Here is a 54,456-nt window from a genome sequence, read left to right as displayed (position 1 = left end):
CAAACTCTCCATAAAGTGTTTGACTTGCTCGTTTGTGTGACTAAAAGTCACGTTGACGAAGCTTGCGCTTCATTCATTGTTTGTATCCGAAGATACGTTTTTTGCCTCATCGTTCAGTTTTCAAAGTCCGATATGTCATTTGACGACTTTTAAATCTTACAGTAAAGTATTAACTGGTGTCAATTACTTTTTATAAGTTTTTTTCGTTGTATGACGCTCGCTTTCGGTGTGTGCCTCAGCGACATGTATTAATATATCAACTCTTGTTTTTCACGTCAACTGTTTTTCTAAAAAAACTTTTAAAAAAGATGGACTCGATGGAATAGGTCAGAACAACCATCCCTCGAGTCCTTTTCTTATGCCTGTTTTTGCGACTGTACTTTCGCTGGAGCAGGCTTTTCTTGCAGGCGATGCAACATCAGGATTTGATACGCATTACAAACCAAGAGTGTCGCCAGTGCCGCCCAAAGCATCCGCTTGTCTTGCGTTGCCTGAAGAGCTGGTACCCATTCAATCAACGTGATGACCGTCATTAAGAATAACGTCGGGATGAAAGCAGTGAAATTTGTTTCACGGGCTTTCGTACGCGCGACGAGAAACGCGACGAACAATAAGACAACCATTTCACCAATATAGAGGCTTGTCTTATCGAATCCGAACGCAAGTCCACGCAAGTAGACGCCGTCAAACAAGGCGAAGGCAATCAAAACGACCTGAACCCGATTCCATAACTTTGCGCCGCGGAACAGATCAAGTCCGACCCGGTGCAAAATCAAATAAGAGAAAAAGCCCATCAGGCTGATCGCCGTCCATGTACTACTGTATGCCAAGGCCGTAATGTATCCGCTAATCGATTGATTGCGGACGTACCCTGGTTCAGCGACAAGGTTAAACACGAAGCCGGCTAGCGTCCCAATTAGGAGCGTCATCCAGAACAGCTTCAAAAATCCTTTAATCTTCATGTATTATCCCTCTACTTTTTCGATGACACGCGCTGCGAGTTCATTATAGTGTGTTTCAAATGGATGGTCATCGCGATAAATCGATGGTGCAAAGTCCGATTCATTCGCATATGGTTGTCCAAGTGGAATCTTAGCTAGAATATCTGTTTTTAGCGCTTCTGACAACTTCTCTCCGCCACCTGATCCGAAGACATACTCTTTTTCACCAGTTACCTTGCTTTCGAAGTACGCCATATTTTCGATGATACCGAGCAAACGGTGGTTCGTCTTAATCGCCATCGCACCGGCACGAGCTGCAACGAATGCCGCTGTCGCATGTGGTGTCGTGACAATCAATTCCTGACAGCTTGGGAGCATCGAGTGAATATCAAGTGCGACGTCACCCGTTCCTGGCGGCAAATCGAGCAAGAGGTAATCAAGATCGCCCCACTCAACATCCGAGAAGAAGTTATTGAGCATCTTCCCGAGCATCGGTCCACGCCAGATGACGGGTGCATTGTCTTCGACGAAGAAGCCCATCGAGATGACTTTTACGCCAAACCGCTCTGGCGGAATGATCCGGTCATTGACGACGGTCGGTCGTGTTTCAATTCCCATCATATCCGGAACACTAAAACCATAGATATCCGCGTCGATCAAACCGACTTTTTTACCTGCCCGTGCAAGGGCAACTGCGAGGTTGACGGAAACCGTCGATTTTCCGACGCCCCCTTTACCAGAAGCGATCGCGATGAACGTCGTCCCTGACTCCGGTTTAAGAATCGATGGTGTCGTCGCTGCCTGAATCCCGTGATCGCCGAGTGCCTCGAAACGAAGTCCGACCGTCTTGAAGCCTTTTTCTTTTAACTCTTTAACGATTTCTTGTTGTAACGTCAACTGTTCACCTGAACCTGCTTGCGCAAGTGCGATTTTCAGGCTGACGTAGTCTCCTTTGATTCGGACATCACGAATCCCGTTCGTATCTGCAAGCGAGCGTTCGATCGTCGGATCAATTAACTGTCCGACTACCTCGCGAATTTCTTGTTCATTCAACATAGTGCCTTCCCCCTGAGAACGTTCGATTTATTCCATTTCAGTATAACAAAAATAAGATAGCGCTTGCACATTTCGACTCGGAAAGGAGAATATTTCCTGAAGTTTTCGTACTCAGCGAAAGACGACTCGCTTTATGATCGAAAAGACTACTCTCCTTCGGCGTACCCGCAGAAAGAACAGTAGTCATTTCATTAAAACATTCGATTCCAGGTCGCTGGTCCGACGACACCGTCAACCGCAAGCCCTTGCCGTACTTGATAGGCTCTCACTTGCCGTGCCGTCGTCTCGTCAAACCGTTTTGTCACGGGTGCCTTCACAGCGCGCTGGATTCGCTCGATGTCACGTTCATTCATCCCGATCGCCCCCCGGTACAGTGGACGCCCCGGATACGGGACGAGAACATCCGTCGTTGCCTTCAATAGTTCAAAGTGAGGGTAATCCTGAAACGTCACCCAATCACCGCCCCAAGAAAAGCCTTGCTCTTTCATTGCCTGGACGATTTGTTGAAAGTTGGCATCGGTATTAAAGATCGCTTCCGTTCCGTCCATGGAGTATTGAAACAGATCAACGGCAATCCCGCGGTTATGATTTGATTGTCCTCCACGGGCATGCGTGACAATCGCTCCCGGCGTCGTTCGTCCTTGCGCATAGAATTTCTCCTGCTCGGCATAGGAACGGAAGCCTTGGGCCACTCCGACATAAATTCCTTTGACATAGAGTTCCCGGATGACTTGGCGTGTCTTTCGGGCGACTTCCGGCGAGAGTCCGGGAACATTCAGTTTTCGATTGGCTCGTTCGAGCAACCAATTGACTGATAGTGTCATCTTTCACCACACTCCTTTCTCCTCTGTTCCCGAAAACAGAATCCGGTATACTTAACGATGGACTTATCCTCACCAAGCATTCGGAAAAAGGAGTTTTTTGATGAAAAAAATGTTAGTCTTCGCAAGCGTCATCACAGTCTTCTTACATATCGGCTATGCGATTTACTTTTATGCAGGGCATGAAGCAAATGTAGCTTATCAACCCGCTCTCCCTGAAAACAGCACGGTGTTAAGTCAGGAGACGTCTTTTACCGGTACAGTCGGTTCACAGACGGCGAATGATCCTCTTGCATTTTTACAGCATCTGTTCCTCTGGAGTATCCCGCTGACGTTTGTTGCTCTCACAGCACTCTTATTCCTCATCCGAACAATACGACGACGTACGTTTTGAACGGCAGACAGTTGCTTGACCGCTTTTTTAATTAGAGAGCGGTCTTTTGGCATAAAAAAATCTCCCATCCGTAAGGATGAGAGATAAAACGATTAACGTTTTGAGAACTGAGGCGCACGACGTGCTGCTTTAAGACCGTATTTTTTACGTTCTTTCATACGAGCATCGCGTGTTAAGAAGCCTTTAGCTTTGAGTGTTCCACGGAAATCTGGATCCGCTTGAAGAAGTGCACGTGAGATACCGTGACGGATAGCGCCTGCTTGACCAGTGAAGCCGCCGCCTTTGACCGTTACCATGATATCGTATTTACCTTCTGTTTCTGTGATTACGAGTGGTTCTTTTGCAGTCATGATTAAAGTTTCATAACCGAAGTATTCGCTGATATCGCGCCCGTTAACTGTGACTTTACCGTCTCCAGCAACGAGGAAAACGCGAGCTGCCGCGTGTTTACGGCGACCAGTGCCGTAGTAACGTACATCTGCCATCGTGTAGTTCCTCCTAAATTCGTATTAACCGCGAAGTTCGTAAACTTCTGGTTGTTGTGCTTCTTGCTTATGAGTATCTCCAGCGTAAACGTGGAGTTTGTTGAACATTTGACGACCGAGGCTACCTTTTGGAAGCATCCCTTTGATCGCGAGTTCAAGCATACGCTCAGGTTTGTTAGCGAGTAAGTCGCGTGCGACAGTCTGCTTCAAGCCGCCTGGATGACCAGAGTGACGGTAGTAGACCTTTTTGTCGAGTTTGTTACCAGTTAATACGATTTTCTCAACGTTGATGAGGATAACGTGATCCCCACAGTCAACGTGTGGTGTGAACGTAGGTTTGTGCTTACCGCGGAGAAGTGAAGCCACTTCGCTCGAAAGACGACCGAGTGTTTTGCCTTCTGCGTCGATAAGGAGCCATTTGCGTTCTACATCAGTAGCTTTCGCCATGAAAGTTGTGCGCATGTAAAATACCTCCTAAGGAATTTAAAAGTTTCTTTTTTGATTTTTCATTTATTCACTGTGTGAATCTATCAGAATCTTAGGTGTACGGGGCTAAGATTGTGGTTTCATAATAAATGAAATGCCAATAAACATTGTATGTTTTTTAGCGGCTAATGTCAAATGCCTTTTTTAGACTCTGGGTAGAAAACTTCCCAAAGGTACAACCCGTGCGGTGGTGCCGTCACACCAGCGACGTTTCGATCCTTCGCGGCAAGCATCTTCTTGATGTCCGTAGCGGCAAAACGTCCGCGTCCGACATCAAACAAAGTCCCGACCATGATACGAATCTGATTATAGAGAAAACCACTTCCTTTAAACCGAAAGATCATCTCTTCCCCGTACTCAATCAACTCCGCTTCATAAATCGTCCGGATCCGATTATCCGTTTCCGTCTTCGCGACACAAAACGAACTGAAATCATGGGTGCCGACTAAATACGTCATCGCTTGACGCATCACGTCGAGATCAAGCGCGTACGGAATCAATACCGATTGATGACGTCGAAACGCATCTTCGGTCCGGCGTACGAAGTACCGGTACTCTTTCCCCACTACATCATACCTTGCTTCGAAGTCAGAAGCGACCTCTTTACAGTCCCGGACACGAATATCGTCCGGTAATAACGTATTTAAGGCCTTGACCATGCTGTCCGGCGCAATCGCAAGTTCCGTATCGAAATGGATAACTTGCCCCTGTGCGTGCACACGAGCGTCTGTACGCCCTGATCCAATCACCTTGACCGGGTGCTTGTGCATGCGCGCAAGCGTCTCCTCGACGACCTCCTGGATCGTTACACCATTCGGTTGGACTTGGTAACCAGAGTAACCCGTCCCGTCATATTGAATCGTACATTTAAAACGTCGCATCAGAAACCTCCCCGTAAGTAAACAAGCAGGAGCGCGACGACGACGAGGAGACCCATCAAACCGGTATCACGTGCCGTCCATTTCGATTCCCGGAGACGCGTCCGTCCTTCTCCCCCACGGTAGCCGCGCGCTTCCATCGCAATCGCGAGGTCCTCTGCCCGCTTAAAGGCCGAGATGAACAATGGAATCAAAAGTGGGATGATTGCCCGCAGACGCTCTTTAATCGGTCCTGCCGCTAAATCAACACCACGTGCCTGCTGTGCTTTCATGATCTTCTCCGTCTCTTCTGCCAGTGTCGGTAAGAACCGCAGCGAAATCGAGAGCATCAAGGCAATCTCATGCGTCGGAACGCGGACGACCTTGAATGGCTTCAAAAGCAACTCGATTGCATCTGTCAGCTCGATTGGTGACGTCGTCAAGGTGACGAGTGTCGTGATCGAGACCAAATAGAAGAAGCGGAGCGAGACGATGATGGCGAGACGCAGACCTTCCGAATAAATTTTCAACCATCCAAATTCGAACAAGACGGTTCCTTCCCGCGTAAAGAACAGTTGAACGACGAAGGTGAAGACGATTAGGAAAAGAATCGGACGTAAGCCCTTCAAGACGTAGCGGAGTGGCAATTTACTACTCGCTAACGCTAAAAACGTAAAGATGAGTAAAAAAATGTTCGTCGCTGCATTGTTCGCGAGGAACACGAGCGGGATGAAACAAAATGCAAAAATAATTTTTGCAAGCGCAGAAGAACGATGAAGATAGGACGTACCCGGAATATGTTGTCCGACGATCATATACGTCCCCCCTGTACCTGTAGAATCCAATCCACGACTTCCGGTTCCGTTCGTAAGTTCGGACGCGAAAGTCCGAGTCGGTCTGCCACCGGCCAGGCAAGTGCTAAGACGTGCGGAAGATCAAGATGGAACTGCTTCAGCAGCTCCGCCTGTTGGAATAATCCGATCGGCTCTCCATCATACGCGACTTGTCCATGCTCCATGACGACGACACGATTCGTATATTCGAGCACTTGATCCATATCATGCGTGATCAAGAGTAATGTCAAACCCGTTTCCGCATGAAGTCGGGCGAAAAGACTCAGCATTTGCTTACGTCCTTGCGGATCGAGTCCAGCGGTCGGTTCGTCGACGATCAACACGTCTGGTTGACTAGCGAGTACGCCTGCGATCGCAACACGCCTCATTTGCCCACCAGACAAGTCAAACGGCGATCGGGACCAGAAGACTTCGTCTAGCCCTACTGTGCGTAATGCCTCTTTTGCAAGCCGTTCCGCCTCTTCCTGCTCATGCCCGAAGTTCATTGGACCGAACATGACATCCTTTAAGACTGTTTCTTCAAACAGCTGGTACTCAGGATACTGAAAGACGAGACCGACACGTTTTCGTAGTGCCTTTAAATCTTGTTTTCGTTTTGGTTCAATGATGATGTCATCGACTTGGACTTTTCCTCTCGTCGGTTTCAGCAATCCGTTGATGTGCTGGACGAGCGTCGACTTCCCAGACCCAGTGTGCCCTACAAACGCAACAAGCGCCCCTGACGGAATCTCAAGATTCACATCACGCAGCGCGACTCGTTCGAACGGACTATTAAGTTGGTACGTATAGTTCAATTCCTGGATTAGGATTGGCATAAGCGGTTCACCAATTCACTTTCATCTAGTATCGTGTCCCCATACGAGAGACCTCGCGCCCGCAATTGCTCCTGAACTCGAACGATGAAAGGAACATCGAGACCGATTTCTTGGAGAAACGCCGATTTCGCAAAGACTTGTTGAGGTGTACCTTCTAATACGATTTTCCCGGCATCCATCACGATGACACGACTGGCCTGTAAGACCTCGTCTAATTCATGTGTAATGGCGACTACCGCCATCGGATGTCGTTCATATAATTCTTGAACGGTCGACATAACCTCTTCACGTGCGAGTGGATCAAGCATCGATGTTGCTTCATCAAGCACGAGAACATCAGGGCGCATCGCAAGTGCCGAAGCAATTGCGACACGCTGCTTCTGTCCGCCGGATAGTTGATGGGGTTCCCGATCAACAAAATCCGTAAGGCCAACGCGCGCTAGACTGTCGTCAATACGACGAACCATTTCCTCGCGTGGCACGCCCCAATTTTCAAGGGCAAATGCCACGTCGTCGCGCACGGTCGTGCCAACAAATTGATTATCTGGATTTTGAAAGACGATGCCGATTGCCCGGCGCATCTCCCATAGTTGCTCCGGATTCGCACTCGAGAATGTCTCGCCTACGGTCACCGTTCCTGATTCAGGAAGCAACAAGCCATTAAACAATTTAGTCAGCGTTGATTTTCCAGAGCCGTTGTGTCCAACGATGGCGACCCATTCACCAGAATGAATCGTCAGAGAGACATCTTGTAACGCAGCTTGTTCCTGTTCTGGATACCGATACGTAACGTGATCCAGTTCAATTAGCTTCGTCATGTCTACTCCTCCTTCATCAAATCAATTAATTCCATTTGTAACAAAAGGGCAGAAGCGAGTTACGCACTGCCCTTTTATAACGAATCATTTAAAAATTAAACGAGTTCGATGATGACCATTTCTGCGCCGTCACCACGACGTGGTCCCATTTTCATGATGCGTGTGTAACCACCTTGACGCTCAGCAAAACGTGGAGCAACATCAGCGAATAATTTTTGAATCGCGTCTTGTGCTTTGCCCTCTGCGTTTTGACCAGCAGCTTCACGGCGAACGAACGATGCAACTTGACGACGAGCGTGGAGATCACCGCGTTTACCTAAAGTGATGAGTTTCTCAACGACTGGACGAAGTTCCTTCGCTTTTTGTTCTGTAGTTTGGATACGCTCATTGATGATGAGATCAGTCGCAAGGTCACGCAAAAGTGCCTTACGTTGTGAGCTTGTACGGCCTAATTTCGAGTATGCCATGGATGGATTCCCTCCTTCGTGCAATTAATAGTTTTTAGTCTTCTTTACGCAAACCAAGTCCGAGTTCGTCGAGCTTCGCTTGAACTTCTTCGAGTGATTTACGTCCGAGGTTACGAACTTTCATCATCTCGTCTTCGCTCTTATTCGCGAGTTCTTGAACCGTATTGATACCAGCGCGTTTCAAACAGTTGTACGAACGAACTGAAAGATCGAGTTCTTCGATCGTCATTTCAAGTACTTTTTCTTTTTGATCTTCTTCCTTTTCGACCATGATTTCGGCATGGAGCGCTTCGTCCGTAAGACCAACAAAGATGTTTAAGTGTTCTGTCATGATTTTCGCACCGAGTGACACTGCTTCTTCAGGGCGGATTGAACCGTCCGTCCAAACATCAAGCGTCAATTTATCGAAGCTCGCATCTTGACCGACACGTGTTTTTTCAACTTGATAGTTTACACGTTGAATTGGCGTGTAAATCGAATCAATTGGGATCACACCGATTGGCATATCGTCCCGTTTGTTATCTTCAGCCTGAACATACCCACGACCGCGACGAGCTGTCAGACGCATATGAAGTGATGCACCTTCTGCAAGTGTTGCAATGTGAAGTTCTGGGTTGAGGATTTCGACGTCGCTGTCATGCGTAATGTTTGCCGCAGTAACAACGCCAGCGCCTTGAATATCGATCTCAAGTGTTTTCTCTTCTTCCGAGTAAACTTTGAGGGCGAGTTTCTTAAGGTTCAAGATGATTTGGGTAACGTCTTCTACAACGCCATCAATCGTCGAGAACTCATGAAGAACGCCATCGATTTGGACTGCAGTGACTGCAGCACCCGGAAGTGAAGATAATAGGATACGACGCAATGAGTTACCAAGCGTTGTACCGAATCCACGCTCAAGCGGTTCTACTACGAATTTACCAAACGTAGCGTTTTCGCTTAATTCGACCGTTTCAATCTTCGGTTTTTCGATTTCGATCATCTGAACCCCTCCTTGAATATCGTCCTGTTGGCCATCGCGTTCAATCGCCAACCGTCTCGTGTACGTGTCTACTGCTTGATTTGGTCAAACGATCAACAAAAGTCTACTCGATTTCCCGCTTTGCAGTACAAGACGGGTTACACGCGACGACGTTTTGGAGGGCGGCAACCGTTGTGTGGAACTGGAGTTACGTCACGGATTGCTGTAACTTCGAGACCGATTGCTTGAAGCGCACGGATAGCAGCTTCACGACCTGCACCAGGACCTTTAACGTTGACTTCTACAGTACGCATACCGTTGTCCATTGCAGTTTTTGCAGCTGTTTCAGAAGCAAGTTGTGCTGCGAATGGAGTCGATTTACGTGAGCCTTTGAAGCCCATGTTACCTGCAGTTGCCCAAGAGATTGCATTCCCTTGCACATCAGTGATCGTAACGATTGTGTTGTTGAATGTTGAACGGATATGCACGATACCAGACTCAATATTCTTTTTGACTTTACGTTTACTACGAACGTTCTGTTTACGTTTTGCCATATTAGTTTACCCTCCCTTACTTCTTCTTGTTCGCTACTGTACGGCGTGGGCCTTTACGAGTACGCGAGTTGTTTTTAGTGTTTTGACCACGAACTGGAAGACCACGACGGTGACGAACACCACGGTAGCAACCGATTTCGATCAAACGTTTGATGTTGAGTGAGATTTCACGACGAAGGTCACCCTCAACTTTTACTTTATCTAAACCATCACGAAGTTGGTTGAGTTGTTCTTCAGTCAATTCACGAGTACGAGTATCTTCAGAGATACCAGCTTCTTTCAAGACTTTCTGAGCAGTCGTTTTACCAACACCATAGATGTAAGTGAGTGAGATAACGATGCGTTTCTCACGTGGAATATCTACACCAGCAATACGTGCCATGTGTGCACCTCCTTGTTTAATTACCCTTGTTTTTGTTTATGCTTAGGGTTTTCGCAAATAACCATTACTTTGCCTTTACGGCGGATAACTTTACACTTTTCACAGATCGGTTTAACCGAAGGTCTTACTTTCATTGTGAATACCTCCTCCTGAAAAAATCGGAGTTTTTATTTGAAACGGTATGTGATCCGTCCGCGAGTTAAGTCGTATGGTGACAACTCAACTGTTACTTTATCTCCTGGTAAGATCCGAATGAAGTGCATCCGAATTTTTCCTGAGACGTGCGCGAGGACCGTGTGGCCGTTTTCTAACTCCACCTTAAACATCGCATTTGGAAGTGGTTCGATAACCGTACCTTCCACTTCGATTACATCTTGTTTCGCCATCAATTATACCCCTTTCTCTATAAAGTTGATTGGGAGCCCAGACGATTTGTAGCGCTTAGGGGCTTTCTACAGTAGCCGTTGAGAGATCATCGGTCACAAACACGAGTGGATAGCGGCTTATAGAAAGGTGACACCAATAACGCGCACAGCTCACTCTGCATCGACCGTTAAGATCTCGTAGCCGTCGTCTGTGATGGCGATGGTGTGCTCAAAGTGGGCGCACATGCTACCGTCCACTGTCACTACCGTCCAATTGTCGGATAGTGTGCGAACATAGCGTTTCCCGACGTTGACCATTGGCTCAATCGCCAGTGTCATGCCGGTTTTCAGGCGCGGCCCTTTCCCCGGTGGTCCATAATGTGGGATTTGCGGATCTTCATGCAAATTTTGTCCCACGCCGTGGCCCACATATTCGCGGACTACAGAAAAATTCGCTGCTTCGACATGTGACTGAATCGCATGCGAAATATCTGTCAGGTGCACACCAGCTTTGGCGCGCTCCAATCCTTTATACAGAGATTCTTCAGTTACGTCAAGTAACTGCTTTGTCTCTTCAGAGATTGTACCGACCGGATATGTCCAGGCTGAATCTCCGTGATATCCATTATACTCCGCCCCGATATCAATCGAGATGATGTCTCCATCGTGGAGTACGCGGTCACCCGGAATACCATGGACAAGTTCTTCATTTACTGATGCGCAGATGCTACCAGTAAACCCATTATAACCTTTAAACGATGGTGTTGCCCCTTGACTTCGAATATAACGTTCAGCGATCGCGTCGAGTTGCCCCGTCGTGATGCCTGGACGAATGTGAGCTTTAAGCTCCTTATGCGTCCGAGCGACGATTTGTCCTGCCTTACGCATAATGTCGATTTCACGCGGCGCTTTCGTAATGATCATTACTGACCACCAAGAAGTGCTTGAACATCGGAGTAAACTTCATTAATCGGACGATCACCGTCCAAATTACGAAGATACCCTTTTTCAGCGTAAAAGTCAATCAAAGGTTGCGCTTGCGCGACGTTGACTTCAAGACGACGGCGAACCGTTTCTTCTTGATCATCTTCACGTTGAACAAGTGCTGATCCGTCGATATCACAGACACCTTCCACTTTTGGTGGGTTATAGATGACGTGATACGTTGCTCCACATGTCGGGCAAATCCGGCGGCCTGTCAAACGAGGGACAAGTTTCTCCGGGTTGACACCGATGTGAATGACGTGATCGATTTGTTTGTTAAGATCCGCAAGTAATGCTTCAAGAGCATCTGCTTGTTTCACTGTGCGTGGGAAACCGTCAAGAAGAAAACCATTTGCACAGTCTTCTTTGGCGAGACGTTCACGTACGATGCCGATTGTGACTTCATCCGGAACGAGTTCCCCTTTATCCATGTACGATTTCGCTTCCTGCCCGAGCGGTGTTTGATCTTTGATCGCCGCGCGGAACATGTCGCCTGTCGAGATGTGTGGAATGGCGTAGTCTTCGATAATTTTCGCAGCCTGCGTCCCTTTTCCAGCACCCGGCAAGCCCATCAATACAAGATTCATGTCGGTAGCCTCCACTTCTATAGACTCTATAGACACAACAGAAAGGAAAGGGATGGTCCCCTTCCTCCCGCCTTATCGGATAAAGCCTTTGTAGTGTCGTTTAACCAGTTGACTTTCAATCTGTTTCATCGTCTCAAGACCTACACCGATGACAATCAGCAAGCTTGTTCCACCAATTTGCACCGAGTTCGGTAAACCAGCGAACTTAATAAAGAACGTTGGCGTTACCGCGATGACAGCAAGGAAGAGCGAACCGAAGAATGTCAGACGATAGAGGATCTTCGTGATGTATTGTTCCGTTTGCTTACCAGGACGGATACCAGGAATGTACCCGCCTTGTTTTTGAAGGTTCTCTGCCATTTGTTCCGGGTTGACCTGAACGAATGTGTAGAAGTACGAGAACGCGATGATCAACGCAACATAAATCGACATTCCGATTGGACTCGTATAGTCGAAGATGTCACGAATTTTCGTCGCTGTTTCCGGACTCGCAAAGAAACTTGCAACCGTTGGTGGAGTCACCATGAACGACACCGCGAAGATAACTGGGATAACACCAGCAGCGTTCAGCTTCATCGGCAAGTGTGTCGATTGGCCGCCTACTGGCGCACGGTTCACCGTACGCTTAGCGTACTGAATCGGAATCTTACGTGCAGCTTGCTGCACATAGATGACACCGACGATGACCGCAATGATGATTAAAAGCAACAGTACGATATAAAGCACGTTGACGAACAAAGCATCCCCTGCATTTTGGAGCTTTGTTTCGTAGATCTGGCGGAACGCATTCGGGAAGCCTGCGACAATCCCAGCGAAGATGATCATTGATATCCCGTTACCAATGCCCTTCTCCGTGATGAGTTCACCGAGGAACATCAAGAACGCTGTACCAGCCGTCAAAACAAGTGCAATCATAACGTACGTCCAGGTGCCGAATTGTTCATCGACAAGACCTGGGTAGATACGGTTAAATCCAAGCGCGATTCCAAACGCTTGGACTAAGCCGAGTACGATCGTTCCATAGCGCGTTACCGTTGCTAACTTCTTACGGCCCGCCTCTCCTTGTTTTGCCCATTCGGCAAACTTTGGAACAACGTCCATCTGTAAGAGTTGGACAACGATTGAAGCCGTGATATACGGCATGATTCCCATCGCAAAGAGTGAGAAATTCTTCAAAGCATTCCCACCGAAGGAATTCAAGAAGCCGAGAACACCGTTGTCGTCAATCTTGAATACTTCAGTGTTTACCATCGGCACTGGGATATGCGCTCCGATCCGGAACACGATAATCAATGCGAGAGTAAACAGAATGCGCCGACGAATGTCGGCTACGCGCCACATATTGGAGATCGCTTGAAACATTAGATCACCTCAACCGTACCGCCGGCAGCTTCGATCGCTTGCTTCGCAGCTTCGGAGAACTTGTGAGCTTTTACAGTCAATTTCTTTTCAATCTTGCCGTTTGAAAGGATCTTAACGCCGTCTTTCATACCTTTGACTGCGCGAGTCTCGATAAGAAGTTCAGGAGTTACTTCAGTTCCTTCTTCAAAACGGTTAAGTGTGTCAAGGTTGATAACCGCGAACTCTTTACGAGTTGGGTTGTTGAAGCCGCGTTTTGGTAAACGACGGAAAAGTGGGTTTTGTCCACCTTCGAAACCTGGACGAACACCACCGCCTGAACGAGCTTTTTGACCTTTGTGACCACGGCCAGAAGTCTTACCGTTACCAGAAGACATACCGCGACCTACACGGTTGCGTTCTGAACGTGAACCAGCAGCTGGTTTCAATTCATGGAGTTTCATAGTGGGGCACCTCCTCATAAAATTATATCGTTCTATTACTCTTGAATTTCTTTAACTGTCAATAAGTGTGACACGTGGTTAATCATCCCACGCATAGCAGCGTTGTCAGGTACGACAACCGTTTGGTGCATCTTACGGAGACCAAGCGTACGAGTAGTAACGCGTTGGTTCTCCGGACGACCGATCATGCTGCGTGTGAGGGTAACTGCGAGTTTCGCCATCTGTATTCCCTCCCTTTCTTAACCGCGAAGTTCTTCGACGGTTTTACCGCGGAGTTTCGCAACGTCTTCAGCACGTTTAAGTGAAGTGAGACCTTTAACAGTCGCACGAACCATGTTGATTGGAGTGCTTGATCCAAGTGATTTCGAAAGAATGTCGTTGATTCCCGCTAATTCGAGAACCGCACGAACTGGGCCACCAGCGATGACTCCAGTACCTTCAGAAGCAGGTTTCAAGAAGACGTGACCTGCACCGAAAATTCCGTTGATTTCGTGTGGAATTGTAGTGTTAACGATTGGAACGTTAACCATGTTTTTCTTTGCATCTTCGATTGCTTTACGGATCGCTTCAGGCACTTCCTGAGCTTTACCCGTACCGAAACCTACGTGACCATTCTTGTCACCTACGACGACGAGTGCAGCAAAACGGAAGCGACGGCCACCTTTTACTACTTTCGCGACGCGGTTTACAGTAACAACGCGTTCTTCGAGTTGATCCATGTTAATTTCTAACTGGCGCATGTAGAGGTTCCCTCCTTTTCTATTAGAATTTGAGACCAGCTTCACGAGCTGCTTCAGCTACAGCTTTGATACGTCCATGATAGAGATATCCTCCACGGTCGAAAACGACTGTTTCAATACCTTTTTCAAGAGCGCGTTCAGCTGCGAGCTTACCGACTGCTGTTGCAGCGTCAGCTGTGTTGCCTTTTTCAAGATCGAGTGATGATGCAGATGCGAGTGTTGCATGTGTTGCATCGTCAATGACTTGTACGTAAATGTTCTTGTTCGAACGGAATACGTTCATGCGTGGACGTGTTGCAGTCCCGATGATTGTACGACGTACACGACCATGACGCTTTTTACGCGTAGCGTTTTTGTCTGCCTTTGAGATCATTTATGCCACTCCTTTCCGGTCAATTCGTATCAACGAATTACTTACCTGTTTTACCTTCTTTACGACGAACGACTTCATCACTGTAACGAATTCCTTTACCTTTGTACGGCTCAGGTTGACGGTACGAACGAATCAATGCAGCAACGTGTCCAACACGCTCTTTGTTGATTCCGCGGATGATGATTTGCGTATTCGTAGGAACTTCGACTTCAATGCCTTGTTCCGGAGTGTACTCGATTGGGTGTGAGTAACCGAGGTTGAGTACGATTTTGTTACCTTGCTTTTGAGCACGGTAACCAACACCTTGGATATCAAGTGTCTTAGCAAAACCGTTGTTTACACCTTCGACCATGTTCGCGATAAGCGCACGAGTCGTTCCGTGAATTGTACGGTTAGCCTTTTCGTCGTTTGGACGAACGACAGTCAATTCATTACCTTCTACGTTGATAGCCATAGTCGGGTTGAACTCACGTGTGAGTTCACCTTTAGGACCTTTTACTGTAACTGTGCTGTTTTCAACTGTTACTGTAACGCCTGCTGGGATAACGACCGGCTTTTTACCAATACGTGACATTTAAGACACCTCCGTTCTTTTTATGCGTGAATTACCAGATGTATGCGATCACTTCGCCGCCGACTTTTTGTTGGCGAGCTTCTTTGTCTGTCATAACACCTTTAGATGTTGAAACGATAGCGATTCCGAGACCACCGAGTACTTTCGGGATTTCATCAGCTTTCGCGTAAACGCGAAGACCTGGTTTCGAGATACGTTTGAGTCCAGTGATAACGCGTTCGTTGCTTGCGCCATACTTAAGGAATACGCGGAGCGTACCTTGTTTGCTGTCCTCGAGATATTCAACATCGCGGATGAAACCTTCACGTTTGAGGATTTCAGCGACTTCACGTTTGATTGTAGAAGCTGGCATTTCCAACTTCTCATGGCGAACCATGTTTGCATTACGAATGCGTGTAAGCATATCTGCAATCGGATCTGTCATAACCATGCGATGTACCTCCTTTCACAACTTTAATGAATTACCAGCTTGCTTTTTTAACACCAGGGATTTGACCTTTATGAGCAAGATCACGGAACTTAATACGGCTGATACCGAATTTACCAATGTAACCGTGTGGACGGCCAGTGATACTGCAACGGTTGTGTAAACGAACCGCTGAAGAGTTACGTGGGAGTTTGCTCAAGCCGATGTAGTCGCCTTGTGCTTTCAATTCTGCGCGTTGTTCAGCGTAGCGCTCTACGAGTGCTTGGCGTTTTACTTCACGTGCGATCATTGATTTCTTAGCCATGTGTGCGGCCTCCCTTATTTTTGGAATGGCATGCCGAGTGCTGTGAGAAGCTCACGAGACTCTTCATCCGTATTAGCAGTAGTTACGATAACGATGTCCATACCACGGACTTTAGATACGCGATCGTAGTCGATCTCTGGGAAGATCAATTGTTCCTTCACGCCTAGCGTGTAGTTACCACGGCCATCGAATGATTTCTTCGATACACCACGGAAGTCACGTACACGTGGAAGTGACACGTTGATCAACTTGTCGAGGAATTCGAACATGCGCTCTCCGCGAAGTGTAACCTTCGCACCGATTGGCATACCTTCACGAAGTTTGAAACCAGCGATTGATTTCTTAGCTTTCGTGATGAGTGGCTTCTGACCAGTGAGGAGCTGAAGCTCTTCTACTGCCATGTCAAGTGCTTTCGTGTTCGTAACAGCGTCACCAACACCCATGTTGATTACGATCTTATCGACTTTCGGCGCTTGCATTACAGAAGTATAGTTGAATTTCTCCATCATTACTTTGACGATTTCGTCTTGGTATTTAGCTTTTAAACGGTTCATCAGAAAGTGGACCTCCTTTCTTTAAATCTTCTTATTTATCTAAAGCTTCGCCCGATTTTTTAGCGATACGTACTTTCTTGCCGTCAACCACAGTGAAACCAACGCGTGTTGGAGTTCCTGTCTTAGGGTCGATGAGCATAACGTTCGATACGTGAATCGGTGCTTCTTTCTCGACAATTCCGCCTTGCGGGTTAAGTTGAGAAGGTTTTGTGTGTTTTTTGATCATGTTAACGCCTTCGACGATAACGCGATCTTTTTTAGGCATAGCAGTAAGAATAACGCCTTGTTTGCCTTTATCTTTACCAGTCATAACCTGAACTTTATCACCTTTTTTGACATGCATCGTTAGAGCACCTCCTTGTAGGAATTCTTTGGAATTAAAGTACTTCCGGTGCCAACGAGACGATCTTCATGAAGTCTTTTTCACGAAGTTCGCGTGCGACTGGTCCGAAGATACGTGTGCCACGTGGGCTTTTATCATCTTTGATGATGACTGCTGCATTTTCGTCAAAACGGATGTACGAACCGTCTTTACGACGAACGCCACGTTTAGTACGAACGACTACTGCGCGTACAACTTCACCTTTTTTGACAACGCCACCTGGTGTTGCTTGTTTAACTGTGCAAACAATTACGTCACCGATGTTAGCAGTTTTGCGACCAGATCCACCGAGGACTTTGATCGTCAAGACTTCACGAGCTCCTGAGTTGTCTGCTACTTTCAAGCGAGATTCTTGTTGAATCATACGATTGTACCTCCCTCCGGATGTTTATTCATCCGAACTAATTAGAGTTTAGATGATTACTGCTTTTTCGACGACTTCTACGAGACGGAAACGTTTGTCCTTAGAAAGTGGACGTGTTTCTTGAATGCGTACAACATCACCGATTTTAGCTGTGTTGCTTTCATCATGCGTTTTATACTTCTTAGAGTAGTTTACGCGTTTGCCGTAGAGCTTGTGCTTTACTTTAGTCTCAACTGAAACAACGATCGTTTTATCCATTTTGTCAGATACGACGCGTCCAGTTAATACTTTGCGGTTGTTAGTGCGTTCCATTGAGTGTTCCTCCTCTCAGAATCCGAGTGAATTATGCGTTGTTGATGCCGAGTTCGCGTTCACGAAGAACGGTTTTCGCGCGTGCAATCGACTTGCGCACTTCACGGATACGAGCAGGGTTCTCAAGCTGACCAGTCGCGAGTTGGAAACGAAGGTTGAACAACTCTTCTTTCCACGAACCGACTTTACCGTTGAGCTCTTCTGTAGTTTGCTGACGGAGATCAGTTGCTTTCATTCGTATCACCACCATTTTCTTCACGTTTTACGAACTTACATTTTACTGGAAGTTTGTGTGATGCAAGACGGAGAGCTTCGCGTGCGATCTCTTCCGATACTCCTGCGATTTCGAACATTACTTTCCCCGGTTTAACGACTGCAACCCAGCCCTCCGGAGCACCTTTACCTGAACCCATTCGGACTTCAAGAGGTTTTTTAGTGTATGGTTTATGTGGGAAAATCTTGATCCACACTTTACCACCACGTTTCATATAACGAGTCATCGCGATACGCGCTGATTCGATTTGACGGCTAGTGATCCAGCTAGCTTCTTGAGCTTGGATACCGAACTCGCCGAAGTGTACTGTAGTACCACGTTTCGCTTTACCACGCATGTTGCCGCGGTGAACACGACGATATTTTACACGTTTTGGTAACAACATGTTGTGTTGCCTCCTTCCCTAGACGGATGTGGATTATTGTTCGTTAGATGCTGCTTTTTTAGTAGGAAGCACTTCACCGTGGTGGAGCCATACTTTTACGCCAATTTTGCCGTAAGTTGTATCAGCTTCAGCAGTACCGTAATCGATGTCTGCACGGAGTGTATGAAGTGGAACTGTTCCTTCTGAATACTTCTCTGAACGAGCGATATCAGCGCCACCAAGACGACCAGAAACTTCAGTCTTGATTCCTTTGATACCTGAACGCATAGAACGTTGGATTGATTGCTTCATTGCACGACGGAAAGATACGCGGCCTTCAAGTTGGCGAGCGATGTTTTCAGCGACAAGTTTAGCAACTGCATCCGGGTTTTTCACTTCAACGACGTTAACGTGAACGCGTTTGCCTTTTGCAAGGTTAGTGATGTCTGTACGAAGTGTTTCGATTTCAGAACCGCCTTTACCGATAACCATACCAGGTTTAGCAGTGTGAAGTGAAATGTTCAAGCGGTTTGCAGCGCGCTCGATTTCAATTTTAGAAACACTAGCGTCTTTAAGACGTTTTTCGATATATTCACGAACTACGTAGTCTTCATGAAGGAGATCAGCATAGTCTTTATCTGCGAACCAACGTGATTCCCAGTCTTTGATGATACCTACGCGAAGACCAGTTGGGTTAATCTTCTGACCCACGGTAATCCCTCCTTATTTTTCAGATACCACGATGTGAACGTGGCTCGTACGTTTGTTGATACGGCTTGCGCGACCCATTGCACGTGGGCGGAAACGTTTGAGCGTTGGACCTTCGTTGACGTAAGCCTCTGTTACTACGAGGTTTTCGATGTTCATGTCGAAGTTGTGCTCAGCGTTCGCGATTGCCGATTTCAATGCTTTTTCAACGATTGGCGTTGCTGCCTTGTTCGTGTAAGCAAGAATCGAAAGAGCTTCGCCGATTTGCTTCCCGCGGATTAAGTCTACTACGAGACGTGCCTTACGAGGAGCAATGCGAACCATATTAGCCGATGCTTTTGATTGCATAATGAGTACCTCCCCTCAGATTAACGTTTCGTCTTCTTATCGTTACCAGCATGTCCTTTATAAGAACGAGTTGGCGCGAATTCACCAAGTTTGTGACCGACCATATCTTCTGTCACGTAAACCGGTACGTGTTTACGACCATCGTAGACAGCGATCGTGTGACCGATGAACTCTGGGAAGATTGTCGAGCGGCGTGACCAAGTTTTGATAACATGCTTGTCACCAGCTTCGTTGGCTTTATCAACCTTAGCGAGCAAATGGTGATCTGCAAATGGACCTTTTTTCAAGCTGCGACCCATAGTTGTACCTCCCTTTGGCATGATTCAGGAACGGCTCCTACGAACCGTTCAGAAATCACGTAATTATTTTTTAGAACGGCGGACGATGTATTTATCGCTCGCTTTGTTTTTCTTACGAGTTTTGTATCCGAGTGCCGGTTTACCCCAAGGAGTAAGTGGGCCCGAACGACCGATTGGAGCACGTCCTTCACCACCACCGTGTGGGTGATCAACTGGGTTCATTACAGAACCACGAACTGTAGGACGTTTTCCGAGCCAGCGTGAACGACCAGCTTTACCGATATTGACGAGCTCATGCTCTTCATTACCGACAGCGCCGATTGTAGCACGGCAAGTAGCAAGGATCATACGTGTTTCGCCTGATTGAAGACGAACAATCGCATATTTACCATCTTTACCGAGAAGCTGAGCAGAAGTACCAGCTGAACGTACCAACTGACCACCTTTACCAGGCTTAAGTTCGATGTTGTGGATCAACGTACCAACTGGGATGTTTACAAGTGGAAGAGCGTTACCGACTTTAATGTCAGCTTCTGCTCCTGACATGATTTGCATGTCAACTTTCAATCCTTTAGGTGCGAGGATGTAGCGTTTTTCACCATCGATGTAGTGTACAAGAGCGATGTTTGCAGAGCGGTTCGGATCGTACTCGATTGTAGCGATACGGCCAGCGATGCCATCCTTGTTACGTTTGAAGTCGATGATACGGTATTTACGTTTGTGTCCGCCACCTTGGTGACGTACTGTCAAGCGACCTTGGTTGTTACGTCCGCCCTTTTTCGAAAGCTTTTCAGTTAACGATTTTTCAGGACGTGAAGCCGTAATTTCAGCAAAGTCGAGTGCAGTCATGTTACGACGACCGTTAGTGGTCGGTTTAAACTTTTTAATTCCCATCGAGAGTTCCCTCCTTTTCTACAGAGTACCGATTAACCGAGGTAATCGAGTTCTTTGCTATCTGCAGTAAGCGTGACGACCGCTTTTTTGCGGCGTGCTGTGTAACCAGCGTGACGACCTACGCGTTTTGCTTTTGGTTTTGAGATAAGTGTGTTGATTTTTTCAACTTTAACGCCGAAGATCGCTTCAACAGCATCTTTGATTTGAGTCTTAGATGCCTTCACGTCTACTTCGAACGTGTACTTTTTCTCAGCCATTTGGTTCACTGAGCGTTCAGTAATTACAGGACGTTTGATAATGTCGTGTGTATGTGCCATTATGCAAGCACCTCCTCTACTCTCGCAACTGCATCCTTCGTGAAGATGACTTTGTCGTGTCCGACAAGATCAAGGACGTTTACTCCAGCAGCGTCAACGACTGTGACACCAGGAATGTTGCGTGTTGAAAGAACGACTGTCTCGTTGTAATCAGCAGTAACGACAAGAACTTTACGTTCGATTGAAAGAGCAGCGAAGACCGAAATCATATCTTTTGTTTTCGGAGCATCGATTGTCAAACCTTCAAGAACGATGAACTCGTTGTTAGCGACTTTCGAAGAAAGTGCTGAACGTAATGCGAGACGACGAACCTTTTTAGGAAGTTTATAAGCGTACGAACGTGGTGTTGGACCGAAGACTGTTCCACCGCCAACCCATTGTGGCGAACGGATCGAACCTTGGCGTGCACGACCAGTACCTTTTTGTTTCCATGGTTTACGGCCGCCACCGCGAACTTCCGAGCGACCTTTTGTATCATGTGTACCTTGGCGACGTGAAGCTTGTTGCATGACGATTGCATCGTATACGACTGCTTCGTTTGGCTCGATTCCGAAAACGGCATCTGCGAGCTCAATATCTCCAACTTGTGTACCTGTTTGGTTAAGCAAAGCTACTTTAGGCATTCGTTATTCCTCCTTTCCTTGCAAACGGATTAGTTGCCTTTAACCGCAGTTTTGACGACAACTTGGCTCTTACGTGCGCCTGGGATAGCACCCTTGACGAGGAGTAAGCCACGTTCTACATCAACTTTTACGATTTCAAGGTTTTGAACAGTGATTTGTTCTCCACCCATGCGTCCTGGGAGCAATTTCCCTTTGAATACACGGTTTGGAGCGACAGGACCCATTGAACCTGGGCGACGGTGGTAACGCGAACCGTGAGCCATTGGACCACGTGATTGGTTGTGACGCTTGATTGCTCCAGCGAAACCTTTACCTTTCGACGTACCTGTTACATCAACCATTTCGCCTGCAGCGAAAGTATCTGCTTTAATCTCTTGACCGATTTCGAAATCTGTTACAGATGTACGGATTTCTTTAATGAAGCGCTTAGGTGTCGCACTTGCTTTCGCAGCGTGACCTTTTTGCGGTTTGTTTTGACGACCTTCTTTGATATCACCAAAGCCGAGTTGGACTGCTTCGTAACCGTCCACTTCCATTGTCTTCAATTGAAGAACAACGTTACCTTCTACTGAAACGACAGTAACTGGTACTACTTCGCCTGACTCGTTGAAGATTTGTGTCATACCGAGTTTAGTTCCTAAGATTCCTTTAGCCATGAGATACACCTCCTAATATTGAATGATTTTGATCTTCTGGCTAGTATCAACTATTTATAGAAGAAAAATTAAAGTTTGATTTCAATGTCAACGCCCGATGGAAGTTCAAGACGCATAAGCGCATCAACTGTTTTCGGTGTTGGGTTAACGATGTCGATCAAACGTTTGTGTGTACGCATTTCGAACTGCTCACGAGCATCTTTGTACTTGTGAACGGCACGAAGTACTGTGTAGATCGCTTTCTCCGTTGGGAGTGGGATCGGTCCAGATACAGTAGCACCAGAACGTTTTGCTGTGTCGACAATCTTCTCAGCCGATTGATCAAGCACGCGGTGATCGTATGCTTTCAAACGGATCCGAATTTTTTCATTTGCCATGTTGTTTCCCTCCTTTTCGCCTATTTCGTAAATAGACATTCTCCGCGGAAATTTCCACACTAGCCATGGCAATGCCGCCTGGTGTGTCATAACCTCCCGCTTCATCGCGTTGTGTTTGTGACCAACATATTCTAGTTTACTTAATTCCAAGCAAGAATGCAAGCAAAATAAATTAGAACTTGTTTTCAAGTCTCTCACCACTCGCACAAACACTTTCCTCAGTATATAAGATGTCTGACCATGTTGCAAGACTGTTTTTCAGAAAACAAAAAAAGGTCTTCCGTCACGGGAGACGGAAGACCTTTTTGCTTAAAAATTACTCAACGATTTCTGTAACTGATCCAGCGCCTACTGTACGGCCACCTTCACGGATTGAGAAACGAGTTTCTTTTTCAAGAGCGATTGGTGCGATGAGTTCAACAGTCAATTCGATGTTGTCCCCAGGCATAACCATTTCAGTACCTTCAGGAAGTTGGCACATACCAGTTACGTCAGTTGTACGGAAGTAGAACTGTGGACGGTAGTTACCGAAGAATGGCGTGTGACGGCCACCCTCTTCTTTTGAAAGGATGTAAACTTGCGCTTTGAAAGTTTTGTGCGGTGTGATTGTGTTTGGTTTCGCGAGAACTTGTCCACGCTCGATGTCGTCACGTGATACACCACGAAGAAGAGCTCCGATGTTGTCGCCAGCTTCAGCATAGTCAAGAAGCTTACGGAACATTTCTACACCAGTACATACTGATTTTTTAGTTTCTTCGTGAAGACCAACGATTTCGATTTCGTCGTTGACTTTAAGAACTCCACGCTCAACGCGGCCAGTAGCTACTGTACCACGACCAGTGATTGAGAAAACATCCTCAACTGGCATCATGAAGTCTTTTTCAGTGTCGCGAGTTGGCTCAGGGATGTACTCATCAACAGCTGTCATGAGTTCCAAGATTTTTTCTTCCCATTTAGCTTCGCCGTTAAGCGCGCCGAGAGCAGATCCTTGGATGACTGGGAGGTCATCGCCTGGGAAGTCGTACTCAGAAAGAAGTTCGCGGATTTCCATTTCAACGAGTTCAAGAAGCTCTTCGTCGTCAACCATGTCGACTTTGTTCATGAATACTACGATGAAAGGAACACCTACTTGACGTGAAAGCAAGATGTGCTCACGTGTTTGTGGCATTGGACCGTCAGTTGCAGAAACAACGAGGATCGCGCCGTCCATTTGTGCAGCACCAGTGATCATGTTTTTAACATAGTCAGCGTGACCTGGGCAGTCAACGTGTGCATAGTGGCGTTTTTCTGTTTCGTACTCGATGTGAGCTGTTGCGATAGTGATACCGCGCTCGCGCTCTTCTGGAGCACCATCGATTTGGTCAAACTTAGTTGCAGCTTTACCTTGTGATTTTGCAAGTACAGCTGAGATAGCTGCTGTTAAAGTTGTTTTACCGTGGTCGACGTGGCCAATTGTACCAACGTTAACGTGCGGTTTAGAACGGTCGAATTTTTCTTTACCCATTCTGAATTCCTCCTCTATGTGTCTAATAATTTTTTATAACTAGGAAGGTGAATCGTCGAATAACGTACACCTTCCTTAGCTTACACTAATCAAATAATCGTGACAACCTGTGAAGGATTAGCCGTTTGATTTTTTGATGATTTCTTCAGCAACTGATTTCGGTACTTCTTCGTAGTGATCGAAGTGCATTGAGTACGTACCGCGACCTTGTGTGCGCGAACGAAGTCCTGTTGCATATCCGAACATTTCCGAAAGTGGAATCATCGAGCGAACGACTTGTGCGTTCCCACGAGCTTCCATACCTTCAACGCGTCCACGGCGTGACGTAACGTCACCCATGATGTCTCCCATGTATTCGTCTGGGATGACGATTTCAACTTTCATCATTGGCTCAAGGATAACAGCGCCGCTCTTATCTTTAAGTTGTTTGACTGCCATTGAAGCCGCGATTTTAAATGCCATCTCGTTTGAGTCGACATCGTGGTATGAACCGAAAACGAGTGCTGCTTTAACGTCAACTACTGGATAACCAGCAAGGATACCGTTTTGAAGTGCTTCTTCGATTCCGTTTTCAACCGCTGGGATGTATTCACGCGGAACAACACCACCGACGATTTTGTTGTTGAACTCGAAGCCAGCACCTTCTTCGTTCGGCTCGAATTCTACGACGACGTGACCATACTGACCACGACCACCTGATTGACGAGCGAACTTAGAATCGATTTTCGCTGCTTGGCGAATCGTTTCACGGTAAGCTACTTGTGGAGCACCAACGTTAGCTTCGACTTTGAACTCGCGACGCATACGGTCAACGATGATGTCGAGGTGAAGCTCACCCATACCTGAGATGATCGTTTGACCAGTCTCTGGGTTTGTTTCAGTGCGGAACGTTGGATCCTCTTCAGCAAGCTTAGCAAGTGCTTGACCCATTTTATCTTGGTCGGCTTTCGTTTTTGGTTCGATTGCGACCGAGATAACTGGTTCTGGGAATGTCATTGATTCGAGAACGACGTTGTCTTTCTCAGAACAAAGCGTATCACCAGTAGTCGTATCTTTAAGACCTACAGCTGCAGCGATGTCACCAGCGAAGACCATTGGGATCTCCTCACGGCTGTTCGCGTGCATTTGAAGGATACGTCCAAGACGCTCACGTTTACCTTTTGTTGAGTTCTTAACGTATGATCCTGCCGAAGCTGTACCAGAGTACACACGGAAGAACGTTAATTTACCAACATACGGGTCAGTCATAACTTTGAATGCAAGTGCAGAGAATGGCGCTTCGTCAGTAGACTCACGAACGATCTCTTCATCTGTATCCATGTTAATTCCTGTGATTGCTTTTACGTCGACTGGTGATGGGAGGTAGTCAAGGACTGCGTCAAGCATAAGCTGGACACCTTTGTTCTTGAATGCCGAACCAACGAGTACAGGGTAGAAATCAACTGTAAGAGTCGCTTTACGGATACCCGCTTTTAACTCTTCGATTGAAATTTCCTCACCCTCGAGGTATTTCATCATCATTTCTTCTTCGTAATCCGCAACTGCTTCGATTAATGATGCACGAAGTTCTTCAGCTTCGTCTGCGAATTCTGCAGGGAAACCATCCGTTACTTCGATATCAGTACCGATGTCGTTACCATACATGTACGTTTTCTTTTCAACGAGGTCGATGATTCCTTTGAATTCATCTTCAGCGCCGATTGGAATTTGGATTGCGTGTGCGTTCGCTTGAAGGCGATCGCGGAGCGTTCCGACCGAGTACAGGAAGTCTGCACCGATTTTATCCATTTTGTTTACGAAAACGATACGTGGTACGCCGTAAGTTGTAGCTTGGCGCCATACTGTCTCAGTTTGTGGCTCAACACCAGACTGAGCATCAAGTACTGCAACCGCACCATCAAGTACACGGAGTGAACGTTCAACTTCAACAGTGAAGTCTACGTGTCCAGGAGTATCGATGATGTTTACGCGGTTACCTTTCCATTGTGCAGTTGTTGCTGCCGATGTAATCGTGATTCCACGTTCTTGCTCTTGCTCCATCCAGTCCATTTGTGAAGCACCTTCGTGCGTTTCACCAATTTTGTGGATACGACCCGTGTAATAGAGGATACGCTCAGTCGTTGTTGTTTTACCAGCATCGATGTGGGCCATGATCCCGATATTACGGGTGTTCTTAAGGGAGAATTCTCTTGCCATCTTTAAACATTCTCCTTTCGCATTTTAATTTAGTGTCCGTGTGTTGCCACACGTCATGACTATACCCGAAAGCCACCTCATATTTCCATACAAAATGGCATAGATGAGGTGGTTATTTCCGGATTTACCAGCGGTAGTGAGCAAACGCTTTGTTCGCTTCCGCCATTTTGTGCATATCTTCGCGCTTCTTAACAGAAGCACCAGTGTTGTTTGCAGCGTCCATGATTTCATTAGCAAGACGAGCATCCATAGTTTTCTCGTTACGGAGACGTGAGTAGTTCACGAGGTAACGAAGTGCGAGTGTCGTACGGCGCTCAGGGCGGACTTCGACAGGAACTTGATAGTTAGCTCCACCTACACGGCGTGCTTTTACTTCAAGAACTGGCATGATGTTGTTCATCGCCTCTTCAAAAACTTCCATTGCATCGCGACCTGAACGTTCAGCGATAGTTTCGAAAGCTTTGTACAAGATTTGTTGAGCAGTACCTTTTTTACCATCTAACATAAGACGGTTGATAAGGCGGGTAACGAGTTTAGAGTTGTAGATCGGATCAGCCATTACATCACGACGTTCTGCTTGACCTTTACGTGGCATTCCGAGTCCCTCCTTTCATATAGTGAGGTGATATCTTCAGATATCTAGATTATTTTTTTGCTGCTTTTGGACGTTTAGTACCATATTTCGAACGACCTTGCATACGGCCGTCAACTCCAGCTGTATCAAGTGCACCACGAACGATGTGGTAACGTACCCCTGGTAAGTCTTTTACGCGGCCTCCGCGAATAAGAACAACACTGTGTTCTTGCAAGTTGTGGCCGATACCTGGGATGTAAGCTGTTACTTCCATTGTGTTCGTCAAGCGTACACGTGCGTACTTACGAAGAGCCGAGTTCGGTTTCTTCGGAGTCATTGTACCTACACGAGTACAAACACCACGTTTTTGTGGTGAGCTGATGTCAGTACGAGCTTTAATGAAGCTGTTGTACCCTTTGTTCAGCGCTGGCGAATCTGATTTCACAACTTTTGATTGACGTCCTTTACGGACCAATTGATTGATAGTAGGCATCTTTGAGATCCTCCCTTCCTGAATTCATGACAAGTTTCAAAACCACCGAGCCGGGTGGTTCATCGAAAGTCATAATGAAACGTTTTGCGTGGCTCAGGCATTCCATCGCCACACAAAACGTATTATCAAACTTTCTTAATGGCAACAGCAGTTGCCGCGACATCGATTCCACAAACCTTACCAAGCTCAAGCTTAGAAGGCACGCTCACAACCGGAACGTTAGCTTGTTTCGCCGCATCGAGCAATGCTTGTTTTACGTGTTCATCTGCGTCATCCGCGATGATCACTTCCGACGCCTTGCCAGATCGCAATGCTTTGAGCGTTTGCTTTTGACCGACAAACTTCAAATCTGCGCCGACTACTTTTTTGTAAGACATGAAGATATCCTCCAAAATAACACGGCCGGTTGGCAACACTATATCATAGTAGCACCGCCATACCGACGTGTCAAGGCGTTTTATTCTACAGGAGAATCTGCTTCTACAGGTGCTTCACCAGCTACTTCGAGTCCGATTTGACGGTAACGTGTCATTCCTGTACCAGCTGGAACTAGTTTACCGATAATAACGTTCTCTTTCAAGCCGCGAAGGTAGTCGCTCTTCCCTTTGATTGCTGCATCCGTAAGGACACGAGTAGTTTCCTGGAACGAAGCAGCTGATAGGAACGAGTCTGTCTCAAGCGATGCTTTTGTAATACCAAGGAGAACTGGTTTAGCGGAAGCGAGTGCTTTTCCTGCACGGAGCGCTTCTTTACATGCTTCTTTAAAGGTACTGATATCAACGAGTGAACCAGGGAGAAGTGTTGTCTCACCTGACTCGATGACGCGAACGCGGCGGATCATTTGACGAACCATGACCTCGACGTGCTTGTCACCGATTTCAACTCCTTGCATCCGGTATACTTTTTGAACTTCCTGAAGAAGGTAGTTCTGAACACCAGATACACCTTTAACGTTTAAGAGTTCTTTCGGATCAATCGATCCTTCTGTGAACACTTGACCGGCAATGACTTCTTCACCGAGTTGGACACGAAGACGCGATCCGAATGGAATCGTGTATGTGCGTGTTTCGCTCAGACCTTGAATCGTCAATTCACGTTTGTCACGCGACTCTGTAAAGTCGATGACTTGTCCGTCGATTTCCGAGATGACCGCTTGACCTTTCGGGTTACGGGCCTCGAACAACTCTTGGATACGTGGAAGACCTTGCGTGATATCATCTCCGGCAACCCCACCTGTGTGGAAGGTACGCATTGTAAGCTGCGTTCCTGGCTCACCGATTGATTGTGCCGCAATGATTCCGACTGCTTCACCGACTTCAACATCGTTACCCGTTGCAAGGTTACGTCCGTAACATTTCTTACAGACACCATGACTCGTGTTACAAGTGAAGGCAGTACGAATTTCAACGTTGTCGATACCAGCGTCCGTAATTGTACGCGCGATATCTTCGTCGATGAGTTCGTTAACAGAAACAAGAACTTCTCCCGTTTCAGGGTGAACGACTTTTTCGAATGCCGTACGCCCGACGAGTCGGTCGTAAAGACTTTCGATTTCTTCCGTTCCTTCGCGAAGAGCCATGACACGGATACCACGATCCGTTCCACAATCATCTTCACGAATGATAACATCTTGCGCTACATCAACGAGACGACGAGTCAGGTAACCTGAATCGGCAGTTTTCAAGGCTGTATCGGCAAGACCTTTACGCGCACCGTGCGTCGAGATGAAGTATTCTTGAACCGTCAGACCCTCACGGAACGAAGATTTGATCGGGAGCTCGATGATCCGTCCACTTGGAGCGGCCATGAGTCCACGCATCCCTGCAAGCTGCGTAAAGTTTGATGCGTTACCACGGGCACCAGAGTCACTCATCATGAAGATCGGGTTTAGACGGTTGAGGGATTTCATCAGACGAGACTGAATTTCATCCTTCGCGTCGTTCCACGACTTGACGACACGCTCATAGCGCTCGTCTTCCGTGATGAGACCACGGCGGTACGATTTCATAACGCGATCCACGTTATCTTGTGCTTCGACCAGGATTTCCTGTTTGTCCGGAAGTACGATGATATCCGAGATACCAACCGTGATACCGGCACGTGTCGAGTGTTTGAAACCAAGGTTTTTCATGCGGTCGAGCATACGGCTCGTCTCCGTCGTTTCGAAACGTTTGAAGACTTCCGCGATGACATTTCCAAGGAATCCTTTTTTGAATGGCTCAATGATTGGACGGTTCTTGATTTCAGCAGCAACATCCGTTCCATTTTCAAGGAAGTACTTCTCAGGCGTTGCTTCCTGTAAGTTACTCATTGTTGGCTCATTCAAGTATGGGAAAGTCGTTGGGAGGATCTCGTTGAAGATCAACTTACCGACAGTCGTAACCAATAATTTCTCGTTTTGTGATTCTGTAAACGTCGGGTTCTTAAGAACGCCGGCAGGAATCGCAACACGTGAATGGAAGTGAACATACCCGTTTTGGTAGGCGATGAGTGCTTCATTCACAGTCGAGAAGATTTTACCTTCACCGATCGCGTTTTCGCGTTCGAGTGTGAGGTAATAGTTACCGAGGACCATATCCTGCGATGGTGTAACAACAGGCTTACCGTCTTTCGGGTTCAAGATGTTTTGTGCAGCGAGCATGAGAAGACGTGCTTCTGCTTGTGCTTCTGCAGAAAGTGGTACGTGGACCGCCATTTGGTCACCATCGAAATCGGCGTTGTAAGCCGTACATACGAGTGGGTGAAGGCGAATCGCGCGACCCTCGACAAGTGTTGGTTCGAACGCCTGAATACCGAGACGGTGAAGTGTCGGTGCACGGTTCAAGAGAACCGGATGCTCGCGGATGACTTCTTCAAGTACATCCCAGATTTCAGGTTGAACGCGTTCGATTTTACGTTTCGCACTCTTAATGTTTGGTGCGATACCACGTGAAACGAGTTCTTTCATAACAAACGGTTTGAAGAGCTCAAGGGCCATTTCTTTTGGAAGACCACATTGATACATCTTCAAGTTTGGACCAACGACGATAACCGAACGACCAGAGTAGTCGACACGTTTACCGAGTAAGTTTTGACGGAAACGTCCTTGTTTCCCTTTCAACATATGTGAAAGAGATTTAAGTGGACGGTTACCTGGTCCAGTGACCGGACGGCCACGACGACCATTATCGATCAAGGCATCAACCGCTTCTTGTAACATCCGTTTTTCATTCTGAACGATGATGTTCGGAGCGCCAAGGTCAAGAAGACGCTTGAGACGGTTGTTACGGTTGATAACACGACGGTATAGGTCGTTTAAATCTGATGTCGCGAAACGTCCACCATCAAGCTGGACCATCGGACGAAGTTCCGGCGGGATGACTGGCAATACTTCGAGAACCATCCATTCCGGGTTGTTGCCTGAGTTGCGGAAAGCATCTAAGACTTCAAGACGTTTGATCGCACGTGTACGACGTTGTCCTTGAATCATTCGAAGGTCTTCACGTAAACCAGCTACTTCTTTTTCGAGTTCAACGTCGCGGAGCAATTTACGAACTGCTTCCGCACCCATTTCAGCTGTGAATGAGCTACCGAATTTCTCACGGTATGCACGGTATTCTTTTTCTGAAAGGAGTTGTTTTTTCTCGAGTGTCGACTCGCCCGGATCTGTAACGACGTACGATGCGAAGTAAATGATCTCTTCGAGCGCACGTGGTGACATATCTAAGACAAGACCCATACGACTTGGGATTCCTTTGAAGTACCAAATGTGCGAAACCGGTGCTGCGAGCTCGATGTGACCCATGCGCTCACGACGGACTTTCGACTTCGTGACTTCAACGCCACAGCGGTCACAAATGATTCCTTTATAACGGATTCGTTTGTATTTCCCACAGTAACATTCCCAGTCTTTCGTTGGACCAAAAATCCGTTCACAGAACAAGCCATCTTTCTCTGGCTTGAGCGTACGATAGTTGATCGTCTCCGGCTTTTTCACTTCCCCGAAAGACCACGAACGGATCTTTTCGGGGGAAGCGAGGCCGATTTTCATATATTCAAATCTATTAACATCTACCAAGGGGTGGACCTCCCTTTCGCTTATTCCTCTTCAGTAACAACTGGTGCGACAGGCGCTTGAACTTCTTCGAGTGCTGGAGTCGCGTTCGGGATGTTGTCCTCGTCGTCGTCCTTCATTTCGATCTCTTCGTCCTCAGCAGACATCATCTTAACGTCCATACCAAGTGATTGAAGTTCTTTAATGAGAACTCGGAACGATTCCGGTACGCCCGGTTGCGGTACATTTTCGCCTTTAACGATCGCTTCATACGCTTTAACACGACCGATCGTATCATCCGATTTGATCGTTAAGATCTCTTGGAGTGTATACGCGGCACCATATGCTTCAAGTGCCCAAACTTCCATCTCTCCGAAACGCTGTCCACCGAACTGGGCTTTACCACCGAGCGGCTGTTGCGTAACGAGTGAGTAAGGACCCGTCGAACGTGCGTGAAGCTTATCATCGACCATGTGGGCGAGTTTAATCATATACATGACACCGACCGAGATGCGGTTATCAAACGCTTCACCTGAACGACCGTCATAAAGAACAGTCTTCGCGTCGCGATCCATACCGGCTTCTTCAATCGTTGCCCAAACATCTTCCTCACGTGCACCATCAAATACCGGTGATGCGACTTTGATTCCGAGTTGGCGTGCAGCCATACCAAGGTGAAGCTCGAGCAACTGCCCGATGTTCATCCGTGATGGTACACCAAGTGGGTTCAACATGATGTCGATTGGTGTGCCGTCTGGCATGTACGGCATGTCTTCTTCTGGCAAGATACGTGAGATAACACCTTTGTTACCGTGACGACCTGCCATTTTATCTCCTTCGTGAATCTTACGTTTTTGAACGATGTACGCACGGATCAACTGGTTGACACCAGGAGATAGTTCGTCGCCGTTATCACGATCGAAGATTTTGACGTCAAGGATGATACCGTCGCCGCCGTGTGGTACACGGAGTGATGTATCACGCACTTCACGTGCTTTTTCACCGAAGATTGCATGTAACAGGCGTTCTTCAGCTGTCAATTCCGTTACGCCCTTAGGTGTAACTTTACCAACTAAGATATCCCCATCTTTTACTTCAGCACCGACACGAATGATTCCGCGGTCGTCGAGGTTTTTCAGGGCGTCGTCACCGACGTTCGGAATATCACGAGTGATTTCTTCCGGTCCGAGTTTTGTATCGCGTGATTCACATTCGTATTCCTCAATGTGGATCGACGTGTAGACATCATCTTTCACAAGACGTTCGCTCATGATGACGGCATCCTCGTAGTTGTAACCATCCCATGTCATGAAACCGACGAGTACGTTACGACCGAGCGCAAGTTCCCCACCGTCCATTGATGGACCATCTGCAAGAATCTCGCCTTTATCGACAGGATCGCCTGCTTTGATGATTGGTTTTTGGTTATAGCACGTTCCTTGGTTAGAACGAATGAATTTTTGGATTTTATAACGATCAAGTTCACCTTGAACGATGTTGCCATCGACTTCCGTCGTACGACGGACAAGGATTTCACGAGCCGTTACGCGCTCAGCGATACCAGAGTGTTTTGCAACAACGGCAGCTCCTGAGTCTTTCGCAGACACGTACTCCATCCCAGTTCCAACAATCGGAGATTCTGGATCGAGAAGTGGTACGGCCTGACGTTGCATGTTCGCTCCCATGAGGGCACGGTTCGAGTCATCGTTCTCAAGGAACGGAATACATGCTGTCGCTGCCGAAACAACCTGTTTCGGAGAAACATCCATGTAATCGACACGTGATGGCTCAACAGACAAGTTTTGTCCACGGAAACGTGAGAGGACGTGTGTATCTTGGAACGTCTTCTCTTCCGTCAACAACATGTTTGCCTGTGCAACGACGTAGAGATCTTCTTCGTCTGCCGTCATGTAGTGAATTTCATCCGTGACAACACCCGTTTCCGGATTGACACGGCGGTATGGTGCTTCGATGAAACCATACTCATTGACTTTCGCGAACGAAGACAGTGAGTTGATCAAACCGATGTTTGGTCCCTCTGGCGTTTCGATTGGACACATACGGGAATAATGCGAGTAGTGAACATCTCGAACTTCAAAGCCAGCACGCTCACGTGTCAAACCACCGGGTCCGAGAGCAGATAGACGACGTTTGTGCGTCAACTCAGCGAGCGGGTTTGTTTGGTCCATGAACTGTGATAACTGTGAGCTACCGAAGAACTCTTTAATTGACGCGATAACAGGACGAATGTTGATCAATGCCTGTGGCGTGATCGCATTCTGATCTTGAATCGACATACGTTCCTTAACGACACGTTCCATACGTGAAAGACCAATACGGAACTGGTTTTGGAGCAATTCACCGACAGAACGGAGACGACGGTTACCGAGGTGGTCGATATCGTCTGTTGTTCCTACTTCATGCAACAAGTTGAAGAAGTAGTTGATTGCAGCAATCATGTCAGCAGGCGTAATGTGCTTGATGTCACGATCGATGTTACCGTTACCGATGATATTGATGATGCGTTCACCTTCAGCATCGTCCGGTGCGAACACCTTGATCGACTGTAAGTTGAAGGCTTCGCCTTGTGTTACGCCGCCAGTTGGCGTCGCTTCGATGTAACCGACAGATCCTTCAAGGAATGGCAAGACTTTGTCGAGCATACGACGGTCAAGAACCGTTCCAGCTTCTGCGATTACTTCACCTGTTTCAGGGTCAACGAGCGTTTCCGCAAGCTTTTGTCCGAACAGACGATTTTTTAAATGAAGCTTTTTGTTAATTTTATAGCGACCAACGTTTGCCAAGTCGTAACGTTTCGGGTCGAAGAACCGTGACACGAGAAGTGCTTTCGCATTTTCAACTGTCGGTGGCTCACCCGGGCGTAGACGCTCATAGATTTCGATGAGGGCTTTTTCCGTTGATTCTGTATTATCTTTTTCAAGCGAATTCCGGAGGTACTCATCATCTCCAAGGAGATCGATGATTTCCTGATCCGTACCGAAACCAAGAGCACGTAAAAGAACCGTTACAGGAATCTTACGCGTGCGGTCGATTCGGACATATACGATATCTTTCGCATCTGTCTCAAGTTCGAGCCATGCTCCACGGTTCGGGATGACCGTTGCCGAGAATCCACGTTTACCGTTCTTATCTAACTTATTGTTGTAATACACACTTGGCGAACGAACAAGCTGAGAAACGATAACTCGTTCCGCACCATTAATAATGAATGTTCCCGACTCCGTCATAAGCGGGAAGTCACCCATGAAGACTTCTTGTTCCTTCAATTCACCCGTCTCTTTGTTTTGAAGACGGACTTTAACGCGCAGTGGTGCCGAATAGGTCACGTCGCGTTCTTTCGATTCATCAATCGAATACTTCGGCTCACCGAGCGAGTAATCGATGAATTCTAATACGAGATTTCCTGTGAAGTCGGAAATCGGCGAAATGTCATGAAACATCTCACGAAGACCTTCCCGTAGGAACCATTCGTATGAATTCGTTTGAATCTCAATTAGATTTGGAAGTTCTAATACTTCGCTGATACGTGCATAGCTTCTTCTCTGACGGTGACGACCGTACTGAACAAGTTGACCAGTCAACTGATTCACCTCTCAGACCCACTTCTTCTTCTAGAGAAGGACGGGTGTAATATCGAACATTGAAGCCATTTTTTGACCGATAAGCGCAAAAAAGCGACGTCTTGTCTACTCAATCATCTGTAGTCGAGAACGCCAGCTACTTTCAACCTGCTTATCCAAAAATCACTCCAATGGCATTTTATAATACTATCATAGACACAACACAAGGTCAACGACAAATCACCCGATTTGTCAAGACCGAATTGATTTAAATATTGAATACCCTTTATCGCGGGTTACTGTCTCGCAAGAACCGAAGACCTCTTCCATCAGTTTCTTCGCTGATGGTCCCCCTTGTTTTTTCTGAATGACGACCCAGAGGGCGCCCCCTACTACGAGGTGATCATAAGCTTCACGTAAAATCCGATGAACAACTGCTTTTCCTGCCCGAATCGGTGGATTCGTCACGATCGCTGCAAATGTCTCATCACCTACGCCAACATACCCGTCACTTACACCGGTCGTCACGGAAACACCATTCGCACGTGCATTTTCAGCCGCTAGTTCAAGTGCCCGTTCGTTAACATCAACGAGTTTCGCGTCACGCCCGGTCGCTTTTGCCAGTGAAATCCCCATCGGCCCATATCCGCAACCGACATCTAGAATCGCACCCGGTACATCCGGCTCAACGAACGCCTCAATCAATAGACGCGAACCAAAGTCGACGCCACCTTTTGAGAACACACCGTGGTCCGATGTGAAGCGGAACGTTTCGCCGCGTAAGACGAACTCCCATGATTTCGGATCTCGTTTTGAGGAGGGATCATTCGTGTAATAATGGTCTGCCATGTTTCCTTCCCCTCTCTTGATTAAAGATGAAAACAAAAGAAGCCCGCAAAGCGAGCTTCTTTTGTCTGCGGAAGAAGAAAATTACTTAACTTCTACGCTTGCGCCAGCTTCTTCAAGCTTAGCTTTGATTGCGTCAGCGTCTTCTTTCGAAACGCCTTCTTTAACTGGAGCCGGAGTTCCGTCAACGAGTGCTTTCGCTTCTTTAAGACCGAGGCCTGTCAATTCGCGAACTGCTTTGATGACGTTGATTTTACCAGAACCTGCGTTAGTAAGGATTACGTCGAATTCAGTTTGCTCTTCAGCTGCTGCTGCGCCTGCACCTGCTGCTGCTACTGGAGCTGCTGCTGATACGCCGAATTCTTCTTCGATTGTTTTTACGAGTTCGTTAAGTTCAAGAACAGTCATGCCCTTGAGGTCTTCGATAAATTGCTCTTTGTTGAAAGCCATTATGGTTTTCCTCCTTTGATTTAGCCCACGTTGGGGTTTGAAAAATTGTGTGTTTGCCTATCCCGCTAAGCGGACATTAAGCAGATTGTTCTTCTTTTTGCTCTGCGATTGCGTTCGTTGCCACTGCGAGACCGCGGATTGGCGCTTGAAGCACGCTGAGGAGCATTGAAAGGAGACCTTCGCGTGATGGAAGTTCTGCAAGGGCTTTGACATCTTCTACTGAAGTGACTTTGCCTTCGATGATACCACCTTTAAGTTCGAGAGCCTTGTGTTCTTTAGAGAAGTTGTTCAAGATCTTAGCTGGCGCGATAACGTCTTCATTGCTGAATGCGATCGCACTAGGACCAGTGAATACTTCGTCAAGACCTTCAAGGTTGCTTTGAACTGCTGCGCGGCGAAGGAGACCGTTTTTGTAAACTTTGAATTCAACACCCGCTTCGCGGAGTTGTTTACGAAGTTCAGTGACTTCGTCTACTGTGAGACCACGGTAGTCGACGACGATTGTTCCAGCGCTCGCTTGCATTTTCTCAGCGATCTCAGATACGAGATCCGCTTTGACAGCGATAACTTTTTCGTTTGCCATTTCTGTTGCACCTCCTGGTAAATAAATTGTACCGGCGCGAGGGGCTGCTCGATTTCAAATAAAAAGCCTCCTTCTGCAGGGCAGAGGAGGCGTAATCGTCAAAAAGGATACCTGAACAAACAGGCTCTCTGAGCAAGAACACCTCGGAAGGGTTTAAGCTCAATCGTTGAGCACCTTCTGTCTACGGTATGTCGAATATATCAACGTTTTATACTGTAACAGCGTTCTTAGAACGTTGTCAAGTTCGTTTTAGACGAAATTATTTCGCGAAGTCAGCTGAAGATACTTTAACACCAGGACCCATTGTAGAAGCGATCGCGATGTTTTTAAGGTAAACACCTTTAGCAGTAGCAGGCTTAACTTTTACGAGAGTTTCCATAACGGTAGTGATGTTTTCAACCAACTTCTCGTTATCGAATGATTTTTTACCGACAGGAACGTGGATGTTACCTGATTTGTCGACACGGTACTCAACTTTACCAGCTTTGATATCGTTGATTGCTTTTGTGACGTCAAATGTAACAGTTCCTGTTTTCGGGTTAGGCATGAGGCCTTTAGGTCCGAGAACACGACCGAGTTTACCAACTTCACCCATCATGTCAGGTGTCGCAACGATAACATCGAAGTCGAACCATCCTTTTTGGATTTTAGCGATATACTCAGAATCACCAGCGTAATCTGCTCCAGCAGCTTCCGCTTCTTTCAATTTCTCACCTTTCGCGAAGACGAGAACGCGTTGTGTTTTACCAGTACCGTGTGGCAATACGACTGCTCCACGGATTTGTTGATCTGCTTTCTTCGGATCGACTCCGAGACGAACAGCAAGTTCGATCGTTTCATCGAATTTCGCTGTTGCAGACTTTTTAGTTAAGTCTACAGCTTCAGCGAGTTCGTATGAAACCGTACGATCGATAAGTTTAGCAGCTTCTTTGTACTTCTTACCCATTTTAGGTTCCTCCTTTGTGGTTGTGCGGAAAATCCTCCCACATAATGAAAGGGTAGCAAGGCTTCAATTAACTATCCGCCTGCGACCCTCATCGTTGTTCATTGTAATTCGAAAGACTTAGTCTTCGATTACGATACCCATAGAACGTGCAGTACCTTCAACCATCAACATCGCTGTTTCAACAGATGCTGCGTTGAGGTCTGGCATTTTCGTTTCAGCGATTTCGCGAACTTTGTCACGTTTGACAGTCGCTACTTTCTTACGGTTAGGCTCGCCTGAACCGCTCTCGATTCCAGCTGCTTTCTTCAAGAGAACTGCTGCTGGTGGAGTTTTAGTAATAAACGTAAATGAACGATCTTCAAAAACCGTGATGACTACAGGGATAATCAAGCCGGCTTGGTCTTGTGTACGAGCGTTGAACTCTTTACAGAAGCCCATGATGTTCACACCTGCTTGACCGAGTGCCGGTCCAACTGGTGGAGCTGGGTTTGCTTTGCCCGCAGGAATTTGAAGTTTAACTAGTTTCATAACCTTCTTCGCCACGAGACACACCTCCTTAATTCTTTAATGTGGTTTAATTGGACGTTGCGCGTCCTCCCACTCATTCTATTCGACGAGTTATTTATCGAAATAAGCACAACATCAAACAGGAAAAATTGTACCATTAAAACAAAACATTCGCAATAGGAAACTTAATCGATTTTTTCAACTTGTGAAAAATCGAGTTCTACTTTCGTTTCGCGACCGAACATATCTACAGAAACTTTCATTTTTTCTGTTTCTGTATCAAGCTCTTCAACCGTTCCTTCAAGGTTCTCGAAGGCACCCTCTTTGATTCGGACGATTTGACCGAGTGAGTAGTCATAACGACTCTTCATGTCGACAAGTCCCATTGAACCAAGGATGTTTTCAGCTTCTTCAGGAAGAAGCGGCGTCGGTTTCGATCCACCACCCACTGAACCGAGGAATCCGGTTACGTTCGGTGTGTTACGAACAACATACCAAGAATCATCCGTCATGACCATTTCAACGAGGACATACCCCGGGAAAATCTTAACTTCACGCTCTTTGATTTTTGTTTCGCCTTTTTTATTCGTTACTTCTTCCTGTACCGTTTCAATCGGAACGAGTACACGGAAGATTTTCTCGTCCATGTTCATAGACTCGATCCGACGTTCAAGGTTAGCCTTGACGTTGTTTTCGAATCCAGAGTACGTTTGGACGACAAACCACTGTTTATCCATGGTACGCCACCTCTTCTTTTACTTAATCAACCAACTCATGAGTGCGCTGAGACCAGAATCGATACCAAAGATGAAGACGCCCATGAAGATAACCATACCGATTACCGTCAATGTGTACTTCGTCAATTCTTTTCGTTTTGGCCAGCTCGTCTTTTTCAGTTCATTCCATACGTCACGCAAAAATTTCATCGTACTTTCCCTCCAGGATGTATTAAATCGGGATAGATGAAGCCTTATTTCGCTTCTTTATGAATCGTATGCGCGTTACAACGCCGACAGAATTTTTTCAATTCCAAGCGGACTGTGACATCCTCTTTTTTCATCGTCGTATAATCGCGGGCACCGCAAATATCACAAGCAAGGCCTACTTTCTTCGCCATCTCAAAAGACCTCCTTCTTTGCCGCTCTCTCTCTCGAACGGAGGAGATTCCTCCAAAAAAGAGCGTAAAAAAAAACGCCTATGAGCGGCGTCTCGCTAGTAAGGCGCTATTTATACAGTAGCATACGGTAGTCGGATTGGTCAATCCACCTCGCGGTTAGACAATCAACTCACGTGCCTCGAGGTATCGCTCCAGTTTCCGTTTGACACGCTGTAACGCGTTATCAATTGATTTGACGTGGCGATCGAGATCATCCGAAATCTCTTGGTACGTTCTTCCGTCGAGATAAAGTGCCAACACTTTTCGTTCTAAGTCACTAAGGATTTCATCCATCTTCGTTTCGATATCTGCATACTCTTCTCGGTTGACGATCAAGATTTGCGGATCCGATGGTGCCGTTGAAGTGATGATATCAAGCAACGTCCGTTCAGAAGATTCATCATCATAAATTGGTTTATCGAGCGAGATGTACGAATTGAGAGGAATATGTTTTTGACGGGTCGCCGTCTTGATTGCCGTGATCATTTGCCGTGTGATGCAAAGTTCGGCAAATCCTTTAAAAGAAGCCAACTTATCAGTCCGGTAGTCACGTACTGCTTTGTATAGGCCAATCATACCTTCTTGAATGATATCTTCGCGGTCCGCACCAATCAAAAAATATGACCGGGCCTTCGCACGTACGAAGTTACGATAGCGCTCGATCAAAAATTCAAGGGCATCGCTATTATCGAATACCTTCGCTTGTTCCACAAGCGCCTCATCAGACATGCACTCAAACTGGTCGAACGAAACCAAACTCATCCTTCATCCCTCCAAGCTTCTATGACGAACTAATCAATTGCCTACAATTATACAATAATTTCCTATCCTGCGACAGTGAAAATTGGCATGACCTCTTTTTATCTGTATTTCGCCCTTAAAAAAACCGCCTTCTCGACAGGTACGTCAAGAAAACGGTTTATTTTTAAGGGGAGACCCCCTTACTGATCTGAATTTTTTCTTCTTCGGATTTGTTCAAGCCGTTCGATGACATCTGCCGGCAAATCGATTGTCGACCGCGGTTTCTTGCTCGTCTTCGACATCGTCGTCTGTCCCTGAATGACGGCGACCGCTGCTTTCCAGTCCCGTCTCAACTCTTGTGCCGAGATGCGGAGTGCGCCGAGCGTAAAGATCACCCATTGTTCCGTGAAGTCGTTCGTCGCAACCGTCAGCTTGACACGGATGTCTTGTAACCACTCGGCTGCCGTTTTTTCTATCCATTCGTCAGCAGTTTCATTCTCGCGTGTATAAATGACCTCGAGTCCACTCTTTTTTAAGCGTGACTCGCGCCCTGGCTGAAGATAGGCATCAAAGACGATGGTGACACTAATTCCTGTCACTGCCTGATACTCCGCCATTGCATCGACCAATCGTTCCCGTGCTAATTCAAAATCTTGCTCCCGCAATGTCCGGAATTCCGGCCATGCACCAATGATATTGTAGCCATCAACGATCAGACGGTCATATTTCATCGCGCGTACGGCTTTCTCGTCCGGTACACTTCATACAATAAGAGTGACGCGGCAACGGAAGCATTGAGTGACGTGACATGGCCCGCCATCGGAAGGTGGACAAGGAAATCACATTTCTCTCGGACGAGGCGACTCATCCCTTTTCCTTCACTACCAATGACGATTCCAAGCGGCATCGTTCCGTCAAGCGTCCGGTAATCATCACTTTCACGCGCATCCGTCCCGACGAACCAAAGTCCTTTTTTCTTGAGGTCTTCCATCGTCCGCGTTAAGTTCGTCACGCGAACGACCGGAATATGCTCGATTGCACCCGTCGATGCTTTTGCGACGACTTGTGTCAATCCGACCGAGCGCCGTTTCGGAATGATGACCCCGTGCGCACCGACAGCGTCTGCCGTCCGAAGAATCGAACCGAGGTTATGCGGGTCTTCCAGCTCGTCGAGTAAGACGATGAGTGGTGTCTCATCCTTCTTCTCTGCTAGGGCAAAGATATCGTCGAGTTCCGCGTATTCATAGGCGGCAACTGCCGCAACGACACCTTGGTGGTTGTCGCTCCCTGTCAGACCATGCAGTTTTGAACGGGGGACGATTTGAATTTGGACATTCGCTTCTTGCGCCATCGCATGGATGACGGCGAGTGGACCTTTTTGTTGACCTTCCTGGATAAAGAGTTTATTCATTTCGCGTCCACTTCGTAACGCTTCGAGAACGGGATTTCGTCCGTAAAGGAAATCCTGCCCTTCCGCGAGTGGTTCGATGACGACCGGGTCCTCTTGTTTCTTTTCAACACGTTTTCGTTTTTCGCCAGTCTTAGGGCGCTGTCCTTGATCGACTGGGTTATTTTCCGTCTGTCGTTTCGGCTTCGAGTAATTCGAACGCTTGCCCGATGAGTTCTTCAAGACGATCCCCTCCTTCTGAAAGATAAATGTAGCCTAACAATGCTTCGAACGCCGTCGCGTAGCGGTACGTATGGACATCCGTACTTTTTGGTACAGAACCGGACTTCGCATTTTTCCCACGCCGGACGACGGCTTGTTCCTCTTCTGTCAGTGTTCCCTGATTGAGCCAATGTGTAACGACGGTCGCCTGTGCTTGCGCCCGGACATACTGGACCGCCGCTTTATGCAACTCGCCTGGTTTGACGAAACCACGGTCAAGTAGTCGCTCTCTTACATGCATCTCATAGACGACGTCTCCCATATAGGCGAGCGCGAGCGCGTTCAATTGTTTATAGTTCTTCATCCGCGCTTCCACCGCATCCCTTGTGCTGTATCTTCAAGCAAGATGCCCTGGTCGCGTAACTGATCGCGGATTTCATCTGCCCGTCCGAAATCACGATTTTTCCGTGCTTCGTTTCGTTCTGTGATCAACTGTTCGACTTCTTCGTCGAGCAGTCCGCGGTCGACCGTCAACGTTACACCTAATACGCCCGACAATTCATTGAAAACGGTCAGGAAGCGCTCAAAAACTTCTTTTGACACTTGTGCTTCTGCAAGATAAAGATTTGCTTCTTTCGATAAATCGAACAAATCCGTTACAGCATTCGCTGTATTGAAGTCATCATCCATCGACGTGATGAAATGTTGCTTGATGTCTTCAATCCGCTTTAACCATTTTTCGTTTGCCGTTCCGAGATCTGCCGTCATCGCGAGACGATGCTCGACGTTTGCGACCGACTCCCGAATTCGCGCGAGACCGTTGACCGCTTGATCAATCAGCTCACGGCTGTAGTTGATCGGATGACGATACTGAACAGACAGCATGAAGAAGCGTAAGACCATTGGATCGACGACTTGAATCGCTTCATGGACCGTCAAAAAGTTTCCGAGTGATTTCGACATCTTCTCGTTTTCGATGTTGACGAATCCATTGTGCATCCAGTAGTTCGCGAATTTTTGAGAATTGCATGCTTCCGACTGGGCAATTTCATTTTCATGGTGCGGGAATTTCAAGTCTTGTCCACCGGCATGGATATCAATCGTATCGCCAAGGTATTTCTTTGCCATCGCCGAGCACTCGATGTGCCAGCCGGGACGTCCTTCACCCCATGGACTTGTCCAAGACGGTTCGTCCGGCTTAACGGCTTTCCAAAGAACGAAATCGAGTGGATCTTCTTTTTTCTCGCCGACTTCAATCCGCGCGCCCGATTGTAATTCATCAATCGATTGCTGACTCAACTGACCATACGTCTCAAAACTCCGTGTCCGGAAGTAGACATCTCCACCTGAAGCATAGGCATTCCCTTTTTCAACGAGAACTTTGATGAAGTCGATGATATCATCCATCGTCTCCGTAACGAGCGGATGGACGTCCGCTTGTTGCACGTTCAAAGCGCCAGTATCTGCATGATACGCGGCAATGAAACGTTTCGTTAAGTCATGATAATCTTCACCGAGTTCATTTGCCGTCCGAATGATTTTATCATCGACATCCGTAAAGTTCGAGACGTACTGAACCTCATAACCGCGGTACGTAAAGTAGCGGCGGACTGTATCGAAGACGATTGCCGGGCGGGCATTACCAATGTGGATATAGTTATAGACGGTCGGTCCACAGACGTACATCTTGACCTTACCTTCTTCTAACGGTTTAAATGGTTCCTTTTTTCCGGTCATGCTGTTGTAGAGTTGTATCATTCCGAAGTCCTCCTTTGATTCGTTCAATTTCCCGTTTTAGTTCATCGATTTCAATTTCAATCCGTTCCTGGCACTCACTAACAGGATCCGGTAGACGGTGATCGAGAGGGGCCTCGACTTTCATTCCGTCCTGGATGACGACACGTCCCGGAATCCCGACGACGGTTGCGTTAGCAGGGACGTCTTTTAGGACGACTGAGCTTGCCCCGATTTTTGATGCATCGCCGACCGAAATATCACCGAGTACACGTGCTCCGGCTGAAACGAGCACGCCATTACCGATCGTCGGATGACGTTTGCCCGTCTCTTTGCCCGTCCCGCCGAGCGTCACGCCTTGAAAAATCGTCACATCGTCGCCGATGATGGCTGTTTCTCCGATGACGACACCCATCCCATGGTCGATGAAGAAGCGACGACCAATCGTCGCACCCGGATGAATTTCGATCCCTGTCAAGAAGCGGCTGAACTGTGAAATACTTCGCCCCAGTAACTTTAAGTTCAACTTCCATAACCGATGGGCTACACGGTGCATCCAAATCGCATGTAAGCCGGGGTACGTCAAGATGACTTCAATGCTACTGCGTGCAGACGGGTCTTGGTTGAATACATTGCGAATGTCTTCTCGTATACGTGTCATGTTCAATCTCCTCTCCATAAGAAAAAGCGCCCCCGTGCATCGCTGCACAGAGACGCTAATTAGCGCGGTCCCACTCTGTTTGGACGAATCACTCGTCCCTCTCCGTGTCCGTTAACGCCGGAGATACGTCTACGCCTACTCTCACTGATTTCGGGTAGCACTCAGAGGGGCATTTCATGGCAATTTTCTTCAAGCTCTCGCACCACACAAGCTTGTCTCTGGAGAAGAAACATTGACACTACTTTCCTCATCTACGCTTTATTTATACGTCTAGTCGCGCAAGTACGCGGTCTTTTCCTAATAGTTGAATCGTATTCGGAAGTTCTGGACCATGTGTTTGTCCCGTCGTTGCGACGCGGATTGGCATGAACAGATTTTTTCCTTTTTGACCGGTTGCTTTTTGTGTTGCCTTAATCGATGCTTTGATCGCTTCCGGCGTCCACTCTTCAAGTGTCCGCAATTGGTTCGCGAATTCAGCTAAGACGGTCGGAACCGTTTCGCCACTCAAGACAGTGTTTGCTTCTTCATCATACACCACTTCATCTTCAAAAAACATCTCTGAAAGCTCAACGACTTCCGCTCCGTGTGTCATCTGCTCACGGTAAAGTCCGACGAGGTTCTTCGCCCAGTCGAGTTCTTCTGCTGACGGCTCGTTTGAGACGCGTCCTGCTGCTTGAAGGAATGGAAGACTCGCTTCGAATACTTCTTCGAACGATTGATGTTTCATGTACTGCCCATTGATCCAAGCGAGTTTTTGTTGATCGAAAACAGCTGGACTCTTCGACAGGCGGGACGCATCAAAGATCTCGATGAATTCTTCTTTCGTAAAGATTTCTTGTTCTCCGACCGGCGACCAACCAAGCAACGTCACGAAGTTAAGTAACGCTTCCGGGAGATAACCGAGGTCTTTATACTGCTCGATGTACTGAATGATTGATTGATCACGTTTCGACAGTTTTTTATGCTCTTCGTTGACGATGAGCGTCATGTGACCAAATGTTGGATACTCCCAACCGAACGCATCATAAATCATCATCTGTTTCGGTGTATTCGAGATGTGGTCGTCTCCACGTAAGACATGGCTGATTGCCATCAAGTGATCATCGACGACAACGGCGAAGTTATACGTCGGGATTCCGTCTTTTTTGACGATGACCCAGTCCCCGAAGTCTTTTGATTCAAACGATACGTCTTCTTTGACGATATCGTTCCACGTATATGTCACGCTTTCCGGTACACGAATCCGAATCGATGGTGTCCGTCCTTCTGCGACGAATGCGTCTTCTTGTTCTTGCGATAAATCTCGGTGTGCACCTGAATAACGCGGTGCTTCACCACGTGCGATTTGTGCTTCACGTTCCGCCTCAAGTTCTTCCGAGGTCATGTAGCAACGGTAGGCGAGTCCTTTTTCAAGTAACTCGTCTGTGTATTTTTGATAAAGATCAAGCCGTTCCATTTGGAAGTAAGGACCGTAATCGCCACCGCGGCCTGGACCTTCATCCCAATCGATTCCGAGCCACTCGAGGTACTTCATCTGACTTTCAACGCCACCATCAATGTTTCGTTTTTGGTCCGTATCCTCAATCCGTAAAATCATTTTCCCGCCCGCATGACGTGCGAACAAATAGTTGAATAAAGCCGTCCGTGCATTCCCAATATGAAGGTGCCCGGTCGGACTTGGTGCATAACGTACACGTACTTCTGCCATTGCCGATCACTCCTTTAGTCTCAAATTCGCTTAATTAGTATACCTTATTCTTCGATTCGTTTCAGCAGAATCACAGCTTGGCACGCAATTCCTTCTTCACGCCCTGTAAACCCGAGCCATTCAGTCGTCGTCGCTTTGACATTGATCTGCTCGATGTCCGCTTCAAGCAGTTCCGCAATCCGCGCACGCATCGTATCGATGTACGGGCGTAATTTAGGCGCTTGCGCGATGACGGTCGCGTCTAAGTTACTCAATTCATATCCTTTACGCTTGACGAGTGCATAGACATGTTCGAGCAGTTTAGCAGAGTCCGCATCTTTGAACTCAGGATCGGTGTCCGGAAAATGTTTTCCGATATCCCCTTCTGCAATCGCTCCGAGTGCTGCATCCGCAATCGTATGGAGCAAGACGTCCGCATCCGAGTGACCGAGTAATCCTTTCGTATGTGGGATTTCAATCCCACCTAAAATGAGTTTCCGATCTTCTGCGAATGCATGTACATCAAAACCTTGTCCAATTCGAATCATCGTTATTTCCCTCGTTTCATTAGGATCGCTTCACCAAACCATAAATCATCCGGTGTCGTCACTTTAATATTTTCATACTGACCGGTGACGAGCGTCACCTTTCCTCCGTCCCATTCTATCAAACTTGCATCATCTGTACCTAAATAGTGTTCTGCTGCTTTTTGATGGACGGTTCGGATCGTGTCGAGGTCGAAGGCTTGCGGCGTTTGAGCTGCCATCAGTTCGTCACGCGGAACCGTTTCGACGATCGTCTCTCCGATGATCCGTTTGACCGTATCTTTGACCGGGACGGCGAGAATCGCTGCGTTGTGCTCGACTGCCGCCGCGACGACGGCATGAATCGCTGTCTGTTCGATGAATGGCCGGGCGCCGTCATGAATCAACACAATACCGGGTGCTTCGATGACTTCCAGTCCGCGTAAGACACTTTCTTGCCGTTCCCGTCCTCCGGCAACAAGGCGTACAGGCGTTGCGTACCGGTCCGTCACTTGCTCAAACCAGACTTGTTCCGCCGGATTGATGGCAAGAATGATTTGTTCACATAAGGGATCGGCTTCAAACACATCGAGTGTCCACTCAATGATTGAACGGTCCCGTAACAGCAGCATCAGTTTATTACGATCTGCGCCCATTCTTTTTCCGGCACCAGCTGCCGGAATGACGACGCGGTATGTCTGTTCTATCACTGCATTCCCTCTTTTCTCATAAGTAAAGACTGCCACAGATGTGGCAGTCCCTTATTTTTCTTGTGGCTTCGCAAAAATCATCCGTCCAGCAGACGTTTGAAGGACACTCGTCACGACAACACCAATCGTTTTCGAAATCAAGTGTTTACCACCTTCGACGACGACCATCGTACCATCTTCGAGGTAGGCAATCCCTTGCTTTTGCTCTTTTCCTTCTTTGATGACAAGCACCATCATCTCTTCACCCGGAATCACAACTTGCTTGACGGCATTTGCTAAATCATTGATGTTCAAGACGGGTACGTTCCGGACTTCACACACTTTATTCAAGTTGTAATCGTTCGTAACGACAATTCCTTTCATCAACTCTGCCAGCTTAATCAGTTTGATGTCGACTTCTGGTACATCCTCGAAGTCACCATCATAAATTTCGACTTCCATCCCAGGGATTGATTGGAGTTCTTTTAAGACGTCAAGCCCCCGGCGTCCACGATTTCGTTTTAATGTATCCGATGAATCGGCAATGTATTGAAGTTCCCCAATCACGAATTGCGGAACGATCAGTTTCCCTTCGACAAATCCGGTCTTCGCGATATCTGTGATCCGTCCATCGATGATAACACTCGTATCGAGTACTTTACTGTTTGATTTTGCGACAACAACGGGTTCCGGTGTCGACTTTTTATCCGAGTTACTACTGTTTGACCGTAAAAAGATTTTCGTCAACTCATGCCGTTTGCGATATCCGACCGTAAAGCCGAGGTATCCGAATAAGGCAGTTGCGAAAATGGTTAAGACATTACTAAGCAGCGGAATCCCGACAAGTTCGATCAACATGCTGACGAGAAATGCCATCACGAGACCTAGCAAGAGACCAAATGTTCCAAAGAATAAATCTGCAGCGGGCGCCTTTACTAGTTTTTCTTCTAAAAATCGGAGAAGTCGAATAACCGCATCCGTAATGAATAATCCAATTAATAAAAATATGAGTGCACCAATCGTTCCGGTTACGTATGTCGTCATCAACCATTCCGGGAAAGTCATCCCTGTCGCCGCTTCAATTAATTGAAATAACTGGGGCAATAACAAGACACCAAGCGCAAGACCGAGTAACGCGAAAAAGATTCGAATGATGATTTTCAATCTTCCCACCTCCTTCTATTATTTTAAGTTCATTGTAACATGTATTTATTTGAATCACCTACGCCTTAAGGTGGGGAAACTGTTTACATATCCATTACAGCCTCCCCATCTTTTCCTACATTTCAGGCGTTTAAAACGGGATGGTTTCGCGTAACGCTTCGTCAACACTTTCGACACCGATGACCGTGATGCCGTCCGGATAGGTCCATCCCCCGAGATTGTTTTTCGGAATGATGGCTCGTGTGAATCCGAGCTTCGCAGCTTCTGCGACGCGTTGCTCAATCCGTGAGACGCGCCGGACTTCTCCCGTTAAACCGACTTCGCCAATGACGACATCTGTCGGACGTGTCGGCTTGTCGCGAAAACTCGAGGCAATCGCGACACAGACGGCGAGGTCAATCGCTGGTTCATCTAACTTGACGCCACCAGCTGCTTTCAAATAGGCATCTTGTGTCTGGAGCAGTAAACCAGATCGTTTCTCAAGCACTGCCATCAGCAAGGCCACCTTGTTTTGATCGATCCCTGTTGCCATACGGCGTGGATTACCGAATGATGTCGGTGAAATCAGGGCTTGTAACTCAACGAGAACAGTCCGTGTCCCCTCCATCGAAGCAACGATTGTCGAACCCGATACACCGGACGTCCGCTCCTCGAGGAAGATTTCCGATGGATTCAAGACTTCTTCTAAACCAGACTCCCGCATTTCAAAGATTCCAATCTCGTTCGTCGAACCAAACCGGTTTTTGACGGCACGGAGGATCCGGAACGTATGGTGACGTTCCCCTTCGAAGTACAGGACGGCATCGACCATGTGTTCGAGTAAACGAGGTCCGGCAATCGAACCTTGTTTCGTGACGTGACCGACGATAAAGATGGCAATGCCGCGACTCTTCGCGATTTTCATCAGCATCGCCGTACATTCACGCACTTGCGTGACGCTACCAGGGGCCGACTGAATCTCATCGATATAGACCGTTTGAATCGAGTCGATGATTAAAAAGCCTGGTTTTTCTTCGTCGACGACCCGCTCAATCATATTCATGTCCGTTTCACTGAGCACGAATAAGTCTTGAGTCGGTAAACCGAGCCGTTCAGCGCGGAGTTTCGTCTGTTTGAGCGATTCCTCACCTGAGATATAGAGGACTTTTTCGCCGCGTTGTGCAAGGCGGGCACTTGTCTGTAACAGAATCGTCGATTTCCCAATCCCCGGGTCACCTCCGACGAGGACCATCGATCCGGGCACAATCCCGCCGCCGAGTACACGGTCAAATTCACTACTCCCCGTGAAGACACGACTTTCTTCTTGTGAGACGATATTTGCGAGGCGTTCCGGTTTCAATTGTTTCGTCGTCGTATGGACAAAAGCGGAACCGCGTCGTGCTTTCTTCTCCTCGACGACTTCTTCGACCATCGTATTCCATTCCCCACAGCCGGAGCAGCGTCCCATCCATTTCGGTGACTCCGTCCCACAGCTTTGGCAAACAAATTTCGTCTTCATTTTAGCCACTCTGTTCATCCTTTCTCTATCCAAGAAAAAGCCCAGCTTTCGCTTCGTACTTGCGAAAGCTGGACCCTGTTGATCACTTATTCTGTCGTTGCCGGTTCCACTTGGTGGCGGCGGACGATGAATTCATCGTTTTCTACATCAAGTGCAACACGTTCTCCTTTTTGAATGTCTCCCGCAAGCAATGCTTCCGACAAACGATCCTCAGCTTCTCGTTGAAGTGCACGACGGATTGGGCGAGCTCCGTATTCTGGGTCGTATCCGATGTCGGCAATCTTCGAAAGCGCGGCAGGTGTCAATTCAAAGTGAACCTGTTGTTCCGCAAGGCGTTTTTCGAGAGTCTTCGCCATGAGTTTGACGATCTCTTCGATGTGTTTTTTCTCAAGTGAGTGGAAGACGATCGTTTCGTCAATCCGGTTCAAGAACTCAGGACGGAAGGCTTTCTTCAGTTCGTCCATCACTTTCCCCTTCATGTCTTTGTATTCGCGGTCCGTATCGTCCGACACTGTGAACCCGACGTATTTATTCCGTTTGAGGGCACTTGCACCGACGTTCGACGTCATGACGATGATCGTATTACGGAAATCGACTGTCCGGCCTTTTGAATCCGTAAGACGTCCATCATCGAGCACTTGAAGCAAGATGTTGAAGACTTCAGGGTGAGCTTTTTCAATTTCATCAAGCAAGATGACGGAGTACGGTTTACGGCGTACTTTTTCAGTCAATTGACCGCCTTCTTCATACCCGACATACCCTGGAGGTGAGCCGACGAGTCGGCTTGTTGCATGTTTCTCCATGTATTCTGACATGTCGATTCGGATGATGGCATCCTCGTCACCAAACATCGATTCTGCGACGGCACGGGCAAGCTCTGTTTTACCGACACCCGTTGGACCGAGGAAGATGAATGAACCGATTGGACGTTTAGGATCTTTGAGTCCGGCACGTGCGCGACGGATTGCTTTTGAGATTGATTTGACCGCTTCATTTTGACCGATGACCCGACTATGAAGAATTTCTTCGAGACGGAGCAAACGATCGGTTTCTTCTTCAGCGATTTTCGTTACGGGTACGCCCGTCCAGCTCGCGACGACCTGCGCGATATCATCTTTTGTGACTTCAAGCTTCTCATTGCCTTGTTTGTTCTGCCATTCTTCTTTTAAGCGCTCGAGCTCATCGCGAAGTTTTTGCTCTGTGTCGCGTAAGCTTGCTGCTTTTTCGAATTCTTGGCTTTGGACGGCTTCGTCTTTATCTTTTCGGATGCCTTCAAGTTTTGCTTCGACTTCTTTTAAGTTCGGTGGTGCTGTATATGAACGAAGACGAACTTTTGAAGCTGCTTCGTCAATCAAGTCGATTGCTTTATCCGGTAGGAAACGGTCTGAGATGTAACGATCAGAAAGCGTCACCGCTTCTTGAATCGCTTCATCCGTGATCGTGACACGGTGGTGGGCTTCATAACGGTCACGAAGACCAAACAAGATTTGTGTTGCTTCGTTCGCTGTTGGTTCAGCGACTTGAATTGGTTGGAAACGACGCTCAAGCGCTGCATCTTTTTCGATATATTTGCGGTATTCGTCAAGTGTCGTCGCACCGATACATTGGAGTTCACCGCGCGCGAGTGATGGTTTTAAAATGTTTGACGCATCGATTGCGCCTTCTGCTCCACCTGCACCAATCAATGTGTGCAATTCGTCGATGAAGAGAATGATGTTTCCAGCTTGACGGATTTCATCCATGACCTTTTTCAAACGGTCTTCGAACTCACCACGGTATTTCGTCCCGGCGACGAGCGTCCCCATGTCGAGAACCATGACGCGTTTATTCCGTAACGTTTCCGGCACTTCATTGTTGATGATTTGTTGGGCGAGTCCTTCGACGACAGCTGTTTTACCAACACCTGGCTCCCCAATCAAAACCGGGTTGTTTTTCGTCCGACGACTCAAGACTTCGATGACACGTTGAATTTCTTTTGCGCGTCCGATGACTGGGTCGAGACGTGTCTCACGTGCTTGTTGCGTCAAGTCGCGTGCCAAGCCATCTAGCGTTGGCGTCGCGACGCCTGAGCCTGCTTGTGATGCGTTAGCTGTCGTTTCGCTGTTCCCAAGCAGTTGCAATACTTGCTGACGCGCTTTAGAAAGACTGATTCCAAGGTTGTTTAAGACGCGTGCCGCAACACCTTCACCTTCACGAATCAAGCCGAGTAAGAGGTGCTCCGTGCCGACATACGAATGACCGAGCTTACGTGCTTCATCCATTGAAAGTTCGATGACTTTTTTTGCGCGCGGCGTATAGTGAATCGTCGTCGCACCATCTTGTCCACGACCGATCAATGCTTCGACTTCCATTTGAATTTTATCTGAACTGAGTCCGAGTGCTGTTAAAGCTTTCGCAGCAATCCCATCTCCTTCACGTACAAGCCCGAGTAAAATATGTTCTGTCCCGATATTATGGTGTCCGAGTCGTACCGCTTCTTCCTGTGCAAGTGCGAGTACGCGTTGGGCACGCTCTGTGAATCGTCCAAACATCATTACGCAAAACCTCCTTGTGTGTGATCCCTGTGTTTCTGTTCGGTTAACATCTGACGAATCACATTCGCTCGCTCGATGTCCCGTTCTCTTGTTGTTAATTGATTCCCGAAATGCTTTTGTAGAAAACCTGTTTGTAAGGATACAAGTAAATGATGGAACACATTCGGTGCGAGATTGACAGCTAGTCCTAGCCCATCTGCTAAGCGAACATCGGATAGACGTTCCGTTGCTTCTCGTGCCGTAATTAAACGGGCGGATGTTAAAATGCCATACGACCGGTATAACCGGTCTTCTAGTTCTTCTTGATACATCTCCAATAATCCTTTTCTTGCGGCCTGTTCTGCCTCAATTAATGCTTCAACAGCAAAAAGATAATCCGTAATCAACATATCTTCACTCGCTCCAAGAGTCCGTTGATTCGACAGTTGAAACATCCGCCCAGAGGCGTCGCTGCCTTCACCATACCGGCCACGAATCGCAAAACCAAGCTGTCTCAAGTGCTTGACGTATCCTTGAATTTGATTCGTCAATACAAGTCCAGGTAGATGCAGCATGACAGAAGCGCGAAGTCCCGTCCCGACATTGCTCGGACAGGTTGTCAAATAACCGAGTGTATCATCAAAGGCAATCTTAAAACGTTCACTAATCAATTGATCGACTTGTTTCGCGATCCGAAAAGCTTCTTCGAGTTGTAGACCCGGAAACAATGTTTGAATCCGGAAATGATCTTCTTCATTCACCATGACGCTAATCTGTTCATCTTCACTAATGAACAATCCCGTCCGTGGATGGGATGCAAGTGCGGGACTGATTAAATGTTTTTCCACTAAAGCAGTCCGTGTCAGCGCATCCGCCTGGTCGACCCGTCCAAATCGGAATCCTTTTAGTCCACTCAACTGGCGTTCCGTTTCATCAATCAGTTCATTCGCCTCTTTTTCCGACAGCATCGTCGAGAACGGATATTGCATCGCATTTCGAGCTAAACGAATCCGTGTCGAGACGACGATGTCATCATAAGGGGCTTGTTGATTCATTTTTTCACTTAAAGGATGCGTCAATAATTCTTTAAACATGGCGCAAATCCTCCTCGACGCTAACAATCTGTTGTTTAATCAGTTCAGCTTCTTCGTAATCTTCTGACAAGACCTTCCGATTGAGTTGTTCTTTTAACCGGCTTAACTGTTGCTTCAAACGCTTTTCGACTGATTCTTCATCAGGGCGTGATCCATAATGTTTGGAGTGGCCATGCTGGAATTGACGGACCATTCCATCGACTTCATCCTTAAATACGGTGTAACACGTCTCACAACCAACTTTTCTCAAATGCAACAACTGTTGTCGTGTCATACCACAAGAAGGACACGTTGTACCTTGATACTCGCGCGCAAGCTCTCGGACACATACAGAACATAAAACACGCTCTGCTCCTTCCGTTTCTTGTGGAAGTTTGACACGTACGATTGCCTCGCGCTCTAAACAACGTTGACATCGCATATGGCATTCCTCCAATGCTACAATCGCTTGATGGTTTGGAGAAGTGATTGCATCAGATGCGCTCGCATCCGGTGTTGATCTTCTACATCCATCGGTAGACTTTCTTTTCGTAACAACGCTTGGATGATAATCGCTTCACGTCGCGTTAATAATTGTTCATTCATTAATCGAATCAAATAATCTTCAGCAGCCTGTTCGGTTAATTGATCACCGACCCAGGCACTCATCTCGTCTAAGAGATCGTGACTATCTAGCAAAACGATTTTCTGAATCCGGATATACCCTCCACCACCACGCTTACTTTCGACAAAATAGCCTTTTTCGACTGTAAAACGTGTGTTGATGACATAATTGATTTGGGAAGGAACACAATCAAAACGCTGGGCAATTTCTTGACGTTTGATTTCAACTTTTGTTTCATCATTTAAGATTTGTTTTAAATAGGCTTCGATGATATCTGTGATGTTTTGCATGGGCACCACCTCTCTGACCATCTTTGACTATTGTTTGATTTAATAGTAATCATCTTAAAAGTGAATTGCAAATAATTTAACTCTAAATGAACATACACAAAAAGACCGACCTGCAAGATGCAGATCGGTCTTTTTCAATTGCCTGGCAACGTCCTATCCTCACAGGGGGAAGCCCCCAACTACTTTCGGCGTTCAAGTGCTTAACTTCCGTGTTCGGCATGGGAACGGGTGTGACCACTTGGCTATCGTCACCAGACGACGGG

Annotated in this window: 70 protein-coding genes, 1 rRNA gene and 2 other annotated features; of the genes, 1 reads left to right on the top strand and 70 read right to left on the bottom strand. The window is 47.2% G+C overall.

The genetic code is table 11. From position 1 onward, the window contains the following. Positions 1-356: 356 nt before the first annotated feature. The 3 genes from KNP88_RS14675 to KNP88_RS14665 all read right to left on the bottom strand — a co-directional run bounded on the left by KNP88_RS14675 (position 357) and on the right by KNP88_RS14665 (position 2,821). Positions 357-962: a KinB-signaling pathway activation protein gene (locus KNP88_RS14675; protein WP_214803533.1), complete on the bottom strand. Its 606-nt coding sequence runs from the start codon at positions 960-962 to the stop codon at positions 357-359. Between the two features lie 3 nt (positions 963-965). Beyond that, entirely contained in the window at positions 966-1,997 is a 1,032-nt protein-coding gene (locus KNP88_RS14670; protein ID WP_029332281.1) for an Mrp/NBP35 family ATP-binding protein, read from the bottom strand. Positions 1,998-2,188: 191 nt separating this feature from the next. Continuing rightward, entirely contained in the window at positions 2,189-2,821 is a 633-nt protein-coding gene (locus KNP88_RS14665; RefSeq protein ID WP_214894455.1) for a M15 family metallopeptidase, read from the bottom strand. 100 nt (positions 2,822-2,921) lie between these two features. On the opposite strand from KNP88_RS14665, the gene KNP88_RS14660 reads away from it, so the two are divergent. Then, positions 2,922-3,212, top strand: coding sequence for a hypothetical protein (locus KNP88_RS14660; protein WP_088836012.1), 291 nt, complete (start codon positions 2,922-2,924; stop codon positions 3,210-3,212). Positions 3,213-3,304: 92 nt separating this feature from the next. Here KNP88_RS14660 and rpsI read toward each other — a convergent pair whose 3' ends face one another. From rpsI to rrf, 67 genes are all read right to left on the bottom strand, one after another. Further along, complete coding sequence (gene rpsI, locus KNP88_RS14655) at positions 3,305-3,697, bottom strand: 30S ribosomal protein S9 (protein ID WP_029332278.1); 393 nt, start codon at positions 3,695-3,697, stop codon at positions 3,305-3,307. 24 nt (positions 3,698-3,721) lie between these two features. Further along, the gene (gene rplM, locus KNP88_RS14650; RefSeq protein WP_012369041.1) at positions 3,722-4,159 is read right to left on the bottom strand and encodes a 50S ribosomal protein L13; all 438 of its coding nucleotides are present in this window, start codon (positions 4,157-4,159) and stop codon (positions 3,722-3,724) included. Between the two features lie 155 nt (positions 4,160-4,314). Then, positions 4,315-5,064 carry a tRNA pseudouridine(38-40) synthase TruA gene (truA, locus tag KNP88_RS14645; RefSeq protein WP_214894453.1) on the bottom strand — a complete coding sequence of 250 codons (750 nt, stop codon included), beginning with the start codon at positions 5,062-5,064 and terminating at the stop codon, positions 4,315-4,317. Continuing rightward, positions 5,064-5,855 carry an energy-coupling factor transporter transmembrane component T family protein gene (locus KNP88_RS14640; RefSeq protein ID WP_214894451.1) on the bottom strand — a complete coding sequence of 264 codons (792 nt, stop codon included), beginning with the start codon at positions 5,853-5,855 and terminating at the stop codon, positions 5,064-5,066. Before KNP88_RS14640 ends, truA begins: the two co-directional genes overlap by 1 nt. Beyond that, entirely contained in the window at positions 5,852-6,709 is an 858-nt protein-coding gene (locus KNP88_RS14635; RefSeq protein ID WP_029332275.1) for an energy-coupling factor transporter ATPase, read from the bottom strand. Before KNP88_RS14635 ends, KNP88_RS14640 begins: the two co-directional genes overlap by 4 nt. Next, positions 6,697-7,527 carry an energy-coupling factor ABC transporter ATP-binding protein gene (locus KNP88_RS14630; RefSeq protein WP_088836010.1) on the bottom strand — a complete coding sequence of 277 codons (831 nt, stop codon included), beginning with the start codon at positions 7,525-7,527 and terminating at the stop codon, positions 6,697-6,699. The genes KNP88_RS14635 and KNP88_RS14630 overlap by 13 nt, the downstream gene beginning before the upstream one ends. A 95-nt stretch (positions 7,528-7,622) precedes the next feature. After that, positions 7,623-7,994 carry a 50S ribosomal protein L17 gene (gene rplQ, locus KNP88_RS14625; RefSeq protein WP_023466649.1) on the bottom strand — a complete coding sequence of 124 codons (372 nt, stop codon included), beginning with the start codon at positions 7,992-7,994 and terminating at the stop codon, positions 7,623-7,625. Positions 7,995-8,028: 34 nt separating this feature from the next. Further along, a complete protein-coding gene (locus KNP88_RS14620; protein WP_029332273.1) occupies positions 8,029-8,973 on the bottom strand; it encodes a DNA-directed RNA polymerase subunit alpha in 945 nt (314 codons plus the stop codon). Positions 8,974-9,110: 137 nt separating this feature from the next. Then, positions 9,111-9,506, bottom strand: coding sequence for a 30S ribosomal protein S11 (rpsK, locus tag KNP88_RS14615; RefSeq protein WP_029332272.1), 396 nt, complete (start codon positions 9,504-9,506; stop codon positions 9,111-9,113). Positions 9,507-9,522: 16 nt separating this feature from the next. Beyond that, positions 9,523-9,888 (bottom strand): 30S ribosomal protein S13, encoded by a 366-nt coding sequence (gene rpsM, locus KNP88_RS14610; protein WP_012369033.1) that lies wholly within the window; start codon positions 9,886-9,888, stop codon positions 9,523-9,525. Between the two features lie 20 nt (positions 9,889-9,908). Continuing rightward, positions 9,909-10,022 carry a 50S ribosomal protein L36 gene (rpmJ, locus tag KNP88_RS14605; protein WP_003156543.1) on the bottom strand — a complete coding sequence of 38 codons (114 nt, stop codon included), beginning with the start codon at positions 10,020-10,022 and terminating at the stop codon, positions 9,909-9,911. 33 nt (positions 10,023-10,055) lie between these two features. After that, positions 10,056-10,274 (bottom strand): translation initiation factor IF-1, encoded by a 219-nt coding sequence (gene infA, locus KNP88_RS14600; RefSeq protein ID WP_012369032.1) that lies wholly within the window; start codon positions 10,272-10,274, stop codon positions 10,056-10,058. 150 nt (positions 10,275-10,424) lie between these two features. Continuing rightward, positions 10,425-11,177 carry a type I methionyl aminopeptidase gene (map, locus tag KNP88_RS14595; protein WP_029332271.1) on the bottom strand — a complete coding sequence of 251 codons (753 nt, stop codon included), beginning with the start codon at positions 11,175-11,177 and terminating at the stop codon, positions 10,425-10,427. Beyond that, positions 11,177-11,824 (bottom strand): adenylate kinase, encoded by a 648-nt coding sequence (locus tag KNP88_RS14590; RefSeq protein ID WP_026834297.1) that lies wholly within the window; start codon positions 11,822-11,824, stop codon positions 11,177-11,179. Before KNP88_RS14590 ends, map begins: the two co-directional genes overlap by 1 nt. A gap of 72 nt (positions 11,825-11,896) precedes the next feature. Next, the gene (secY, locus tag KNP88_RS14585) at positions 11,897-13,186 is read right to left on the bottom strand and encodes a preprotein translocase subunit SecY (RefSeq protein ID WP_214894448.1); all 1,290 of its coding nucleotides are present in this window, start codon (positions 13,184-13,186) and stop codon (positions 11,897-11,899) included. Next, positions 13,186-13,626, bottom strand: coding sequence for a 50S ribosomal protein L15 (rplO, locus tag KNP88_RS14580; RefSeq protein WP_029332269.1), 441 nt, complete (start codon positions 13,624-13,626; stop codon positions 13,186-13,188). Before rplO ends, secY begins: the two co-directional genes overlap by 1 nt. Positions 13,627-13,661: 35 nt before the next feature. After that, positions 13,662-13,847: a 50S ribosomal protein L30 gene (gene rpmD / locus KNP88_RS14575; protein ID WP_012369027.1), complete on the bottom strand. Its 186-nt coding sequence runs from the start codon at positions 13,845-13,847 to the stop codon at positions 13,662-13,664. 18 nt (positions 13,848-13,865) lie between these two features. Then, positions 13,866-14,366 carry a 30S ribosomal protein S5 gene (gene rpsE, locus KNP88_RS14570; protein WP_012369026.1) on the bottom strand — a complete coding sequence of 167 codons (501 nt, stop codon included), beginning with the start codon at positions 14,364-14,366 and terminating at the stop codon, positions 13,866-13,868. Positions 14,367-14,388: 22 nt separating this feature from the next. After that, the gene (gene rplR, locus KNP88_RS14565; protein ID WP_029332268.1) at positions 14,389-14,739 is read right to left on the bottom strand and encodes a 50S ribosomal protein L18; all 351 of its coding nucleotides are present in this window, start codon (positions 14,737-14,739) and stop codon (positions 14,389-14,391) included. Positions 14,740-14,776: 37 nt separating this feature from the next. Beyond that, positions 14,777-15,313 (bottom strand): 50S ribosomal protein L6, encoded by a 537-nt coding sequence (rplF, locus tag KNP88_RS14560; protein ID WP_029332267.1) that lies wholly within the window; start codon positions 15,311-15,313, stop codon positions 14,777-14,779. Positions 15,314-15,344: 31 nt separating this feature from the next. Further along, complete coding sequence (rpsH, locus tag KNP88_RS14555) at positions 15,345-15,743, bottom strand: 30S ribosomal protein S8 (RefSeq protein WP_012369023.1); 399 nt, start codon at positions 15,741-15,743, stop codon at positions 15,345-15,347. Between the two features lie 31 nt (positions 15,744-15,774). Beyond that, positions 15,775-16,044: a 30S ribosomal protein S14 gene (gene rpsN / locus KNP88_RS14550; protein WP_012369022.1), complete on the bottom strand. Its 270-nt coding sequence runs from the start codon at positions 16,042-16,044 to the stop codon at positions 15,775-15,777. Positions 16,045-16,058: 14 nt separating this feature from the next. Then, positions 16,059-16,598, bottom strand: coding sequence for a 50S ribosomal protein L5 (gene rplE, locus KNP88_RS14545; RefSeq protein WP_029332266.1), 540 nt, complete (start codon positions 16,596-16,598; stop codon positions 16,059-16,061). Positions 16,599-16,629: 31 nt separating this feature from the next. Further along, positions 16,630-16,941: a 50S ribosomal protein L24 gene (gene rplX, locus KNP88_RS14540; protein ID WP_029332265.1), complete on the bottom strand. Its 312-nt coding sequence runs from the start codon at positions 16,939-16,941 to the stop codon at positions 16,630-16,632. 34 nt (positions 16,942-16,975) lie between these two features. Then, entirely contained in the window at positions 16,976-17,344 is a 369-nt protein-coding gene (gene rplN / locus KNP88_RS14535; RefSeq protein ID WP_012369019.1) for a 50S ribosomal protein L14, read from the bottom strand. 48 nt (positions 17,345-17,392) lie between these two features. After that, the gene (rpsQ, locus tag KNP88_RS14530) at positions 17,393-17,656 is read right to left on the bottom strand and encodes a 30S ribosomal protein S17 (protein WP_014969155.1); all 264 of its coding nucleotides are present in this window, start codon (positions 17,654-17,656) and stop codon (positions 17,393-17,395) included. A gap of 31 nt (positions 17,657-17,687) precedes the next feature. Next, positions 17,688-17,891 carry a 50S ribosomal protein L29 gene (gene rpmC, locus KNP88_RS14525; protein WP_012369017.1) on the bottom strand — a complete coding sequence of 68 codons (204 nt, stop codon included), beginning with the start codon at positions 17,889-17,891 and terminating at the stop codon, positions 17,688-17,690. Then, positions 17,878-18,315 (bottom strand): 50S ribosomal protein L16, encoded by a 438-nt coding sequence (gene rplP, locus KNP88_RS14520; RefSeq protein WP_012369016.1) that lies wholly within the window; start codon positions 18,313-18,315, stop codon positions 17,878-17,880. The genes rpmC and rplP overlap by 14 nt, the downstream gene beginning before the upstream one ends. Positions 18,316-18,348: 33 nt before the next feature. Continuing rightward, positions 18,349-19,005 (bottom strand): 30S ribosomal protein S3, encoded by a 657-nt coding sequence (gene rpsC / locus KNP88_RS14515; protein ID WP_026834299.1) that lies wholly within the window; start codon positions 19,003-19,005, stop codon positions 18,349-18,351. Between the two features lie 12 nt (positions 19,006-19,017). Beyond that, positions 19,018-19,350, bottom strand: a complete 333-nt coding sequence (gene rplV, locus KNP88_RS14510; protein WP_029332264.1) for a 50S ribosomal protein L22 — start codon at positions 19,348-19,350, stop codon at positions 19,018-19,020. Between the two features lie 20 nt (positions 19,351-19,370). Further along, positions 19,371-19,649: a 30S ribosomal protein S19 gene (gene rpsS / locus KNP88_RS14505; protein WP_012369013.1), complete on the bottom strand. Its 279-nt coding sequence runs from the start codon at positions 19,647-19,649 to the stop codon at positions 19,371-19,373. A gap of 63 nt (positions 19,650-19,712) precedes the next feature. After that, positions 19,713-20,543 (bottom strand): 50S ribosomal protein L2, encoded by an 831-nt coding sequence (gene rplB, locus KNP88_RS14500; RefSeq protein WP_029332262.1) that lies wholly within the window; start codon positions 20,541-20,543, stop codon positions 19,713-19,715. A 32-nt stretch (positions 20,544-20,575) separates the two neighbouring features. Further along, a complete protein-coding gene (gene rplW / locus KNP88_RS14495; protein ID WP_029332261.1) occupies positions 20,576-20,860 on the bottom strand; it encodes a 50S ribosomal protein L23 in 285 nt (94 codons plus the stop codon). Continuing rightward, on the bottom strand, positions 20,860-21,483 hold the full coding sequence (gene rplD / locus KNP88_RS14490; RefSeq protein WP_029332260.1) for a 50S ribosomal protein L4: 624 nt from the start codon (positions 21,481-21,483) through the stop codon (positions 20,860-20,862). The genes rplW and rplD overlap by 1 nt, the downstream gene beginning before the upstream one ends. Positions 21,484-21,512: 29 nt before the next feature. Continuing rightward, entirely contained in the window at positions 21,513-22,139 is a 627-nt protein-coding gene (gene rplC, locus KNP88_RS14485) for a 50S ribosomal protein L3 (protein WP_029332259.1), read from the bottom strand. A 68-nt stretch (positions 22,140-22,207) separates the two neighbouring features. Continuing rightward, complete coding sequence (gene rpsJ / locus KNP88_RS14480) at positions 22,208-22,516, bottom strand: 30S ribosomal protein S10 (protein WP_029332258.1); 309 nt, start codon at positions 22,514-22,516, stop codon at positions 22,208-22,210. 316 nt (positions 22,517-22,832) lie between these two features. Beyond that, the gene (tuf, locus tag KNP88_RS14475) at positions 22,833-24,020 is read right to left on the bottom strand and encodes an elongation factor Tu (protein WP_029332257.1); all 1,188 of its coding nucleotides are present in this window, start codon (positions 24,018-24,020) and stop codon (positions 22,833-22,835) included. 117 nt (positions 24,021-24,137) lie between these two features. Next, positions 24,138-26,216, bottom strand: a complete 2,079-nt coding sequence (fusA, locus tag KNP88_RS14470; RefSeq protein ID WP_029332256.1) for an elongation factor G — start codon at positions 26,214-26,216, stop codon at positions 24,138-24,140. Positions 26,217-26,340: 124 nt separating this feature from the next. Next, positions 26,341-26,811, bottom strand: coding sequence for a 30S ribosomal protein S7 (gene rpsG / locus KNP88_RS14465; RefSeq protein ID WP_023466623.1), 471 nt, complete (start codon positions 26,809-26,811; stop codon positions 26,341-26,343). Positions 26,812-26,860: 49 nt separating this feature from the next. Beyond that, positions 26,861-27,283, bottom strand: a complete 423-nt coding sequence (gene rpsL, locus KNP88_RS14460; protein ID WP_012369004.1) for a 30S ribosomal protein S12 — start codon at positions 27,281-27,283, stop codon at positions 26,861-26,863. Between the two features lie 125 nt (positions 27,284-27,408). Beyond that, positions 27,409-27,660: a ribosomal L7Ae/L30e/S12e/Gadd45 family protein gene (locus KNP88_RS14455; protein ID WP_029332255.1), complete on the bottom strand. Its 252-nt coding sequence runs from the start codon at positions 27,658-27,660 to the stop codon at positions 27,409-27,411. Positions 27,661-27,740: 80 nt separating this feature from the next. Further along, positions 27,741-31,340 (bottom strand): DNA-directed RNA polymerase subunit beta', encoded by a 3,600-nt coding sequence (rpoC, locus tag KNP88_RS14450; protein ID WP_088836005.1) that lies wholly within the window; start codon positions 31,338-31,340, stop codon positions 27,741-27,743. 20 nt (positions 31,341-31,360) lie between these two features. After that, positions 31,361-34,918, bottom strand: coding sequence for a DNA-directed RNA polymerase subunit beta (gene rpoB, locus KNP88_RS14445; protein ID WP_088838389.1), 3,558 nt, complete (start codon positions 34,916-34,918; stop codon positions 31,361-31,363). A 231-nt stretch (positions 34,919-35,149) separates the two neighbouring features. Next, positions 35,150-35,746, bottom strand: coding sequence for a class I SAM-dependent methyltransferase (locus KNP88_RS14440; protein WP_088836004.1), 597 nt, complete (start codon positions 35,744-35,746; stop codon positions 35,150-35,152). Positions 35,747-35,827: 81 nt separating this feature from the next. After that, the gene (gene rplL, locus KNP88_RS14435) at positions 35,828-36,193 is read right to left on the bottom strand and encodes a 50S ribosomal protein L7/L12 (RefSeq protein WP_214767887.1); all 366 of its coding nucleotides are present in this window, start codon (positions 36,191-36,193) and stop codon (positions 35,828-35,830) included. 76 nt (positions 36,194-36,269) lie between these two features. Next, complete coding sequence (rplJ, locus tag KNP88_RS14430) at positions 36,270-36,776, bottom strand: 50S ribosomal protein L10 (protein ID WP_029332251.1); 507 nt, start codon at positions 36,774-36,776, stop codon at positions 36,270-36,272. Positions 36,777-36,826: 50 nt separating this feature from the next. Then, positions 36,827-36,981: a sequence feature (ribosomal protein L10 leader region), on the bottom strand. Between the two features lie 54 nt (positions 36,982-37,035). Next, positions 37,036-37,722, bottom strand: coding sequence for a 50S ribosomal protein L1 (gene rplA / locus KNP88_RS14425; RefSeq protein ID WP_029332250.1), 687 nt, complete (start codon positions 37,720-37,722; stop codon positions 37,036-37,038). A 117-nt stretch (positions 37,723-37,839) separates the two neighbouring features. Then, positions 37,840-38,265 carry a 50S ribosomal protein L11 gene (gene rplK / locus KNP88_RS14420; RefSeq protein WP_012368996.1) on the bottom strand — a complete coding sequence of 142 codons (426 nt, stop codon included), beginning with the start codon at positions 38,263-38,265 and terminating at the stop codon, positions 37,840-37,842. 149 nt (positions 38,266-38,414) lie between these two features. Further along, on the bottom strand, positions 38,415-38,966 hold the full coding sequence (gene nusG / locus KNP88_RS14415; protein WP_088836003.1) for a transcription termination/antitermination protein NusG: 552 nt from the start codon (positions 38,964-38,966) through the stop codon (positions 38,415-38,417). Positions 38,967-38,984: 18 nt separating this feature from the next. Next, positions 38,985-39,155 carry a preprotein translocase subunit SecE gene (gene secE / locus KNP88_RS14410; RefSeq protein ID WP_029332248.1) on the bottom strand — a complete coding sequence of 57 codons (171 nt, stop codon included), beginning with the start codon at positions 39,153-39,155 and terminating at the stop codon, positions 38,985-38,987. A gap of 44 nt (positions 39,156-39,199) precedes the next feature. Further along, the gene (gene rpmG / locus KNP88_RS14405) at positions 39,200-39,346 is read right to left on the bottom strand and encodes a 50S ribosomal protein L33 (protein ID WP_029332247.1); all 147 of its coding nucleotides are present in this window, start codon (positions 39,344-39,346) and stop codon (positions 39,200-39,202) included. 156 nt (positions 39,347-39,502) lie between these two features. Next, positions 39,503-40,147, bottom strand: a complete 645-nt coding sequence (gene sigH, locus KNP88_RS14400; protein ID WP_088836002.1) for an RNA polymerase sporulation sigma factor SigH — start codon at positions 40,145-40,147, stop codon at positions 39,503-39,505. Positions 40,148-40,326: 179 nt separating this feature from the next. After that, positions 40,327-40,857 carry an NYN domain-containing protein gene (locus KNP88_RS14395; protein ID WP_088836001.1) on the bottom strand — a complete coding sequence of 177 codons (531 nt, stop codon included), beginning with the start codon at positions 40,855-40,857 and terminating at the stop codon, positions 40,327-40,329. Further along, the gene (gene rlmB, locus KNP88_RS14390) at positions 40,854-41,615 is read right to left on the bottom strand and encodes a 23S rRNA (guanosine(2251)-2'-O)-methyltransferase RlmB (RefSeq protein WP_088838388.1); all 762 of its coding nucleotides are present in this window, start codon (positions 41,613-41,615) and stop codon (positions 40,854-40,856) included. Before rlmB ends, KNP88_RS14395 begins: the two co-directional genes overlap by 4 nt. A gap of 79 nt (positions 41,616-41,694) precedes the next feature. Further along, complete coding sequence (locus KNP88_RS14385) at positions 41,695-42,099, bottom strand: Mini-ribonuclease 3 (RefSeq protein ID WP_214805995.1); 405 nt, start codon at positions 42,097-42,099, stop codon at positions 41,695-41,697. Then, entirely contained in the window at positions 42,096-43,493 is a 1,398-nt protein-coding gene (gene cysS / locus KNP88_RS14380; RefSeq protein ID WP_214846399.1) for a cysteine--tRNA ligase, read from the bottom strand. Before cysS ends, KNP88_RS14385 begins: the two co-directional genes overlap by 4 nt. Then, positions 43,447-44,130, bottom strand: a complete 684-nt coding sequence (gene cysE / locus KNP88_RS14375; RefSeq protein ID WP_214846400.1) for a serine O-acetyltransferase — start codon at positions 44,128-44,130, stop codon at positions 43,447-43,449. Before cysE ends, cysS begins: the two co-directional genes overlap by 47 nt. Positions 44,131-44,175: 45 nt before the next feature. Next, positions 44,176-44,393, bottom strand: a binding site (T-box leader). Beyond that, a complete protein-coding gene (gene gltX / locus KNP88_RS14370) occupies positions 44,393-45,838 on the bottom strand; it encodes a glutamate--tRNA ligase (RefSeq protein ID WP_214767893.1) in 1,446 nt (481 codons plus the stop codon). (Overlaps the previous feature by 1 nt.) Positions 45,839-45,882: 44 nt before the next feature. Further along, positions 45,883-46,365 (bottom strand): 2-C-methyl-D-erythritol 2,4-cyclodiphosphate synthase, encoded by a 483-nt coding sequence (gene ispF, locus KNP88_RS14365; protein WP_029332239.1) that lies wholly within the window; start codon positions 46,363-46,365, stop codon positions 45,883-45,885. A 2-nt stretch (positions 46,366-46,367) separates the two neighbouring features. Further along, positions 46,368-47,051: a 2-C-methyl-D-erythritol 4-phosphate cytidylyltransferase gene (ispD, locus tag KNP88_RS14360; protein WP_214894446.1), complete on the bottom strand. Its 684-nt coding sequence runs from the start codon at positions 47,049-47,051 to the stop codon at positions 46,368-46,370. 51 nt (positions 47,052-47,102) lie between these two features. Continuing rightward, a complete protein-coding gene (locus KNP88_RS14355) occupies positions 47,103-48,194 on the bottom strand; it encodes a PIN/TRAM domain-containing protein (protein ID WP_088835995.1) in 1,092 nt (363 codons plus the stop codon). A gap of 130 nt (positions 48,195-48,324) precedes the next feature. Next, a complete protein-coding gene (radA, locus tag KNP88_RS14350; protein ID WP_029332236.1) occupies positions 48,325-49,701 on the bottom strand; it encodes a DNA repair protein RadA in 1,377 nt (458 codons plus the stop codon). Positions 49,702-49,778: 77 nt separating this feature from the next. Beyond that, a complete protein-coding gene (clpC, locus tag KNP88_RS14345; protein ID WP_088835994.1) occupies positions 49,779-52,226 on the bottom strand; it encodes an ATP-dependent protease ATP-binding subunit ClpC in 2,448 nt (815 codons plus the stop codon). After that, a complete protein-coding gene (locus tag KNP88_RS14340; protein ID WP_214846401.1) occupies positions 52,226-53,299 on the bottom strand; it encodes a protein arginine kinase in 1,074 nt (357 codons plus the stop codon). Before KNP88_RS14340 ends, clpC begins: the two co-directional genes overlap by 1 nt. Further along, a complete protein-coding gene (locus tag KNP88_RS14335; RefSeq protein WP_214894444.1) occupies positions 53,292-53,720 on the bottom strand; it encodes a hypothetical protein in 429 nt (142 codons plus the stop codon). Before KNP88_RS14335 ends, KNP88_RS14340 begins: the two co-directional genes overlap by 8 nt. Positions 53,721-53,737: 17 nt before the next feature. Further along, on the bottom strand, positions 53,738-54,193 hold the full coding sequence (locus tag KNP88_RS14330) for a CtsR family transcriptional regulator (protein WP_088835991.1): 456 nt from the start codon (positions 54,191-54,193) through the stop codon (positions 53,738-53,740). 140 nt (positions 54,194-54,333) lie between these two features. Continuing rightward, a 5S ribosomal RNA gene (rrf, locus tag KNP88_RS14325) occupies positions 54,334-54,449 on the bottom strand. Positions 54,450-54,456: the final 7 nt, after the last annotated feature.

Source organism: Exiguobacterium sp. H66 (genome assembly GCF_018618705.1).
GTDB lineage: Bacteria > Bacillota > Bacilli > Exiguobacteriales > Exiguobacteriaceae > Exiguobacterium_A > Exiguobacterium_A oxidotolerans.
The sequence above is the reverse complement of the archived record's forward strand: the minus strand, read 5'-3'. Positions and strand labels throughout refer to the sequence as shown.

Bases quoted from the DNA above. Each gene is read 5' to 3' on its own strand.
- KNP88_RS14675 (WP_214803533.1), bottom strand. From the start codon at position 962: ATGAAGATTAAAGGATTTTTGAAGCTGTTCTGGATGACGCTCCTAATT.
- KNP88_RS14670 (WP_029332281.1), bottom strand. From the start codon at position 1,997: ATGTTGAATGAACAAGAAATTCGCGAGGTAGTCGGACAGTTAATTGAT.
- KNP88_RS14665 (WP_214894455.1), bottom strand. From the start codon at position 2,821: ATGACACTATCAGTCAATTGGTTGCTCGAACGAGCCAATCGAAAACTG.
- KNP88_RS14660 (WP_088836012.1), top strand. From the start codon at position 2,922: ATGAAAAAAATGTTAGTCTTCGCAAGCGTCATCACAGTCTTCTTACAT.
- rpsI (WP_029332278.1), bottom strand. From the start codon at position 3,697: ATGGCAGATGTACGTTACTACGGCACTGGTCGCCGTAAACACGCGGCA.
- rplM (WP_012369041.1), bottom strand. From the start codon at position 4,159: ATGCGCACAACTTTCATGGCGAAAGCTACTGATGTAGAACGCAAATGG.
- truA (WP_214894453.1), bottom strand. From the start codon at position 5,064: ATGCGACGTTTTAAATGTACGATTCAATATGACGGGACGGGTTACTCT.
- KNP88_RS14640 (WP_214894451.1), bottom strand. From the start codon at position 5,855: ATGATCGTCGGACAACATATTCCGGGTACGTCCTATCTTCATCGTTCT.
- KNP88_RS14635 (WP_029332275.1), bottom strand. From the start codon at position 6,709: ATGCCAATCCTAATCCAGGAATTGAACTATACGTACCAACTTAATAGT.
- KNP88_RS14630 (WP_088836010.1), bottom strand. From the start codon at position 7,527: ATGACGAAGCTAATTGAACTGGATCACGTTACGTATCGGTATCCAGAA.
- rplQ (WP_023466649.1), bottom strand. From the start codon at position 7,994: ATGGCATACTCGAAATTAGGCCGTACAAGCTCACAACGTAAGGCACTT.
- KNP88_RS14620 (WP_029332273.1), bottom strand. From the start codon at position 8,973: ATGATCGAAATCGAAAAACCGAAGATTGAAACGGTCGAATTAAGCGAA.
- rpsK (WP_029332272.1), bottom strand. From the start codon at position 9,506: ATGGCAAAACGTAAACAGAACGTTCGTAGTAAACGTAAAGTCAAAAAG.
- rpsM (WP_012369033.1), bottom strand. From the start codon at position 9,888: ATGGCACGTATTGCTGGTGTAGATATTCCACGTGAGAAACGCATCGTT.
- rpmJ (WP_003156543.1), bottom strand. From the start codon at position 10,022: ATGAAAGTAAGACCTTCGGTTAAACCGATCTGTGAAAAGTGTAAAGTT.
- infA (WP_012369032.1), bottom strand. From the start codon at position 10,274: ATGGCGAAACAAGATGTAATCGAAGTGGAAGGTACGGTTATCGAACCA.
- map (WP_029332271.1), bottom strand. From the start codon at position 11,177: ATGATCATTACGAAAGCGCCGCGTGAAATCGACATTATGCGTAAGGCA.
- KNP88_RS14590 (WP_026834297.1), bottom strand. From the start codon at position 11,824: ATGAATCTTGTATTGATGGGCTTGCCGGGTGCTGGAAAAGGGACGCAG.
- secY (WP_214894448.1), bottom strand. From the start codon at position 13,186: ATGTTTCAAGCGATCTCCAATATGTGGCGCGTAGCCGACATTCGTCGG.
- rplO (WP_029332269.1), bottom strand. From the start codon at position 13,626: ATGAAACTCCATGAATTGAAACCAGCTGCTGGTTCACGTTCAGAACGC.
- rpmD (WP_012369027.1), bottom strand. From the start codon at position 13,847: ATGGCGAAACTCGCAGTTACCCTCACACGCAGCATGATCGGTCGTCCG.
- rpsE (WP_012369026.1), bottom strand. From the start codon at position 14,366: ATGCGCCAGTTAGAAATTAACATGGATCAACTCGAAGAACGCGTTGTT.
- rplR (WP_029332268.1), bottom strand. From the start codon at position 14,739: ATGATCTCAAAGGCAGACAAAAACGCTACGCGTAAAAAGCGTCATGGT.
- rplF (WP_029332267.1), bottom strand. From the start codon at position 15,313: ATGTCACGTATTGGTAAAAAGCCGGTCGTTATCCCAGCAGGCGTTACA.
- rpsH (WP_012369023.1), bottom strand. From the start codon at position 15,743: ATGGTTATGACAGATCCGATTGCAGATATGCTTACACGCATTCGTAAT.
- rpsN (WP_012369022.1), bottom strand. From the start codon at position 16,044: ATGGCTAAGAAATCAATGATCGCACGTGAAGTAAAACGCCAAGCACTC.
- rplE (WP_029332266.1), bottom strand. From the start codon at position 16,598: ATGAACCGTTTAAAAGCTAAATACCAAGACGAAATCGTCAAAGTAATG.
- rplX (WP_029332265.1), bottom strand. From the start codon at position 16,941: ATGCATGTCAAAAAAGGTGATAAAGTTCAGGTTATGACTGGTAAAGAT.
- rplN (WP_012369019.1), bottom strand. From the start codon at position 17,344: ATGATTCAACAAGAATCTCGCTTGAAAGTAGCAGACAACTCAGGAGCT.
- rpsQ (WP_014969155.1), bottom strand. From the start codon at position 17,656: ATGGAACGCACTAACAACCGCAAAGTATTAACTGGACGCGTCGTATCT.
- rpmC (WP_012369017.1), bottom strand. From the start codon at position 17,891: ATGAAAGCAACTGATCTCCGTCAGCAAACTACAGAAGAGCTCAACGGT.
- rplP (WP_012369016.1), bottom strand. From the start codon at position 18,315: ATGTTGTTACCAAAACGTGTAAAATATCGTCGTGTTCACCGCGGCAAC.
- rplV (WP_029332264.1), bottom strand. From the start codon at position 19,350: ATGCAATCAAAAGCATCGGCTAATATGGTTCGCATTGCTCCTCGTAAG.
- rpsS (WP_012369013.1), bottom strand. From the start codon at position 19,649: ATGGGTCGCAGCTTGAAAAAAGGTCCATTTGCAGATCACCATTTGCTC.
- rplB (WP_029332262.1), bottom strand. From the start codon at position 20,543: ATGGGAATTAAAAAGTTTAAACCGACCACTAACGGTCGTCGTAACATG.
- rplW (WP_029332261.1), bottom strand. From the start codon at position 20,860: ATGGCACATACACACGACATTATCAAACGTCCTGTAATTACTGAACGC.
- rplD (WP_029332260.1), bottom strand. From the start codon at position 21,483: ATGCCTAAAGTAGCTTTGCTTAACCAAACAGGTACACAAGTTGGAGAT.
- rplC (WP_029332259.1), bottom strand. From the start codon at position 22,139: ATGGCTAAAGGAATCTTAGGAACTAAACTCGGTATGACACAAATCTTC.
- rpsJ (WP_029332258.1), bottom strand. From the start codon at position 22,516: ATGGCAAATGAAAAAATTCGGATCCGTTTGAAAGCATACGATCACCGC.
- tuf (WP_029332257.1), bottom strand. From the start codon at position 24,020: ATGGGTAAAGAAAAATTCGACCGTTCTAAACCGCACGTTAACGTTGGT.
- fusA (WP_029332256.1), bottom strand. From the start codon at position 26,216: ATGGCAAGAGAATTCTCCCTTAAGAACACCCGTAATATCGGGATCATG.
- rpsG (WP_023466623.1), bottom strand. From the start codon at position 26,811: ATGCCACGTAAAGGTCAAGCAGAACGTCGTGATGTAATGGCTGATCCG.
- rpsL (WP_012369004.1), bottom strand. From the start codon at position 27,283: ATGCCTACTATCAATCAATTGGTCCGTAAAGGACGTCAATCAAAAGTT.
- KNP88_RS14455 (WP_029332255.1), bottom strand. From the start codon at position 27,660: ATGTCTTACAAAAAAGTAGTCGGCGCAGATTTGAAGTTTGTCGGTCAA.
- KNP88_RS14440 (WP_088836004.1), bottom strand. From the start codon at position 35,746: ATGGCAGACCATTATTACACGAATGATCCCTCCTCAAAACGAGATCCG.
- rplL (WP_214767887.1), bottom strand. From the start codon at position 36,193: ATGGCTTTCAACAAAGAGCAATTTATCGAAGACCTCAAGGGCATGACT.
- rplJ (WP_029332251.1), bottom strand. From the start codon at position 36,776: ATGGCAAACGAAAAAGTTATCGCTGTCAAAGCGGATCTCGTATCTGAG.
- rplA (WP_029332250.1), bottom strand. From the start codon at position 37,722: ATGGGTAAGAAGTACAAAGAAGCTGCTAAACTTATCGATCGTACGGTT.
- nusG (WP_088836003.1), bottom strand. From the start codon at position 38,966: ATGGATAAACAGTGGTTTGTCGTCCAAACGTACTCTGGATTCGAAAAC.
- secE (WP_029332248.1), bottom strand. From the start codon at position 39,155: ATGAAATTTTTGCGTGACGTATGGAATGAACTGAAAAAGACGAGCTGG.
- rpmG (WP_029332247.1), bottom strand. From the start codon at position 39,346: ATGGCGAAGAAAGTAGGCCTTGCTTGTGATATTTGCGGTGCCCGCGAT.
- sigH (WP_088836002.1), bottom strand. From the start codon at position 40,147: ATGAGTTTGGTTTCGTTCGACCAGTTTGAGTGCATGTCTGATGAGGCG.
- KNP88_RS14395 (WP_088836001.1), bottom strand. From the start codon at position 40,857: ATGAAATATGACCGTCTGATCGTTGATGGCTACAATATCATTGGTGCA.
- KNP88_RS14385 (WP_214805995.1), bottom strand. From the start codon at position 42,099: ATGAAGAACTATAAACAATTGAACGCGCTCGCGCTCGCCTATATGGGA.
- cysS (WP_214846399.1), bottom strand. From the start codon at position 43,493: ATGATACAACTCTACAACAGCATGACCGGAAAAAAGGAACCATTTAAA.
- cysE (WP_214846400.1), bottom strand. From the start codon at position 44,130: ATGACACGTATACGAGAAGACATTCGCAATGTATTCAACCAAGACCCG.
- gltX (WP_214767893.1), bottom strand. From the start codon at position 45,838: ATGGCAGAAGTACGTGTACGTTATGCACCAAGTCCGACCGGGCACCTT.
- ispF (WP_029332239.1), bottom strand. From the start codon at position 46,365: ATGATTCGAATTGGACAAGGTTTTGATGTACATGCATTCGCAGAAGAT.
- clpC (WP_088835994.1), bottom strand. From the start codon at position 52,226: ATGATGTTTGGACGATTCACAGAGCGTGCCCAACGCGTACTCGCACTT.
- KNP88_RS14340 (WP_214846401.1), bottom strand. From the start codon at position 53,299: ATGTTTAAAGAATTATTGACGCATCCTTTAAGTGAAAAAATGAATCAA.
- KNP88_RS14335 (WP_214894444.1), bottom strand. From the start codon at position 53,720: ATGCGATGTCAACGTTGTTTAGAGCGCGAGGCAATCGTACGTGTCAAA.
- KNP88_RS14330 (WP_088835991.1), bottom strand. From the start codon at position 54,193: ATGCAAAACATCACAGATATCATCGAAGCCTATTTAAAACAAATCTTA.